The sequence below is a fragment of the Paenibacillus sp. CMM36 genome, from assembly GCF_053570945.1.
In genome coordinates this window covers 1-57,671 of record NZ_JBSEDY010000006.1, presented here as the reverse complement: position 1 = coordinate 57,671, position 57,671 = coordinate 1, and the positions used below count along the sequence as shown (strand labels likewise).

Annotated in this window: 55 protein-coding genes and 2 riboswitches (1 of these 57 running past the window's edge); of the genes, 14 read left to right on the top strand and 41 right to left on the bottom strand. The window is 44.6% G+C overall.

Translation table 11 applies throughout. The features are described from left to right. On the top strand, positions 1–365 hold the 3' end of the coding sequence (locus ACWA2B_RS14095) for an AEC family transporter (RefSeq protein ID WP_069011754.1). It extends 553 nt beyond the left edge of the window; the window shows 365 of its 918 coding nt (coding positions 554–918); its start codon lies off the left edge, out of view; it ends in the stop codon at positions 363–365. A gap of 341 nt (positions 366–706) precedes the next feature. On the opposite strand, the gene ACWA2B_RS14090 is transcribed toward ACWA2B_RS14095, so the two are convergent. The 3 genes from ACWA2B_RS14090 to ACWA2B_RS14080 all read right to left on the bottom strand — a co-directional run bounded on the left by ACWA2B_RS14090 (position 707) and on the right by ACWA2B_RS14080 (position 6,078). Continuing rightward, positions 707–3,778: a X2-like carbohydrate binding domain-containing protein gene (locus ACWA2B_RS14090; RefSeq protein ID WP_318627307.1), complete on the bottom strand. Its 3,072-nt coding sequence runs from the start codon at positions 3,776–3,778 to the stop codon at positions 707–709. A gap of 448 nt (positions 3,779–4,226) precedes the next feature. After that, positions 4,227–5,399, bottom strand: a complete 1,173-nt coding sequence (locus ACWA2B_RS14085) for a M20 metallopeptidase family protein (RefSeq protein ID WP_069011749.1) — start codon at positions 5,397–5,399, stop codon at positions 4,227–4,229. 169 nt (positions 5,400–5,568) lie between these two features. Continuing rightward, entirely contained in the window at positions 5,569–6,078 is a 510-nt protein-coding gene (locus tag ACWA2B_RS14080) for a GNAT family N-acetyltransferase (RefSeq protein WP_029517475.1), read from the bottom strand. A gap of 116 nt (positions 6,079–6,194) precedes the next feature. Here ACWA2B_RS14080 and xerS point away from each other — a divergent pair, with 116 nt between their 5' ends. Then, the gene (gene xerS, locus ACWA2B_RS14075; protein ID WP_449292309.1) at positions 6,195–7,295 is read left to right on the top strand and encodes a tyrosine recombinase XerS; all 1,101 of its coding nucleotides are present in this window, start codon (positions 6,195–6,197) and stop codon (positions 7,293–7,295) included. A gap of 4 nt (positions 7,296–7,299) precedes the next feature. Here the strand turns inward: xerS and mobB are convergent, their stop codons facing one another. The 3 genes from mobB to ACWA2B_RS14060 form a co-directional block, all read right to left on the bottom strand. Next, the gene (gene mobB, locus ACWA2B_RS14070) at positions 7,300–7,848 is read right to left on the bottom strand and encodes a molybdopterin-guanine dinucleotide biosynthesis protein B (protein ID WP_449292308.1); all 549 of its coding nucleotides are present in this window, start codon (positions 7,846–7,848) and stop codon (positions 7,300–7,302) included. Beyond that, a complete protein-coding gene (locus tag ACWA2B_RS14065; RefSeq protein WP_449292307.1) occupies positions 7,845–9,122 on the bottom strand; it encodes a molybdopterin molybdotransferase MoeA in 1,278 nt (425 codons plus the stop codon). Before ACWA2B_RS14065 ends, mobB begins: the two co-directional genes overlap by 4 nt. A gap of 195 nt (positions 9,123–9,317) precedes the next feature. Next, positions 9,318–9,557, bottom strand: coding sequence for a helix-turn-helix domain-containing protein (locus ACWA2B_RS14060; protein ID WP_449292306.1), 240 nt, complete (start codon positions 9,555–9,557; stop codon positions 9,318–9,320). 88 nt (positions 9,558–9,645) lie between these two features. Here ACWA2B_RS14060 and ACWA2B_RS14055 point away from each other — a divergent pair, with 88 nt between their 5' ends. Then, positions 9,646–9,861 (top strand): helix-turn-helix transcriptional regulator, encoded by a 216-nt coding sequence (locus ACWA2B_RS14055; RefSeq protein ID WP_016820733.1) that lies wholly within the window; start codon positions 9,646–9,648, stop codon positions 9,859–9,861. 269 nt (positions 9,862–10,130) lie between these two features. Here the strand turns inward: ACWA2B_RS14055 and ACWA2B_RS14050 are convergent, their stop codons facing one another. From ACWA2B_RS14050 to ACWA2B_RS14035, 4 genes are read right to left on the bottom strand one after another with little or no spacing between them, the layout of a single operon-like run. Then, positions 10,131–10,865, bottom strand: a complete 735-nt coding sequence (locus ACWA2B_RS14050; protein ID WP_069011746.1) for a hypothetical protein — start codon at positions 10,863–10,865, stop codon at positions 10,131–10,133. Between the two features lie 5 nt (positions 10,866–10,870). Beyond that, a complete protein-coding gene (locus tag ACWA2B_RS14045; RefSeq protein WP_256026089.1) occupies positions 10,871–11,002 on the bottom strand; it encodes a hypothetical protein in 132 nt (43 codons plus the stop codon). Continuing rightward, a complete protein-coding gene (locus ACWA2B_RS14040) occupies positions 10,975–11,523 on the bottom strand; it encodes an accessory gene regulator ArgB-like protein (RefSeq protein ID WP_449292305.1) in 549 nt (182 codons plus the stop codon). Before ACWA2B_RS14040 ends, ACWA2B_RS14045 begins: the two co-directional genes overlap by 28 nt. Then, entirely contained in the window at positions 11,474–12,187 is a 714-nt protein-coding gene (locus ACWA2B_RS14035; protein ID WP_029517468.1) for a hypothetical protein, read from the bottom strand. The genes ACWA2B_RS14040 and ACWA2B_RS14035 overlap by 50 nt, the downstream gene beginning before the upstream one ends. 266 nt (positions 12,188–12,453) lie before the next feature. On the opposite strand from ACWA2B_RS14035, the gene ACWA2B_RS14030 reads away from it, so the two are divergent. Then, positions 12,454–12,681 (top strand): helix-turn-helix transcriptional regulator, encoded by a 228-nt coding sequence (locus tag ACWA2B_RS14030; RefSeq protein WP_449292304.1) that lies wholly within the window; start codon positions 12,454–12,456, stop codon positions 12,679–12,681. 139 nt (positions 12,682–12,820) lie between these two features. Here ACWA2B_RS14030 and ACWA2B_RS14025 read toward each other — a convergent pair whose 3' ends face one another. The 5 genes from ACWA2B_RS14025 to ACWA2B_RS14005 form a co-directional block, all read right to left on the bottom strand. Beyond that, positions 12,821–13,576 (bottom strand): DUF4247 domain-containing protein, encoded by a 756-nt coding sequence (locus tag ACWA2B_RS14025; protein ID WP_029517466.1) that lies wholly within the window; start codon positions 13,574–13,576, stop codon positions 12,821–12,823. Between the two features lie 13 nt (positions 13,577–13,589). After that, on the bottom strand, positions 13,590–14,096 hold the full coding sequence (locus ACWA2B_RS14020) for a DUF4178 domain-containing protein (RefSeq protein ID WP_029517465.1): 507 nt from the start codon (positions 14,094–14,096) through the stop codon (positions 13,590–13,592). 24 nt (positions 14,097–14,120) lie between these two features. After that, positions 14,121–14,528, bottom strand: coding sequence for a DUF350 domain-containing protein (locus ACWA2B_RS14015; RefSeq protein WP_013310484.1), 408 nt, complete (start codon positions 14,526–14,528; stop codon positions 14,121–14,123). Between the two features lie 131 nt (positions 14,529–14,659). Beyond that, positions 14,660–15,328, bottom strand: coding sequence for a PspA/IM30 family protein (locus tag ACWA2B_RS14010; protein WP_010348252.1), 669 nt, complete (start codon positions 15,326–15,328; stop codon positions 14,660–14,662). Between the two features lie 88 nt (positions 15,329–15,416). Continuing rightward, positions 15,417–16,439 (bottom strand): NADH:flavin oxidoreductase/NADH oxidase, encoded by a 1,023-nt coding sequence (locus tag ACWA2B_RS14005; RefSeq protein ID WP_029517464.1) that lies wholly within the window; start codon positions 16,437–16,439, stop codon positions 15,417–15,419. Positions 16,440–16,744: 305 nt separating this feature from the next. On the opposite strand from ACWA2B_RS14005, the gene ACWA2B_RS14000 reads away from it, so the two are divergent. Further along, the gene (locus tag ACWA2B_RS14000) at positions 16,745–17,551 is read left to right on the top strand and encodes a polysaccharide deacetylase family protein (RefSeq protein WP_069011741.1); all 807 of its coding nucleotides are present in this window, start codon (positions 16,745–16,747) and stop codon (positions 17,549–17,551) included. A 193-nt stretch (positions 17,552–17,744) separates the two neighbouring features. Here the strand turns inward: ACWA2B_RS14000 and ACWA2B_RS13995 are convergent, their stop codons facing one another. The 3 genes from ACWA2B_RS13995 to ACWA2B_RS13985 form a co-directional block, all read right to left on the bottom strand. Next, a complete protein-coding gene (locus tag ACWA2B_RS13995) occupies positions 17,745–18,413 on the bottom strand; it encodes a 3D domain-containing protein (RefSeq protein WP_029517462.1) in 669 nt (222 codons plus the stop codon). Between the two features lie 6 nt (positions 18,414–18,419). After that, positions 18,420–18,588, bottom strand: a riboswitch (cyclic di-AMP (ydaO/yuaA leader). Between the two features lie 230 nt (positions 18,589–18,818). Continuing rightward, positions 18,819–19,541, bottom strand: coding sequence for an amino acid ABC transporter ATP-binding protein (locus ACWA2B_RS13990; RefSeq protein ID WP_029517461.1), 723 nt, complete (start codon positions 19,539–19,541; stop codon positions 18,819–18,821). Then, positions 19,528–20,991 (bottom strand): ABC transporter substrate-binding protein/permease, encoded by a 1,464-nt coding sequence (locus tag ACWA2B_RS13985; protein WP_029517460.1) that lies wholly within the window; start codon positions 20,989–20,991, stop codon positions 19,528–19,530. The genes ACWA2B_RS13990 and ACWA2B_RS13985 overlap by 14 nt, the downstream gene beginning before the upstream one ends. A gap of 148 nt (positions 20,992–21,139) precedes the next feature. On the opposite strand from ACWA2B_RS13985, the gene ACWA2B_RS13980 reads away from it, so the two are divergent. From ACWA2B_RS13980 to ACWA2B_RS13970, 3 genes are read left to right on the top strand one after another with little or no spacing between them, the layout of a single operon-like run. Continuing rightward, positions 21,140–22,318 (top strand): M20 family metallopeptidase, encoded by a 1,179-nt coding sequence (locus ACWA2B_RS13980; RefSeq protein ID WP_318627303.1) that lies wholly within the window; start codon positions 21,140–21,142, stop codon positions 22,316–22,318. A 42-nt stretch (positions 22,319–22,360) separates the two neighbouring features. Next, the gene (locus ACWA2B_RS13975) at positions 22,361–22,861 is read left to right on the top strand and encodes a hypothetical protein (RefSeq protein WP_449292303.1); all 501 of its coding nucleotides are present in this window, start codon (positions 22,361–22,363) and stop codon (positions 22,859–22,861) included. 8 nt (positions 22,862–22,869) lie between these two features. Next, entirely contained in the window at positions 22,870–23,433 is a 564-nt protein-coding gene (locus ACWA2B_RS13970) for a hypothetical protein (protein WP_449292302.1), read from the top strand. Positions 23,434–23,520: 87 nt separating this feature from the next. Here the strand turns inward: ACWA2B_RS13970 and glgA are convergent, their stop codons facing one another. Together glgA and glgB are read right to left on the bottom strand one after the other, a co-directional pair. Further along, positions 23,521–24,963: a glycogen synthase GlgA gene (glgA, locus tag ACWA2B_RS13965; RefSeq protein WP_029517457.1), complete on the bottom strand. Its 1,443-nt coding sequence runs from the start codon at positions 24,961–24,963 to the stop codon at positions 23,521–23,523. Between the two features lie 21 nt (positions 24,964–24,984). Then, positions 24,985–26,907, bottom strand: a complete 1,923-nt coding sequence (gene glgB / locus ACWA2B_RS13960; RefSeq protein WP_029517456.1) for a 1,4-alpha-glucan branching protein GlgB — start codon at positions 26,905–26,907, stop codon at positions 24,985–24,987. Between the two features lie 235 nt (positions 26,908–27,142). Here glgB and ACWA2B_RS13955 point away from each other — a divergent pair, with 235 nt between their 5' ends. Beyond that, complete coding sequence (locus ACWA2B_RS13955) at positions 27,143–28,369, top strand: glucose-1-phosphate adenylyltransferase (RefSeq protein WP_029517455.1); 1,227 nt, start codon at positions 27,143–27,145, stop codon at positions 28,367–28,369. Positions 28,370–28,455: 86 nt separating this feature from the next. On the opposite strand, the gene ACWA2B_RS13950 is transcribed toward ACWA2B_RS13955, so the two are convergent. The 5 genes from ACWA2B_RS13950 to ACWA2B_RS13930 form a co-directional block, all read right to left on the bottom strand. Then, positions 28,456–29,880 carry a sensor histidine kinase gene (locus ACWA2B_RS13950; protein ID WP_029517454.1) on the bottom strand — a complete coding sequence of 475 codons (1,425 nt, stop codon included), beginning with the start codon at positions 29,878–29,880 and terminating at the stop codon, positions 28,456–28,458. Continuing rightward, entirely contained in the window at positions 29,877–30,575 is a 699-nt protein-coding gene (locus ACWA2B_RS13945) for a response regulator transcription factor (protein WP_007432526.1), read from the bottom strand. Before ACWA2B_RS13945 ends, ACWA2B_RS13950 begins: the two co-directional genes overlap by 4 nt. A 1-nt stretch (position 30,576) precedes the next feature. After that, positions 30,577–31,911, bottom strand: coding sequence for a hypothetical protein (locus ACWA2B_RS13940; protein ID WP_029517453.1), 1,335 nt, complete (start codon positions 31,909–31,911; stop codon positions 30,577–30,579). Next, on the bottom strand, positions 31,908–32,633 hold the full coding sequence (locus tag ACWA2B_RS13935; protein WP_029517452.1) for a phosphonate ABC transporter ATP-binding protein: 726 nt from the start codon (positions 32,631–32,633) through the stop codon (positions 31,908–31,910). Before ACWA2B_RS13935 ends, ACWA2B_RS13940 begins: the two co-directional genes overlap by 4 nt. 82 nt (positions 32,634–32,715) lie before the next feature. Next, complete coding sequence (locus ACWA2B_RS13930; RefSeq protein ID WP_029517451.1) at positions 32,716–33,873, bottom strand: MFS transporter; 1,158 nt, start codon at positions 33,871–33,873, stop codon at positions 32,716–32,718. A gap of 441 nt (positions 33,874–34,314) precedes the next feature. Here ACWA2B_RS13930 and ACWA2B_RS13925 point away from each other — a divergent pair, with 441 nt between their 5' ends. Beyond that, positions 34,315–35,232, top strand: a complete 918-nt coding sequence (locus ACWA2B_RS13925; protein WP_039273282.1) for a hypothetical protein — start codon at positions 34,315–34,317, stop codon at positions 35,230–35,232. Positions 35,233–35,298: 66 nt separating this feature from the next. Then, entirely contained in the window at positions 35,299–36,063 is a 765-nt protein-coding gene (locus tag ACWA2B_RS13920; RefSeq protein WP_341070901.1) for an HAD family hydrolase, read from the top strand. 31 nt (positions 36,064–36,094) lie between these two features. Here the strand turns inward: ACWA2B_RS13920 and ACWA2B_RS13915 are convergent, their stop codons facing one another. The 8 genes from ACWA2B_RS13915 to pdhA form a co-directional block, all read right to left on the bottom strand. Next, complete coding sequence (locus ACWA2B_RS13915; RefSeq protein WP_449292301.1) at positions 36,095–38,419, bottom strand: DNA topoisomerase 3; 2,325 nt, start codon at positions 38,417–38,419, stop codon at positions 36,095–36,097. Positions 38,420–38,935: 516 nt separating this feature from the next. Continuing rightward, positions 38,936–40,423 carry a glutamate synthase subunit beta gene (locus ACWA2B_RS13910; protein WP_029517448.1) on the bottom strand — a complete coding sequence of 496 codons (1,488 nt, stop codon included), beginning with the start codon at positions 40,421–40,423 and terminating at the stop codon, positions 38,936–38,938. A 238-nt stretch (positions 40,424–40,661) separates the two neighbouring features. Continuing rightward, entirely contained in the window at positions 40,662–41,150 is a 489-nt protein-coding gene (locus ACWA2B_RS13905) for a dihydrofolate reductase (RefSeq protein ID WP_029517447.1), read from the bottom strand. A gap of 17 nt (positions 41,151–41,167) precedes the next feature. Further along, a complete protein-coding gene (gene thyA / locus ACWA2B_RS13900; protein WP_029517446.1) occupies positions 41,168–41,962 on the bottom strand; it encodes a thymidylate synthase in 795 nt (264 codons plus the stop codon). Positions 41,963–42,214: 252 nt separating this feature from the next. Next, positions 42,215–43,636, bottom strand: a complete 1,422-nt coding sequence (gene lpdA, locus ACWA2B_RS13895) for a dihydrolipoyl dehydrogenase (RefSeq protein WP_039271311.1) — start codon at positions 43,634–43,636, stop codon at positions 42,215–42,217. A gap of 3 nt (positions 43,637–43,639) precedes the next feature. Beyond that, the gene (locus ACWA2B_RS13890) at positions 43,640–45,253 is read right to left on the bottom strand and encodes a 2-oxo acid dehydrogenase subunit E2 (protein ID WP_277397970.1); all 1,614 of its coding nucleotides are present in this window, start codon (positions 45,251–45,253) and stop codon (positions 43,640–43,642) included. 34 nt (positions 45,254–45,287) lie between these two features. Continuing rightward, positions 45,288–46,268 (bottom strand): alpha-ketoacid dehydrogenase subunit beta, encoded by a 981-nt coding sequence (locus ACWA2B_RS13885; protein ID WP_013310510.1) that lies wholly within the window; start codon positions 46,266–46,268, stop codon positions 45,288–45,290. A gap of 100 nt (positions 46,269–46,368) precedes the next feature. Next, positions 46,369–47,436, bottom strand: coding sequence for a pyruvate dehydrogenase (acetyl-transferring) E1 component subunit alpha (pdhA, locus tag ACWA2B_RS13880; RefSeq protein ID WP_029517443.1), 1,068 nt, complete (start codon positions 47,434–47,436; stop codon positions 46,369–46,371). 255 nt (positions 47,437–47,691) lie between these two features. Here pdhA and ACWA2B_RS13875 point away from each other — a divergent pair, with 255 nt between their 5' ends. Then, positions 47,692–48,426, top strand: coding sequence for an alpha/beta hydrolase (locus ACWA2B_RS13875; RefSeq protein ID WP_025724149.1), 735 nt, complete (start codon positions 47,692–47,694; stop codon positions 48,424–48,426). A 144-nt stretch (positions 48,427–48,570) separates the two neighbouring features. Here ACWA2B_RS13875 and ACWA2B_RS13870 read toward each other — a convergent pair whose 3' ends face one another. Next, positions 48,571–49,035, bottom strand: coding sequence for a low molecular weight protein-tyrosine-phosphatase (locus ACWA2B_RS13870; protein ID WP_029517442.1), 465 nt, complete (start codon positions 49,033–49,035; stop codon positions 48,571–48,573). Between the two features lie 148 nt (positions 49,036–49,183). Between ACWA2B_RS13870 and ACWA2B_RS13865 the strand changes: the two genes are divergently transcribed. Beyond that, positions 49,184–49,825 carry a thiamine diphosphokinase gene (locus tag ACWA2B_RS13865; RefSeq protein ID WP_449292300.1) on the top strand — a complete coding sequence of 214 codons (642 nt, stop codon included), beginning with the start codon at positions 49,184–49,186 and terminating at the stop codon, positions 49,823–49,825. A 279-nt stretch (positions 49,826–50,104) separates the two neighbouring features. Further along, entirely contained in the window at positions 50,105–50,602 is a 498-nt protein-coding gene (locus ACWA2B_RS13860; RefSeq protein ID WP_069011717.1) for a C40 family peptidase, read from the top strand. Positions 50,603–50,668: 66 nt separating this feature from the next. On the opposite strand, the gene ACWA2B_RS13855 is transcribed toward ACWA2B_RS13860, so the two are convergent. The 7 genes from ACWA2B_RS13855 to ACWA2B_RS13825 form a co-directional block, all read right to left on the bottom strand. After that, positions 50,669–51,361, bottom strand: a complete 693-nt coding sequence (locus tag ACWA2B_RS13855) for a response regulator transcription factor (RefSeq protein ID WP_069011716.1) — start codon at positions 51,359–51,361, stop codon at positions 50,669–50,671. A gap of 142 nt (positions 51,362–51,503) precedes the next feature. Then, the gene (locus ACWA2B_RS13850) at positions 51,504–52,565 is read right to left on the bottom strand and encodes a ThiF family adenylyltransferase (RefSeq protein WP_165146617.1); all 1,062 of its coding nucleotides are present in this window, start codon (positions 52,563–52,565) and stop codon (positions 51,504–51,506) included. After that, the gene (locus ACWA2B_RS13845; protein WP_039271297.1) at positions 52,562–53,329 is read right to left on the bottom strand and encodes a thiazole synthase; all 768 of its coding nucleotides are present in this window, start codon (positions 53,327–53,329) and stop codon (positions 52,562–52,564) included. The genes ACWA2B_RS13850 and ACWA2B_RS13845 overlap by 4 nt, the downstream gene beginning before the upstream one ends. Positions 53,330–53,331: 2 nt before the next feature. Then, positions 53,332–53,535, bottom strand: a complete 204-nt coding sequence (gene thiS, locus ACWA2B_RS13840; protein ID WP_029517436.1) for a sulfur carrier protein ThiS — start codon at positions 53,533–53,535, stop codon at positions 53,332–53,334. Continuing rightward, positions 53,532–54,680, bottom strand: coding sequence for a glycine oxidase ThiO (gene thiO / locus ACWA2B_RS13835; RefSeq protein ID WP_449292299.1), 1,149 nt, complete (start codon positions 54,678–54,680; stop codon positions 53,532–53,534). The genes thiS and thiO overlap by 4 nt, the downstream gene beginning before the upstream one ends. 64 nt (positions 54,681–54,744) lie before the next feature. Further along, entirely contained in the window at positions 54,745–55,338 is a 594-nt protein-coding gene (locus ACWA2B_RS13830) for a thiamine phosphate synthase (RefSeq protein WP_029517434.1), read from the bottom strand. A 265-nt stretch (positions 55,339–55,603) separates the two neighbouring features. Further along, a riboswitch (TPP riboswitch) is annotated at positions 55,604–55,712 on the bottom strand. Between the two features lie 94 nt (positions 55,713–55,806). After that, the gene (locus ACWA2B_RS13825; RefSeq protein ID WP_029517433.1) at positions 55,807–57,360 is read right to left on the bottom strand and encodes an ABC-F family ATP-binding cassette domain-containing protein; all 1,554 of its coding nucleotides are present in this window, start codon (positions 57,358–57,360) and stop codon (positions 55,807–55,809) included. Positions 57,361–57,671 lie beyond the last annotated feature (311 nt).

The following is a 57,671-nucleotide window of genomic DNA, read 5'->3' as shown; positions in this document are numbered from 1 at the left end:
TACTGGCTGAACCTTTGAAATATATTAGTCAGTCGATGGTTGCCGTGGCTCTACTTACTTTGGGAGCACAAATTGTGCAATATCCCTTTCGTTTGCGCCGGACAGCCGTATACATCAGTATGGTACTACGCCTGATTGCAGGTCCACTGGTCGGTTTTCTGCTCGTCTTGCTACTGGGTCTTAAAGGGATTCCCGCTCAAGCCTTGCTCATTGCATCGGGTATGCCTACCGGAGTTAATACAAGTATTTTGGCGGAAGAATATAAAAATGAACCCGATTTTGCCGCACAAACAGTATTACTATCAACGATTATGAATGTCATTACGATGACACTGTTAATTTCAGTATCCCGGCATCTTGTTTGAGGTGTATGATAATATAAAAAATGGATTAGAGACGCTTTTTGTCTAAGGACAGGAGCGTTTCTTTTTCGAGATAAAAGAACATACGTTCCTGTTGTTGCTTCTTTTTTCTACTTAAGGTGGTGTGTTTGTTATATTGAGATCGTATGCGAGAAAGAGTTTTTTTCTATTGTTAATTTTTCATATAATGAAATAATTATATTATCTAATTTGAATCTCTATTAGTTGCTGTTTTCAACTTGTCGTTGCTTTTTCCTAAAAAAAGAATGCGGGACAACAAGGTCATCAAAATAAAGCCAGCTCACTCATTAGAGTGGCTGACTTAGGATTATCCTTATTAAGGTTTAGGGCTCAATTCCCCATTGCTTGCTTCCAGACAGATAAGCGGTTATTTTAGCAGAATCTTGTAAACTGTTTGCTGTAGGATTAAATGAATAATCATCGGTCTGTGTGTAACTACTCCAGTCCTCTTTGGATATCCGGGTTTGCAAATCCACACTTTGACCAGGCTCTAAAGAACCCGCAGCCGATTTAAACCCAATTTCTGCATAAGAGTCTGCCCCTGGCTTCGCATTGGATAATGTTTTGAAGCTAGCAATCACATTCCCTGTACCGACGCTCGACCAATCCGTGAAGAAATTTTGTGTTTTCTCCCCGTTAATGGTGTAATAATAACGCAATGTCACATCTGCTAGGGAAATGGATGAGGTTCCCGTATTGGTTATTTTAAATTTGGAACTGATTGTATTGCTTGTGGTGGATACATTCCCATTGAAGGTTTGCACCTTCAGAACGCCCTCGCCTGTTCCTGGCTCACTTGGCGTATCCCCTTTCACCGTAATCGTAAACAACGCATCATTGCCTGTACTAAAATGGAAGTTTAGTGCTGTCTCTCCTTTAGGAAGTTTAGATAAATACTTGTTGGTAAGAACGACTGTATCCTCACTAAGCGTATAATCTTCACCTTTGTTCAACACCACACTCCCCTGCTTGATCGCTTCCAGCGTATTGCCGTTAAGTGTTAGCTTGACAGTAATATCTGTATTGTTGTTATTCACTCCATAGGTTGCAGTCGTTGGTGTAATACTTGCTTGCCCGGTAGATGGCTGATCACCACCCACACGATCTGCCACCAGAATGCCGCGGCCATTCGTTCCCAGATAAGCACGTCCATAAACCCGCGGGTCCCCAATAATTTTGGTCACTCGAGCATATTGATGTTTGTCATCATTAATGCGCGCCCAGTTTGCACCAGCATCGTCCGATCGGTAAAATCCACGTGTACCATCTATTTTACCAACGATAAATACCGCTGCATACGTGCGGTTCGGCGCTGCCTTACCAAAGCCTACAAAATCCGCTTCCTGCACATTAGAGAGCTTGGTGAACGTAGCGCCGGAATCGTTGGAATGCCATAAACCATATGGCCCCCCATCCTCGGAGCCTCCGGCGAACCACACATCTCCTTCTGCTCCTCGTACAGCATCAATATCAGCATTGCCTGCTGTCGGTAAGCCAGTTACCGCTGAAGGCGTAAAGGATACGCCACCATTGGTGCTCACATATATTTTCCCGGAGGCAAATGCGTAATATTTATTAGGGTTCACTCGGTCAGAGACGATCTTTGCATTCGCTGGAATCCCTGTGCTTGCTGTCCATGAGTTGCCACCAGTTTTGGAGTAGAACACACCTTTGTCTGAGGTACTCCACAGCAAGCCATTACCATCTGCTGCTACAGCGATGCTGCCCCCTCCTGCTGTACCAGAAGGCTCGCTATTTGCCTTATACCAGTTGGCTCCACCATCATTGGAAATACCGATGGATTTGGCATTTGGATCTTTTTTATAATCCGCTTTACCTACCCGAGCCATAAAAGAAGGATTCAGCTCGGCATAATCAATACTTTCGCTGCTTGTAAAAGTCGGATTATCCAGCATTTTAGCTGGAGCCTTGAATAAATCGTCATGTCTGAATCCAGAGACATCACCTACTGCGCTCACCAAAGGCGCGCCGGTTGGAGGGCTCACCAGATCCAAAATCGCCGTTTCCTCTACCCCTTTAGCGGCTACTGAAATATCCAGCTTTCCGCCTTTATCCCAATTGGTTAGATTTTTAGAGCCATAAATCGTAGCTCCGGTGCCGTACAACATATGGTCTGAATTAAATGGATCTATCTCCAGATCACCGATCATCCACCCCAGCTTGGGCGATACTTCCGGTGGAGCCGGGTTGGCATTGAAAGTCAGCCAAGGTGCACCGCTTATATCCAGATTATATTTCAGCTTGCGAGACGGATAACCATCAAATTCCCAAATAGGACTCCAGGTTGCCCCACTGTCCGTGCTGCGGTAAATCGTTTCATCCGGCCACCAGGCATTCAACGTAGCAACCATAAGTGTACCTGGCTTCTGGGCATCCACCGTCAGTCCACCATATCCAAAATGATTGTCCGCGCTACTGCTACCTATGGGGCTAATGTTAGTCCACTGCCCGCTGGCTGTATTCAATTTCCACAGTTCACCCTTTGTTCCGTCATATGGACCGGCTCCATCGCTATAAGAAATATATAGATTGCCGTCCGTTGATAACACACCGTGATGTGGCAAATAGCCCGTAGGCTGTCCCGCTATAGCAGACCAGGTTGTCCCGCCATCTGTACTGCGATAGACACTTTGCTTTTTATCTGCTACACCTACATAGATCGTCTGCGTTGCTTTACTCGAAGAGCCTGTTTTTTTGTCAAAGGTGATCCAGGCTAAACCGACAATGTCGCTGGTATATTCATTGGAAGGGTCCTGTACATACGTCCCTGGATTTGGGAAACTGCTCACCTTGCTCCAAGTTGCTCCAAAATCAGAGCTTTTCCATAGTCCATTACCACTTCGAGCTCCAAAGAACAAAATATTATTCCTATTTGGATCAATCGTCAGACGTTCCCCCATCGAGCGCCCCGGCATATTGCCCCCCACCTTAAAAGGAAGCTTGGTCGTCTGCCACGTATTGCCCCTGTCGGTGGAACGCATAATTTGCCCGTTTTGTTTATCCCATGAATTAGTATACGTACCTGTAGCTATATATACACGGTTTGGATCAACAGGATCAGTTGCTAGTGCATCGACACCATTTTTGTTCCAATCCTCCCAGCCCACAGAATCCGTCAGCGGAATCCAGCTCTCATTGGCAGCATTCCACCGGTAAGCCCCTCCAATATCTGTACGTGCATAGATCAGGTCTTTTTCCGTTTCATTAAAAATAATGCCAGGTACAAAACCACCACCTCCACCCGTAACGACACTTTTCCAACTGTAATCGTCACTTGAAGCAGCATGAGTCGGCGCTATCATTCCTGTCCAGGAAGCACCCGCTACCACAAGCGCCAAACAAGCAATCTTCAACCTGTTTTTTGCCTTAGTCAATGAATTCAACCTCCTTCTTCATAATCATTTGAATATACGAATTCGTTCCTATCGTTATCGTTGCTTCTCACAATTCTGACAAATGTTCTCTTAGACTCACCCCCATTCATCCCAATAAATATAGTGCAACACCCAATTTGTTAGCGCTTACACTGTTGTCATGCTCAATAGATTCGTCATCTTTTTTTCATTTCCTTGTACGAAAAATCAAGATCATGCGATATTATCTCCTGCTCCGCAGCTTATAGTATGAGGTTTAGACTTCCTTCAGAGTTAACACCTTTTATTTATTTCTATTATGAATTTTTCACATAGTGAATTAATTACTTTATTTTCATTCTTTATGGGTGTCAAAATACTTGGATTTACAACAAAAAAACCGCGCTATGCGCGGTTCCAGCTTCCGTTACTTCCGTTAATACTGGCTTTAGTCATAAACAAATGCATATTATTGCAAGTATTCAAGCGCCAGAGCTAAAAAAATATGCCCTGAGACGAGCAATGCCCGCTCATCAAAATCAAAGTGAGGATGGTGATGAGCAAAATGCGTTCGTTCATCCTCATTACGGGCACCTACATGAATGAAGGCTCCCGGTCGTTGCTCCAAATAATAGGCAAAATCCTCTGCTCCCATGACCGGCTTCAAATCCAAAAAAGCGTCTGCTCCATACAGTCTGCCGATGAGCTCGCGTACACGCTCCGTTTCGGCTTCGGCATTCACCAAAGAAGGATAGCCATTCAAATAGTCCATTTCGTATCCGGCATGATAAGCCTCAGTCAACCCCTTGACGATACTGCGAATTTCATTCTCGACTTCCTTACGCACTTCCTTATTAAACGTACGTACAGTCCCTTCAATTTTGGCCTTATCTGCAATCACATTAAAGGCAGTTCCAGCTTGAAATACCCCAATTGTTAACACTGCTGATTCAATAGGGTCCACCCTGCGACTAACCACCTGCTGCAACCCGTTCACAATTTGACTGCCGATAACAATAGAGTCTACCGTCTGGTGCGGTCGTGCGCCATGCCCGCCTTTACCGTTGATCTGGATCGTAAACGCGTCGACAGCCGCCATCGCAGGCCCACTCTTTAATCCAATTTTACCAAAAGGAATTTCAGACGCGAGGTGAATACCGTATACCGCCTCTACCCCTTCCAGACAGCCATCCTCAATCATAAACTTGGCTCCGCCAGGCGGTTTTTCTTCTGCATGTTGAAAAATAAACACAAGCTTTCCCTTCAGCGCCTCACGGTTATGGCTCAACACGCGTGCCACTCCAAGTAATGCAGCCGTGTGACCATCATGCCCGCAGGCATGCATAACACCCGGAACGGTCGATTTATAAGGCACTTCCTTTTCATCCTGAATAGGAAGTGCATCAAAATCAGCACGAAATGCAATCGTTCTACCTGGCTGACCGCCTTCTAAAAACCCGAGCACACCGTTTCCACCCACATTCGTTCTTACCTCAATACCAAAAGAGCGCAATTGATCGGCGATAAAAGCAGATGTATTCGTTTCTTCAAAAGAAAGCTCGGGATGCTGATGTAGATGTCTTCTCCACGCAATCAGCTCTTGTTCACCATCTTTTAATTCCTGAACCCATTTTTCTAGCATAATACCCTCTTTTCCTATTGAATTTATATGCTTCTATCCTTATCTTACCATGAACAGCCTGTAGAATGTAGCTCTCTTATCATAGAAGACTTGAATTTACAACAAAAAAGAGCCGATAGGATACTCTCCCCAACTCTTTTTCATTACTAACTTATCTATTTAGAATTTTTCAGGTATTGAAAAACTGACTAATGTTTCCTCTTACGGGATGTGTCTGTTCCCTGTACTCACCTTTCGTATAGCTTCCAATCACCTTACGCCAAAAGGATTGTGCCGGCCTATTCGTACTCATCTGGGTCACCTTCCAGCGTCCGTTAAAACGTCCAAACAGCTCATGAGCCGCCCAAGTCCCAACCCCATTATGCCGATAAGGACGAAGTACAAAGAACTCAGCCATGTAGTAGTCAGCTTCTCGATTGCTGGACATTCGGTCAACGAGTGCAAAGCCCACAGGAACATCCTGTCTCCAAATCAGAAAAGGCAACTTCTGTTCGCCGCTCGTCCAATATTGATACAAGTCTGGATAAGCCGGGAATGTCCCCTTCTCAGTGACATCAATTCGCAGATAGGCTGTAAAATCGTATAAATAAAATTGCATGAGCTGTACAATAATGTCCTTTTGCGACTCCGGTACACTCTTAATAGACAGCTTCAGTTCCGATTTGATATTATACCCCATACTTTCACCTCTCTTGGCGGTTCAATCCGTTCTTTAACTTCGAATTACATCCCATCCAGTGCTGTTCAAAATATGCTAAAATACATATATATTATGACCGGACGAGGTGGAACCCAATGAATATACAAAAGATCATCGACCGGCGCAAACTAGATGAAAAAATGCCGGGATTACCATGGTACGTGCAGCAATTTATGGATTATAAGCTGCCCGACCTGTCCCCTTCCACACTACTAGAATATGTGCGGGATTACGAAGCTTTCTTTTCATGGCTTCGCTCGGAAGGCTTGTCTGCCGGAGAAACGAATGCCCAAGTTACACTTGAAGAGTTGGAGACACTTCACATGGACAGTATTACAGGCTTTCGATTATTTCTGTCTACTAAGCTCGAAGGCTCCAACTCCCGTATAACCATTTCACGTAAGCTGTCGTCTCTGCGTTCGCTTTTTCATTATTTAAGTCAGATCGCTGAGGATGAAAATTTTTATCCATTGCTCAAACGCAACATTATGGCCAAGGTCGAAATCAAGCGTATACATAAACCCAAGGATACGGCGGCCAAGCTTAAAGGTAAAATACTGGAAGAGGAAGAATTGCTTGAATTCATCGGTTATATTTATGAAGGCTATGGTCAGGATTTGGCCGATAATAAGCAGGCGCTATACTCCTATGAACTAAATAAGGAACGGGATGCCTGCATCGCCAGCCTCATTTTGAACTCAGGCCTGCGCGTATCTGAAATCGTCAATCTGAATCTGGATGATTTAGACATAAACAATAAATTATTATATGTGTATCGCAAAGGCAATAACGACGAAACCTTTAAAACGCCGGTGTATTTCCGCGAGCAATCCAAAAATGATCTCGTACTTTATTTGTCCCTGAGACATACCCGTTACCGCGCTCCAAAAAAAGAAAAGGCTCTCTTTGTCACACGTCCTAACGGGAGTACAGAAGGCAAACGGATGACCAAAAGAGCGATTCAGGCAATGATCATAAAGTACGCCAAGCGTTTCGGTAAGCCTTACCTTACCGTGCATAAGCTTCGTCATTCCTTTGCTACTGATTATTATTTACAAAATGATATTTACAAAACAAAGGAACAACTGGGGCACGCTTCGACAGAAACAACAGAAGTGTATGCCCACCTGACTGACAAAACCATGTCCCAGGCGATCGAACGGCGGGTAGAGACTCTAAGCGACTCAGCCGATTGATGTCTCACCCCTGCTTATTCCTCATTCCTTCTATCTGCTTTTGAATCTGTTCGAGTAGCCAGCGGCCTGCGGGTCCGTTGGCCTCAGCAGGAAATATTTGTATCACTTCATCTGAGTAGTGATGTTGAGCCCAATCCATTTGATGCTCCCAAACCGCTACCCCCTGTACATTTGTCAGCTTATCGGTAAGCTGAGCATCCGATTGTTCCTTAACCATGACCAGCTTCGGATAATCCTCCTGCTTGAAGCCTTCCAGCAACACACAATCATAGGCCTGAAAATGCCGTATCAGACTGGTGACAGGCTGACTATTCTCCTCTAAAATAGCTGTTCTTCCAGCCGAAACAATAGCTACGCCTTCAGCACCCGCCTGTCGGTGCTTATACGTATCAGTACCCTCATGATCCATTTCAAATTCATGTCCATCATGCTTGATCACTGCTACGCGTAGACCTGACTTCTGCACATAACGAATTAACCCTCCGAGAAAGGTCGTTTTCCCCGTATTTTTGAATCCGACGATTTGACATACAAATGGATGTTTCGTATTCACGTTACCTGTCCACCTTGTAATACCAGTACTCGCACCTCTTCACCTTTGCGTAATCCTTCTGTTGTAGGAGGAATCACGATCAGACAGTCGCTGTCCTTAATGGTCACCATGACACTAGATTCATCTGCTCGCGCAGGAATCGCGTATACTTGTCCACCACGTATCTCCAAAGAGCTGCGTACAAAGCGTGTATAGTTGTTTACCTTCGTATAATCTGCGCCTAACTTCGCCGTCCAGGTTTGTAAATATGGATGTGCCGAAGATAACATCATTTGGATCGTCGGCCGTACAAACAGCTCACAGCCTACAAAGCACGCACCGGGGTTGCCTGAAAGCGCAAATAACAGCTTGCCGTCAATCACTGCGGCTGTGGTCACACTTCCTGGACGCATCGTAACTTTGTTGAACAGCATATTCACATCTTCCTGTCGTACCAGGTCACCCATAATATCAAAATCCCCCACCGATACTCCTCCACTCGTGACCACGATATCATAGGCAGCTATGGCTTCACGTACAGAGGTACGGGCAAGACTCAAATCATCATGAATGGCTTGTAAAATGAACGGCTCTCCTCCTGCCTCTCTGATTTGAGAAGCCAGCATATATGTATTACTGTTTCGAATTTTTCCCGGTTGTAACGGCTCATCCACTGCGAGCAATTCTGACCCTGTGGAAAAGACAGCCACCCTTGGCTTCCTGTAAACAGGCACCCGATGTACACCAAAAGTAGCCAGTACTGAGACATGCCCCGCTCCCACGCAAGTTCCCTTACTGAGCAAAAGCTGACCTTCCTTAATCTCATGACCAATTTGTGTCACATTTTTGCCAACTTCCATACGCTTCTTTAAGCTAACATATGTCTGTCCATTTTCCTCACGCAGCTGTGTCGCCTCCAGCATAACCACCGTGTCCGCTCCTTCAGGTAGTTGTGCTCCTGTCATGATGCGGGCTGCCATTCCCGTCTCCACCCGCTTGTCCGATACAGTGCCACAAGGAATTTCATCAATCACGTGTAGCCAGATTTCCTGACCGGTCGAACAGACTTCAGTGTCCGAGGCAAGGATCGCATAGCCGTCCATACCAGAACGACGAAAGCGGGGATACGGATGTGGCGCAGTCAAATCCATCGCCAGATAGCGACCATGTGCTTGCTCAAGCCCTACGTCCTCCCTTTCACCTTGTTTAACATGACTAGCTATCCTGCTTTGTGCCTCTTCCACCTGAACTGCTTTACGCTGGAATTTTTCTGCGTTTAATGATGTATGATTCATATTCTCACTCCGTTCTTCTTAAATGCCCTCTTTCTGTTATAACGCTAAAACCGTTATCTGGCAAATCCAAACGGTATTTATTGAATTGCTCCAAGTCTTTATCCGCCAAAAAACAGCCTGGATATCATATCGCGGCTGTTTTTGGTAGATTTCAGTTTTTAATTTTGCGTATCATCCGGTCATTTCTCTATTTTATTAGTTTATATTAATTTTTCCGAAATAGATTGAATCTATTGAAACCTCATATAACGAGGACATTTGCTGTGCTCGAGCTATTGTTAAATCGGATGAATCTTCCTCTATATGTTTTAATTCATTCATTGACATACCAAGTGTATTGCAAGCTATTAACTCACTATATCCTGAAGCGAGTCGTGCCATCTTTATTGTACAAAAGCTAGTGCAAGTTACATTTTCATTTTTATCTGCAACCATCCAATCAACTCCACAATATAATTGATAAAAAAGTAATTTACCTGTATACTCTGAACGAAACACTTTTCCCCTGTTAGGAGCAAGTAAGGTGCAAAAACTTACTCGGGGAAAATGCCTTTTGAAAGAGGAACTCAAATCTCATGGACGCACTCAATCATGGCTCGCCCGACGAACTGGATATTCGCGGCAACAAATATCCAACTGGATCGCGGGACGTGACAAAATGTCATTCGAGGCGGCAGTCCTCATTTCTAGGATATTGGAGTGTAAAGCTGAGGACTTATATGAGTGGGAACTTGCCTGACAAACAGGCATTTCCTTCGGGGCATTTGTACATGCCGGCATTTACAATATATATCCCGCTTTCACCCTCCTTTTCTTATATGTAGATTGTTTTCACCTTTATTTAAAAGATTGTTATTTTTTTCATAATCAATTTTATCACATGGAAAATGATTAAAAACGGGAAATATGTCGAATTAAATCGAACCCGTCCGGCTTATCCTAGTCTAACTGATTATTGACTTATTCATTTAAATCTGGTAACAAAAATGACCCCTGAATTTTCATGGGTCATTTCCACAGTTTTTTAAGCGCTTTAAGTTTATTATGAGACATCGAGCAAGTGAAGTCAGATCCTTCGAATCGTACCAGCCCTCCAAATGCGTTAGACTCAATTTCACAAACCAAGTCGAGATTTATCAGGGTATCTTTATAAGCTGGATATAGATACGGAAAAGCTTCCCTGCAAGCCTGTGCGGTTAGCCCGATTGTATAAGAACGATCTCCAGAGTTGAAACGCGGGACATAATAATTTTTTTTAGGTTCCCACATATCCACACTGTGCATATTCATTACCTTAAAAAAACCGCTCACTGCTGCCTTACCCACTACCTTAATTTCCGATCCGAAAATATAACGAATTTCTCTATCGGCATTCATTGCATCTGCATATATTTGTCTCCATCGAGATAAATTTGCTGAATTTATACTTTCTTTAATGTCTTGATTTTTAAAAACAACCTGCCCCCCTCCATAATCTCCCGTAATGATCTTGTCCACTTGTGTGATGTTAACCAAATTAGATCCGTCCAAATTGCAAAAAGTGGGTAAGCCTACGGAACATTCATGGAGGGTGGTGGGAACTGTAAATCTTCCATGAGAAGTATGAAAAAGCGGAATGTGATAATTGCTTTTAGGCTTCCACAATTCAATCGCAACTAGGTGATTCTCACAAAAAAAAGAGCAATCTCCAAGTGAATTGTCATCAAGCAATGGAGTGGCTAGGATTCGCTTTCCCTCTTCCATTAAATTCAGTTCTTTTCTGTTTTCTTCAGCTCAGCTGGTACAGGTTTAGCGCCAAAAATTGTTTTTTCTTTTTTCGTAGACTCGTTAGCGTATTTACCAAGGCTTATACTTAAAGCTCTCGCCAATTTCTTATCCATTTTCGCTCACCTCCTTTCCATAAAGGAAGAATACTGAATGCTTGTATAATTAAAGCTAAACATATTATGTGAGATTGTATAAAAAAATTTAATATGCAAACCAAAATACATATCGTTTTATAATATTTGTGATGTTTGGTCTTATTAATATAGATAAAATGATTGGGAGCATATAGTACAATCACTAATAATGAACAAGCGTTAATTATCAAAATCGTTGCTAAACTTAAAGAGACAAAAGGTATAATTACACATATGGCCGTTGTAAAGAAGACACAAAGTGTAAGGTTGCTGAAGTGTACCCCTCCTGAAAATCTCCTTACAAACATGATCGTAGCCAGAGCTAGTAATGCCCCCCAAAAATGTCCTGTTATCCATCCTATAACTGCGACCATGAGCACTGCTGAAATTTCGGTAATTTTTATACCAATCGCATACTCCATCACTTCAACACTTGTGGGTCCATCAGGATCAGCTTTCTTTATTTCTGATGCGATGTGCCTCGATAGCGTTTCTAGCATCCTCGTAATCTCCTTTCTCTGATAAGAAGTACGATATTCCAAAAGTTAGTAATGAGATGGAAAGTAATCCTATCGTATTGGAGTTATAGAGCATATACAAAGTAACAAAAATAGTGACAAATGATATTAGGGACCCTATAATGAACATTTTATTTAGAGATGCTAGGTAATTTTCACCTTTCAAAAAATCATGTGGGGGTTGAATGATAAATGAGAATCCAAAGTTATATTTACCCATCACAAAAGAAATAAAGTACGCAGTAAGGATGGAAGACAACTGTATAACGTATATAGAAGAGCCAGCTGTATCACTTATAACACCTGGCTGTGCTACTCCGAAAAAGTTTGCAAATATATATACAAATAGCTGTAGGTTAATGTAAGCTGTAAGACCGGAACCAGCAGAAAAAGCCGCAAGATATGTTTTGATCCCTAAACCAAATCTTAAAAAGAGAACCATTAACAAATACTGAAGCGGAAAATCTAATTTAGGCATGCCTATTACTTCTCTCATGAGAAAGGAAAACAAAGTTATGCCAATTGCATAGAGAAGTATTTTTCTTCGATTTTCCCACACGGGGAGCATATAAATCTTCAAGACCAAAGTAACTGCCGCTAAAGCATCGAAAAAACCAAGTAAAATATATAAAAAAGCAGATAACACAGTTACACCATCCTCCTATTTCGCCTGATGTAATTGTATATTTTACTAATAGATGTGGCAATGAAATAATCTAGTAAATTGGATTTTTTTGTATAAATATGAGGTGGAATTTTCTTCCCCTGGCTTTCTTCTTCAAACTCGACACCCATTTATACTAACAAAAAAAGTCACCCCAAGTGAGCGACGTTGCTTTTGCTAATGTATTATGTTGGTTTTTTTTCGATATCAAGGTTATAATCTACTTAATTTGGGGTGGAGGGATTATAGTGGCTTTAAGTGAGAATTTTAAAAAATTACGTATAAAATATCATTTGACTCAACAAGAACTTGCTGAGATCGCTGGGGTTACCAATAAAGCAATTTCAGCTTGGGAGAGCGGACTTTCTGAACCACGGATGGGTGCTATAGAAAAGATAGCTCGTCATTTCCATATCAAAAAAAGCAACATTATTGAAGACGATGGTATTGAACACATAAGCTCTGATCAAGTGTAGGTCAAAATAGACGGCAATAAAATCGAAGCAAAGGAGCACCGTTCAATTCACTTTAGGTTATATCAAACTACAAAAAAGGAACTGTGCAACAGCTCCACAGTTCCGCAAACAACTTTAGAAGAAAATAAAATTTTACCCATTATCGTCGACTTCGTCGGCTGATTTTACCTGAACCGCTACGTGTTTTGGGCTTACTATAAGATTTACGCGGCGAATCAAATATGCTGGAACCGCCGCTGTCGCTCCGGTCACGTGAAATCGAGCCTCTGCTCGGTGAACTGCTGGACCCTCTGTCGAACAAACTTCCGCTTGATCCAACGCTAGAATCCGAGTTCTTCCCTCTACGGGTAACCGAACCTTTCCGCTCCACCGTAATCGGCGGAATCGCCTTTTTCTCCTGCACTGTAGGAGCACGATATTGGCCCTGAGAAGGTCGGTATACATCTCTGCTGGAGTAGCCCCGATAGGAGCCTGAACCACGTAAGGAATCAAACAGAGCATCCAGCACAGTTGCGGTTAAGTATCCTTTTAAAAAGCTTGAACTGTAATTTTGTTCTACATACTTTTTACTGTCAATTTCAATGAGTGTATCTTCCTTCTTAGCTGGATCTTGCTGCAAATGGTACCACTCATCGCTATATACCAGAAACATCCGCTCATTGCTCTGCGGTGACATTTGTTCCGGTGTACGCTGTTCTTTCAATTCCTCCGCTACTTCCGGGACTGTCTTGCCAGCTGCCCGGTATACATACGAGGTTGAATTTCCGCTGCCACTAACCGATTCCAGCGGATACGTATCCTTTACACTTGGCGCGCCGCAACCGCTTAACACGGATACGAACAAGCTCAGCGCCACAAAGACCTTTAATGCATACTGCCAGGTGCGTTTGCTCATGTGTAACCCTCTCCTAGCTTGCCCGAATAACCTTGACGTCTCCGGTAATCACTTCTTCTCCTTCATAAAGCATAAAGCGACCGTCCTGCCACTCTACCCGCAACAAATGGTAATTATCAGACTGGTACTGCCAAACATGCTGCTCTCCACCCTGTCGGAAAGGAGCACGGCCCATGACGGTAACTTGCCCAGAATATTGCTCCTCCAAATGATACGTTGTATCATCCAGCTCTAAAATGGTCGGCACTTCCTCAGGGTTGTCAAGTCTGCCGTCGATGGCCTGATATAGTCCGAATTGCAATGTTTCCCGTTCCTCTATATGAAGATAGCTGATTTGATTACCATCCTGAAGTGTCAAAACAACGGCATTCCGGGCACGATTATGTACACGACCTACCACTTCATAGGTGACAAGCGAAACTTCACAGATATCACCTGGATTTAAGTGAAGCATGCTTTTCTCTGCTTTTGGCGGCTCCGGCTTAGCAAATAGATTTGAAATTCGTTTCCAAACACCCATGGTTATATTCCTGCCTTTCTTAGCCTAGAAGCATGCTGTAATGATCAAGGCGCCAACCAGATGCAGCGCTCCTGAAAACAGGCCGAAACCAATTTTACCTTCCTGTGTACCTTTATCCAGATCAAACTGGGCCCAGTACCGCAACAGCAGACGTACAATAACTTCCAAAACAAGCAGGATGACAAAAGCGATCACAGAATACACAAGCGCTTCGAGCAAATTATTAGCTGTAGCGATAGAGCCTGACAAAATATAGCCTTGTGCAACCAGCTTCATAATCATTCGTACCGTTACGGCCATATTTCCAGCTTTCACTTCGGCAAAATCCTTATACTTCGTGAATAAAGAGTCGACATACATTAATGCGAAGATCAAAATAGCTCCCGCACCAGTCCATACAAGCATTGCTTTCATCGTTTCTAAAAAATGCATTTCATACCATCCTCCACATCTTCTTGACCTTCATATAATGTTTTACGCCTGCGGGCAGGGAAAAGCGAAGGAGAAAACGTTTCTCCTTCGCTTCCTGAGCAATCAAACTTGGCGGCACTGCTTAAATGTTCTTATTTATTTTCGTATTGCTTCAACAAAGCGGCAAGCTCATCGTCCACGGCGCTTTTCTTATCCAGCTCTTTGAACTCCTCATCCAACGATTTTTCCTTAGAAGACATTTCGTTGCTCGCTTCGGCACGTGCTTCTGCTTGCAGCATTTTTTCCTCCATACGCTTCAATCCGGCAGTTGCCGTATCAGAGCTAAAACCGTTCATAGCTTTGTTAATTTCAGTTTGCGCTTTAGCTGCGTTATAACGGGCAACCAGTGTCTCGCGCTTGTTTTTCATTTCTGTCAGCTGTCTGCGCATTTCATCCAGCTTGCCACGCAGGTTATCGGCCGCAGCTTTGTTCTGTTCGTAACCAGCTTTGAACTCGTTCATTTTTTGTTCAGCAGATTTCTTTTCTTCCAGCGCGCGACGGGCCAGATCTACATTTTGTGCTTTTGCAGCGGTATGTGCCTGTTCTTCGCGTTTCTTTACCAAAGCAGCCTGTTCTTCGTATTGCTGTTTGAATCTCTTTTCAATAGCAATTTGAGCGGCTACCGCTTTCTCTGCATCTTCCAGGTCCTCTTGCATATCACGAATGTATTGGTCCGTCATTTTAACTGGATCTTCTGCCTTGTCAATAATGGCGTTAATGTTGGACATCGTAAGATCTCTTAATCGTTTGAAAATAGACATGTGAAGTTCCTCCTAGAGTTGAATGCTTAAATTTTAAGCTCTGTACACATGTTTACGCAAGCTTTGCAAAGAGGGTTTCAAAAATTATCTAAAAGCCGCGCAAGTAAGGCTCTGGGATGTCGGCCTGTACTTTTAGCTCCCGCGATGCATGCAACGCCCAATAGGGATCACGCAGCATGGCGCGGCCTATTGCTACCAGATCAGCTTCTTTTTGCTGAACAACCCGACGGGCGTCTTCATAATCATCCAGTAATCCAACAGCAATTACAGGTACATTCAGCTTTTCACGGACGGTATGAGCTAAATCCACCTGATAGCCAGCACGCGCAGACGGCCCTCCGCCAGAACCAATTGGACCCTCGCCACCAGAAGAGATATGGAAAATGTCCACACCTGCATCACGATATCGTTCCCCTACACCTGTTATGTATTCCACATTATATCCATCTTCGACGTATTCTTTGGCAGATATCCGCATAAGCACAGGCATATCAGCAGGAAGAACCTCTTTAACAGCATGTATGACCTCAACACCGAACAGTGACAGATCCTGGCCATATTCATCTTCTCTCGTATTTGTTAAAGGCGAATGAAATTGATGGATCAGATAGCCGTGAGCGCCATGTATCTCAACCGTATCAAAACCGGCTTCCACCGCGCGGCGCGCGCCTTCTTTGTATGCCTGAACCAGTTCCCTGACTTCTGCTGTCTTTAAGGCGTGCGGCTTTTTAAGGCGTTCGCTAAAAGGAATCGAAGAAGGACCCACAGGTTGCTCAGCATCTTCGGCCTTGCGTCCAGCGTGGCCTAGTTGAATGCCAATTTTGGCACCATACTTGTGAACTTCCTCTACAATCTTACGATATGCAGGAATATGTTCGTCACTCCAAATACCTAAATCACGATCCGTAATACGTCCATCAGGATGAACCGCTGTCATTTCCACAATAATAAGACCAGCACCTCCTACTGCTCGGCTCACATAATGGACATGATGCCAATCCGTCGGATTTCCATCCTCGGCCTCCACACTAAATTGGCACATCGGGGGCATAACAATCCGATTTTTTAAAGAAAGCCCCTTTAATTGATAAGGAGTAAACAAGTCGGTCACTTTTATCCTTCCTTCCTTCAATTCCATGTCTGTATAATTATGAATTGCAACCCCATTATACACCAGCTGTCACGGGATACCGAATCCGTTGTAAGGCTAAAACTTGCGAAAATGCTCTTGTTTTCGGTCATGTTTAAGAGAATATGTACGTTTAGCTCCATCATCTTCATTGATAATCATTTCATCGCGAACTTCTTTCCAGACGTTTATGAGCCTAACTTGGTAACCAGCATATTTTTAATAGGACAGGTACATAATAGTCGAGAGCACCACTAGGTACCACTGCACGAAAAGGGGGGATACATATGCCGTACAGGGGAGTGTTGCCATGCTTGGCACTGTTACTAGCATTTTCAAGTTTACCCGTTCACGCGGATGCGCCTCCCAAGATCGGAACGCCCCATCCCAAGGAAGCAGCTGTTGCTTCTTCTGTACATCTGAGTACAGATCGAGCTACTCCTACATTAGCAATGTTGCGTAAAAAACATGCGGACATTTTTAAAATGTGCGGCCCACACACCCGCCAAATTGCCTTAACCTTTGATGATGTGCCCGATTCTAGGTATACGCCGCAGGTTTTGGACGTATTACACGCCAACGGCATCAAAGCCACCTTTTTCATCGTCGGTCACCGTGCGGAAAAGCATCCGGGGATTATACGTCGTATTATCCGTGAAGGCCATGCTATAGGAAATCATTCCTATACTCATCCGGATTTTAGGAAGGCTACACCAGAACGCTTTCGCAACCAGATTACAAAAACAGAACGTATTTTACAAGCCAGCGCAGGTTTTCGCCCCAAGTTGATTCGTCCACCCTACGGTGAAATTACAGAGCCTCAAATAAAGTGGGCACGTCGTCATGGCTACATGATTGTCAACTGGAATGTAGACTCTCTCGACTGGAAGGGACTAAGTAAAACACAAATTCAGCGAAATGTGATTCCAGCTACAGGGCCTGGCTCTATTATTTTAATGCACGCTGGTGGAGGTCAAAGTTCCAACTTGCAAGGCACTATCCAAGCTTTGCCGGGTCTAATTCACTCTCTAAAAGCTAAGGGCTACAAATTTGTGACAGTCCCCCGGCTACTCCACACATCGGAACGAAAATAACAGTATGTTTATGATTGAGGTACAAGCTAAAGCAACGTAAAAAGGCTGTCTTACCAGCAGAAGTATTCTGCTCGTCAAGACAGCCTTTTTACGGATAGGACCTGATAAGAGTCCGAGCTAGATATATACGGATATAGGCGTTATGTTTACATAATATATATTATGTTTAATTAAACTGTATATACGTACAATGCTATTTATCAATAACGTACAGCTTCACATTTTGAAATCCAAAGTCGTTCACAAATGATTTGTTGCCTGGAATAAAGATATCAATCCGCTTTCCTGTAATGGCGCTGCCCTGATCGCGAGCGACAGCTACAAAAGAATGATCCGGCAAACCTGGATGGGAGTAGCCTGTAACCAGTACTTTCGTGCCCATCGGAATGACGTTAGGATCTACCGCAATTGTACCTAGTTTAAGCGGATTGCCGTAGTAGTCCACTGCGCCCCATTTACCATTCTCATCGGCTGCGGCAGAATACGCTGAAGCCTTAACGTCAACTATTTTGCTATAGTTGAATGTTTTACCCCAAGCTTCAATCGTTGGCGCCTCATTCGCTGCTGCTTTCTCCGTAAGAAGCTGCGGCTTCGATTCCGAAGCTGCCTTTACACTTTTTTCGCCAGGCACCTTAATTTGCAGACCTGCATATATATTGCTGGAGGCAATGTTTGGGTTAGCCTTTGTTAGCTCGTCTACCGATACTCCATAACGCTGAGCAAGCAAAAAGAAGGTATCGCCCTCTTTGGCAGTGTGAAGCGAGGCAGCATCCGCTATTCCAGCTGTCTGTGCCAACCCTGCAATAGCTGCGGCAAGCACCGCAATTTTCATCGTTTTACCAATATGTTTTAAATGTTTCAAAGATATGTACCTCCTCTTTTATGCCTGCGAAGTTAGCTGTCGGATTCGGACTCAGGAGAAGCCCTATGCTCGTGCAATTCACCCCTAGGCATATTCCTCATCGTCTTATGACGTATCGGAATGGCTGCCGTTGTTACGTCCCCCGCACTTCCCATAGTTTGGGCCAGCATTTCAGCGCTTGTCTAACCGCATGCTGTCCCGGTAAGTTTTGGCTTACTGCATAATATCACAATTTTGTAACCTTATCCGCATGAAAATGTTGGGAACCCTGAACATCATACTACACTCGTTACAATTTTGTCATTAAGAAATCTATATTTGTTACGAAAGTATGGGGAAATGGTGACAAAAAAAGAAAAGCCCTCCGTCAACGGAGAGCTCTTTTATGATTAGATCAGTACTTTCTTACAATACTTTGGCAAGAAAATCACGAGTGCGATCATGGCTTGGAGTGCCAAATACCTGGTCTGGTGCACCCTGCTCCACAATTTGACCGTTATCCATAAAGATAATTCGATCGCCTACCTCGCGGGCAAAGCCCATTTCATGCGTTACAATTACCATTGTCATACCGCCTTCGGCGAGCTTCTTCATTACATCCAGAACCTCTCCAACCATTTCAGGGTCCAATGCAGAAGTCGGCTCATCGAACAGCATTACGTGCGGCTGCATGGCCAAAGCACGCGCAATCGCAATACGTTGCTTCTGACCACCGGATAGCTGGTTCGGATAGGTATTCTTCTTATCCTCGAGCCCCACGGTACGCAGGAGTTCTAATGCAATTTTTTCCGCTTCCTTACCTGACTGTTTTCTAACCTGCGTCGGTGCAAGCGTCAGGTTCTGCAACACTGTTTTGTGTGGGAACAGATTAAAATGCTGGAACACCATCCCCATTTTTTCCCGGGTTACATTAATATTATGACCACGAGCTGTAATCGGCTCGCCCTCAAATAAAATCTCCCCATCCGTCGGCTGTTCTAACAGATTCATACAACGCAAAAACGTACTCTTCCCCGAACCGCTGGGACCGATGATAACGACAACTTCTCCTTTGGCGATATCTATATCAATGCCTTTTAAAATCTCATTCTTGCCGAACGATTTACGCAATTGTTTAACGGTGATCACTGGCTCTCAACTTCCTTTCCCATAAACCAAGCAGCTTAGACAAGCTGAATGTCATTACAAAATAAATAGCGGCTGTGATTATGAACGGACTTAATCCTTCGTAGGTAATATTCTTAATGACCTGGGCTTGATACATAATATCCACCATACCAATAGTCGAAATAATGGAGGATTCTTTAATAATTGTAATAAACTCATTACCTATAGCAGGCAAAATAGATTTAAACGCTTGTGGCAAAATGACGTGACGCATAGCTTTGCCTCGTCCCATACCCAATGAGCGTGCGGCCTCCATCTGTCCACGGTCTACTGCCTGGATACCTGCACGGAAAATTTCAGCCAGATATGCCGAGCTATTCAGAGACAATGTGATTATACCGGACTGGAGTGGAGTAAAATTGACACCCAGCGTCAAAGCAATCCCGTAGTGAATGATCATGAGCTGCACCAGCATAGGTGTGCCACGCAGGATCTCCACATATGTGGTACCTAACCACTCAATGATGCGTATACCACTCATCCGCAACAAGGATACGATCAGACCAATGATAAATCCAAACAGTACTCCGAGTGCAGACAGCAACAGAGTGTAACCAATACCCGTAGCGTAAAGACTGCGGTATTTCCAAAAAATATCTACGATGTTATTAGAAGAAACCTGTCGATCTGCCGAGAGTGCACTCGCTTCTGTAGAAAACTTTTCAATCGACCCGTCCGCTTTCAGGCGAGCCAACGTTTTATTTACAGAGGCAAGCAATTCTGCGTTCCCCTTGCGTATACCTACAGCAGTTTCTGCTCCGGCATCCTCAGGTATCGCTTTGGCAAGTGTTACGGTCCCATCTAACGTGTACCCTTTAGCAACCGTATCTTCGATCACAACAGCGTTGATACGCTGGGTCCGCAGCTGGAGTACCAGATCGGATATTTTGTCCAGTGAGGTTACAGAGGCATTGGGTACTTTTTGAGCAATTTCTTCCTGAATACTCCCCTTTTGCGCGCCAATCTTCTCGCCTTTCAAAGCAGCCATCGTAGGATATTTGTCTTTATCCTCTGGGCGTACCATAATGACTTGCTTGGAGCGATAATATACATCTGAAAAATCAATGCTTTTTCTACGCTCATCCGTCGGTGTCATACCGGACAGTACCAAGTCTACGCGACCACTTTGCAGAGCAGGTAGCAAAGAGTCAAAACTCATGTCCTCAGGGACCATCTCCGCACCCAAATCTTTGGCGATTTCCTTCGCGATTTCCACATCGAAGCCAACAATAGTATCCTTACCGTTAATAACTTTATGAAACTCATACGGCGGAAAGTCGGCACTCATGCCCACTACAAGTTTTTTCTGTGGCTTTGCTTCCGTTCCGTATGCATTGAGCATGGGAAGACCCGTCAACAGCAAGATAACCGCCGTCAAAACCAGGGCGGTAAAACGATATGCCTTTTTCAATCTTTTTTTCTCTCCTTAAATTCTTTATAATAAATAAGATTGTGTCATTATAAATGAATATGCATGATTATGCAATGAATGTTATAGTACAATTTCAGCATACCTAGCACAGTACCTACATTACAGCTTATATAAAGGAGTTTTCAGCATGAATTTTAAACAGACCATTCAAAAGACAATTGAGCAGCATGCCCCACGCTTTAAGGACATTTCGTTATATATTGGGGCAAATCCTGAACTTGGAAACGAGGAATTTCTGGCCGCTGCCCGTTTAAAAGAAGAACTCATTTTTCACGGTTTTGAGGTCCAGGCACCCGTATTGGGCATAGAAACAGCCTTTATTGCAACTTACAAAGCTGAAAAATCCGGGCCGGTTGTCGCTTTTCTGGCAGAATATGACGCTCTGAAAGGTTTAGGACACGCCTGTGGGCACCATCTGATATGCATGATGAGTACCGGTGCTGCCGTTGGCCTCAAGTCGATCATCGACGAAACTGGTGGAGAAGTACGGGTATACGGCACACCTGCCGAAGAAACTCGTGGTGCTAAGGTCCCTATGGCCGCTGCCGGTTTGTTTGATGATTGCGACATAGCACTTATGACGCATCCTTATGATCGTTACGAAAAATCAGGCAAATCGCTGGCGATTGATGCTGTACAATTCGAATTTTTTGGTCAATCCGCTCACGCGGCTGCCAGCCCGCACGAAGGCATTAACGCGCTGGACGCTGTGATTCAAACGTTCAATGGCATCAATGCGTTCCGTCAACAAGTAAAAAGTACAGTGCGTATCCATGGGATCATTAATCAGGGTGGGCAAGCAGCCAATATTATTCCTGATTACGCCTCAGCCCAATTTTATGTAAGGGCCGCTACACGTCAAGAACTGAACCCGCTGACTCGCCGTGTTATTCAAATTGCTGAAGGAGCTGCTTTACAGGCCGGGTGTCGTTTGGAGACCTCCAATTATGAGACTTCTTATGATGAAATGGTCACGAACCGTGTACTTTCCGATGCGTTTACCGCAAATTTGGTACAGGCTGGCATTTCGCAAGAAGATATAACGGAAGGCGAAGATCATGGCTCTATGGATATCGGAAATGTATCGCTTCATTGCCCTGCTATCCATCCTTACATTCAAGTTATTGACGAGAAGCATGCCTTGCATACACCAGAATTCCGCGATTTGGCGATGCAGGACCGAGCCATGGAAGGAATGCTGCTGGCTGCGAGAACTTTGGCATGGACTGCTTGCGATGTAATCACGAATCCTGAACTGCTAGCCCAGATAAAAAAAGAATTCGCTCTGCTGAATAACGAACGCTAAATCTTAATTCCGTGTTATTTCAGAAAGGAGTAGCCAGCCATCATGGATAGTATGAGTAGCTTTTGGACGTTGTTTATTGTGATAGACCTCATCATTTTTTGGTTTATATTCCGTGCAATACGCAGGAACCGGGGAAACAGAAAAACACGGCGCCGGAATGCTTTTTTCCTCAGCTCCCCTTCTCCTTCTTCCCTTACGCAGGAGCGTCATCCAGAGATTACGGAGCTGATGCAGCTATTGGAGCAATCCATTCCCGTCTCCTATGCTCATAGCGTAAGGAATCGTGTAATGGAAGCCCACCCAGAGATTACGGAGCAAGAATATGATTGGCGTTGGCATGAGCTAAAACGATATTTTATGCTATGCGCGATTATGAATCGTGTGCCTATGTTCAGTAGTGATGTGGATGAATTATGGCACGAAATGTTGATGTTTACCCGCGAATATCAGCAATTCTCGGAAGCTTTTTTTTGGTCGTATGCTTCACCATGCGCCCCATTCTGGCGGCTCTCAGCCGATGCCGGAGGAGCGTGCGTGGTTTGATTGGTTGTATGTGGAATGCTTTGGCTGGAACCGCTATAGCGCCAGTTTGTGGGGGACTTTTTTTTAATCATCCATTACCGAACGACGAGCTTTCACACTATTACAAACTCACAACTTCGGCGCAGCCAGCAGGTAACCGTTGGAATACTCAGGAGAATATAGCCATTTCACAGCAAGCCCAACAAACGGTTCATAAGATTGTACAACATCTGCGCGAGCGGGTGAATAAAGCGGTGGATGATCCTGAGGGTAAGCAATTGCCTAAGGTCAACTATTTACAGGTCGACTATCTGTTATTAGCTGTTGTATGGTATTCATGGTATCAACCTGAACAATTTGCCATACACATGCACCCGGATGCTACAGGCAATGCCGGGTTAGCTAGCTCATCTGGTTGTAGCTCGGCAAGCGGCTGCTCGAACTGGGATACGCATCACTCGCATCATCATTCCTCCCATGACAGTTCTCATCATGGAGGCTCTTCTCACCATGATTCAGGCGATTCTGGTAGCCATTCTTCGTGTAGCAGCGGCTCTTCATGTGGAAGCAGCTGTGGTGGCGGGGGCGACTGATCATAGCAAAAAAGGGAATTCCTCAGCCAAACACTGGCTAAAGGGATTCCCTTTTTCATTAATATGAATATGGTGTTCCTACTCCGTTCAGTCCGTCTTTGTGAGCAAATGGTAAATATCCATATACGCTTCGGCTGAAACATCCCAACTATATTCTCCTGCGAAAGCCGTCTGTGTAAGCTTCGACCAATGCTCAGATTGGCGATAAAAATGAACAGCACGACGAATGGTGTTCAGCATATCATGTGCATTGTAGTTCGTGAAGCTAAATCCATTTCCTTCCCCTGTAGACTCATTGTAAGCCTGCACGGTATCGTTAAGGCCCCCAGTTTCTCGCACAATAGGGATACTTCCATAACGAAGCGCTAGCAGTTGGCTGATCCCGCAAGGCTCAAACCTTGATGGCATAAGATACATATCGCTTGCCGCATATATTTTTCGTGACAGAGGTTCGCTAAAAGCAAGCTGCGCCGACATTTTCAGTGGATAGCGTCCCGCTGCCTCACGGAACCAATGCTCAAAAGCCGGATCCCCTGTTCCCAAAACGACAAACTGGATATCATCATAATACAAGATTTCATCAAGCACTCTCGTTACCAGATCTAGCCCCTTCATATCTACAAGTCGGGTTACCATGGCAATCATAGGTACGTCCGGCCGTACCGGCAGACCCAGCTCCTTTTGCAGACCAATTTTGTTTTCCTTTTTCTTTGTCAGACTCGTTCGGTACTTCGTATAAATACGATTGTCCGTAGCAGGATTATAGCTTTTGGTGTCAATTCCGTTCACAATCCCTGTTAAGCGACCCTGATCTCCCAATTTACGAAGCAGACCCTCAAGCCCATATCCGTAAAATTCCGTTTGAATCTCCTCTGCATAGGTCGGACTCACGGTCGTGACATGATCCGAGTACGTAAGCCCACCTTTCATAAAATTCAGTCTGCCATGATACTCCACACCCTCGGAGGTGAAATAGCTCCCATCCAGGTTGAGCAGCTCAGTTAAGACCTCATACGGAAAATCCCCCTGATACAGCAGATTATGTATGGTAAACACCGTGCGAATATCGCTGTAGAAGGGCAAATGTCGATAATCGGCATTCAGAAGCAGCGGAACCATTGCTGTATGCCAATCATGACAATGCAAAATATCCGGCCGAAAGTTCAGTTCAGGCAGCATTTCTAAAATCGCTCGGTTAAAAAAGGAAAAGCGTTCGCCATCATCCATATAACCGTAAATACCGTCACGACCGAAGTAATACTCATTGTCTATAAAATAAACCTTGATTCCGTCTAATGTCAGTTCCTCTATTCCACAATATTGATTACGCCAGCCTACGGCTACTTGCTTTACCGCTACCGGACGTAGAGACTTTTTATAAGTATCGGGAATCCCCGCATATTTAGGCAAAATGATTCGGACGTCGCACCCCGCCTGACGAAGTGCCTTCGGCAGTGCGCCAATGACATCAGCCAACCCGCCTGTTTTAATAAATGGATGTGCTTCTGCTGCCGCAAACAAAATGTTCATATATGCTTCCTCCTTATGTGGTTAATCTGCTTTTTTAGGCCTCCGAGGCGCTTTCTTGAGTATAACGATGCTCAGGGGTGGTATAGTCACCTCCAAGCTGTGAAGCTGACCGTGGCAAGGAATACGGGCGGTCCGTATCATTCCGGTATTTAGCTGGCCACTTCCCCCAAAGTCCTTATGATCACTGTTCAGCAGTTCGATATAACTCCCGGCCTTTTCCAGCCCAATTCGGTAGTTCTCTCTCGGTACGGGCTGAAAGTTAATAAGCACGACCAATGTATCTCCTGGCTTTTTACTTTTACGTAAATACGTAATTACGCTCTGCCCACGGTCCTCCGCCTCAATCCACTGATATCCATCCCACGAATGATCCAGTTCCCATAGTGCCTTTTCCTGAATATACAAATGATTCAGCGCTTTCGTAAAAGCGTGCAGCGAACGGTGACTGTCATAATCCAGCAGAAACCAGTCAAGCTGCTCCTCATCCTTCCATTCGATGAATTGGCCGAATTCCCCTCCCATAAATAATAGCTTTTTGCCCGGCGAGGTGAGTTGGTAACCGAGAAGCGCTCGAAGCCCGGCAAATTTTTGCTCATAGTTACCTGGCATTTTATCAAGCAGCGACTTCTTACCATGAACAACCTCATCGTGCGACAATGGCAGTGTAAAATTTTCGCTGTACGCATAAGCTATGGGGAATGTCAGCAAATTATGGCGCTCCGGTCTCTGATCGAAATTCGTTTCGATATAATCAAGCGTATCGTTCATCCAGCCCATATTCCATTTGTAATTAAAACCGAGTCCTCCATCGCTTACCGGGGAAGTTACCATAGGCCAGGCACTGGACTCCTCTGCCATCATCAGAGCATACGGATAATAGCGGAATACTGTTTCATTCAGTTGTTGAAGGAAGGCAATAGCCTCCTCATTTTCAATACCTCCCTTAGAGTTAAAACGATATTGACCGTCCTGCTTTTCAAAATCCAGCCGTAGCATACTCGTCACAGCATCTACGCGCAGGCCGTCAATATGGTACATATCCATCCAAAATAACGCATTAGATATCAGGAAAGAACGCACCTCCGGTTTGCTGTAATCAAACGTCAGCGTTCCCCAGCCGGGCTTTTCCGCAATCAGCGGATCCGCATATTCGAACAGGGGCGATCCGTCAAACAGCCTTAATCCATGAGCATCTTTTGCAAAATGGGCTGGGACCCAATCCATCAGCACTCCAATTCCCGCCTGATGGCAACGATCCACCAAATACATAAAATCATGCGGTTCTCCATAACGGCTTGTGAGTGCAAAATATCCAGTAAGTTGGTAGCCCCAGGAAAGATCATACGGATGTTCACTCAGCGGCATCAGTTCAATATGTGTATACCCCATATCAGTCACATAAGGCACAAGAAGCTCAGCTATTTCCCTGTATGTATAAAACGTACCATCTTCTTTTTGCTTCCAAGTGCCCAGATGAAGCTCATATATGTGTAGAGGCTTTCCATACGGTGCTCTACGTTTTCGGCGCCAAATCGCATCGTTCCAAGTATAACCATCTATAGAAGCTACCACAGAAGCCGTTGCCGGTCTCACTTCAGCACGTACCGCGTAAGGGTCTGCTTTCAGAAATCGTTCACCGTTTGCACCCGTAATGTCGTATTTGTAAAAAGTTCCTTGGGATATCCCCGGAAAAAAACGACTCCAAAAACCGGATTTGGGAACCCTATATAAGGAATCCTGTTCCCCATTCCAGTTGTTGCGATCTGTAGCAAGCCCGACATGGAGAGCATGAGGAGCCCAGACCGTAAAACGGACGCCCTGTTCTCCGTTCTCCACAGTAAGGTGGGAACCCAAAGATCGGTAGCTGTGATAAAGCGTTCCTTCATGAAACAAATAAATATCTTCCGATGAAATAGCCTGTTGCGGAAGAGTTTGGTCTGTCATCACGTCACCACCCTTATATGTTTGTAAGTAAAAATGTATGAATCGGTAATGCATTCGCTTTTGGCTCAAAGCTGACTTGAGTTATTACCCCATTCTAGCCACAATGAACAGAAAAATGACTAGGAAAAAAATAAACCTTAGTTTTTGGGGAATCTTATATACCTAATGGTTTCAAGAGTACCCCATACCGTTTATGTATGTACTACACTGACAACTAAACCGGGAGGGAAACGAAATGTTTAATAAAGAATGCATTGCCATGCTGCTGGCAGGCGGAGAGGGACGCCGTCTTGCTCCCCTTACTTCAACGATTGCAAAACCCGCCGTACCTTTTGGCGGTCATTACCGAATCATCGATTTTCCTCTCAGTAACTGCGTAAATTCAGACATTGATACTGTAGGTGTACTGACGCAATATGAGGCAGAATCCTTGCACGAACATATCGGGGATGGAACACCATGGGGTCTTACAAAAACAGATGACAAAGGAATTACCCTGCTTCCATCTTACAACACAGGTAACGCTGAATACTTAGGAACGGCAGATGCTATTCATAAGAATATTGAATATATTGACAGCCAAAATCCGGAGCATGTGCTTATTTTATCCGGTGATCATATCTACTATATGAATTATCGCGAAATGCTGAACCACCATAAGGAAAAAGGAGCTGCGGCTACCATTTCTGTCATGGAGGTACCTTGGGATGAAGCACACCGTTTTGGTGTTATGAGTGCGGATGAAGATCTACGTGTCACAGAATTTGCAGAGAAACCTGAGAAACCGGAAAGTAATTTGGCCTCTATGGGTATTTATCTTTTCAAATGGGATTACTTGAGAAACTACCTGTTAGAAGACGCACAGGATGCTCAATCCAGTCATGATTTTGGTAAAGATATCATACCTAAAATGTTAGCGGATCAAGAATCCTTGTACGTTTATGAATTCCAGGGCTATTGGAAGGACGTAGGTACCGTTAAAAGCCTGTGGGATTCACACATGGATTTGTTACACGAGAATTGTGCGATCGACCTTCAACGTAAGGATTGGCCGATGTATACACGTGAACGCCGCACAAGGTTGAGCGCACAAAAGGTACCTAACCGTCAAACGCAGCCATTGGGCAGCTTGTTGCATGATTCCTGTCAAGTAGAGGGCCGAATTGAACGCTCCGTTGTATTTAGTGGTGTCGAGGTAGGTAAAGGATCAGCCATCAAAGAAAGTATCGTTATGCCGGACACACGCATTGGACGTAACGTCCATATTGAACATGCGATTATCGGTGAAGGTGCTGTGATTCGCGATGGTGCTGTCATTAAAGGCAGTCCGGGCGAAATTATGGTCATCGGACCCAATGAAGTGGTATTTGGTAAAATGGCGGTACGGCCGCAAACTACACGTATGCTGAAAGAAGCTTACGAGCGCAATACACGCTTGCGTGCCGAAGGTTTTACTTCATAACGTTACCCCAAATCAAAAACAGCCAGCCCTCCCGATTTAAGAGGACTGGCTGTTTTTCTAATTGCACCTATAAGTAGGCTTTAAATCTATTCTTCAGTGAGTTGTGGTGGTTCCACGGATTGCTCTGCTTGCAGAGCAGGTAATGAAACCGTAATAGTGGTGCCAGCCCCCAGTTCACTTCTGATGAGCATCTGACCATGATGGCGCTCGACAAACTGTTGTGAGATTGCCAATCCCAGTCCAGTACCACCGTTTTGGTGGTCTACCTGGAAAAAGCGGTCTCTTACTCTGGCAAGATTTTCAGCACTAATTCCAATTCCTGTATCTTGTACGGATATCTCGATATTGCCATCAACCCGTTGAAGCGACAGAAAAATAATTGAGCTTTCATGCGAAAACTTGATAGCATTATCCACAATGTTCAAAAATACCTGTTTTAGACGGTTACCGTCTCCATGGACGAAATATGCCGCTTCTTCCGAATCAAGCTGAAGTTTTATTTGCTTCATTTCTGCTTTGGCCCATACGTTCAGCATAATTTCCTGCAAAAGCTCCCGAAGATCTACCGTTCCCATTACAAGCTTCATGGCATTTTGCTCCAGCTTGGAAAAATCGAGAATTTCCTCCACCAAGCCAATCAGCCGATCCGTCTCTTTAGAGATAATCTTCATCCCGATTTTCGTCTCTTCGGGGTCATAGCCGCCAGAATTTAACGTTTCACTCCAACCCTTAATAGATGTAAGCGGAGTACGCAATTCATGAGATATAGATGAAATAAAATCATCCTTGATTTGATTTGTTCTGACAATTTCCTGTGCCATATAGTTCAGAGTCGAAGCCAGTTCACCCAACTCATACCGATAATCGCCTTCAATGCGTGTATCAAACCTCCCCTGAGCCATCTGAGCAGATACATCGCGGATATTATTAATCGGTCTAACAATGGAATTCGCGAGCCCTGTACTGACCACAAATACAATAACCAGTACAGCTGCCATGATGCCAAGAGAAAACAGCGTAATCGTAAACAGCTTATCATTTACCAATTCCAGCGAGGTTGTATACCGAATAACGTACACCTGGTCTCCGACGATATTGTCCAGTTTTTGAGATACCGCCATCACCTGCTGCCCCGTGCTCGGTTGCTTTCCGATCCATTTGCCCGTATCCCCAGCTAATGCTTGTGTCACATCACTTGTTTGCACACTTAGATCTGCTGCAAAATTCGTTGAGTTATCAATTACATTTCCCTGTTCATCGAGCAACTGCAGTTCAGTAAAGGGCAGAGAAAATGTATTTAACAAATACGATTGCAAAGACTGTTCCGGCTCTTTAAATTTGGGTGCAAATTCACTTACCGATTCGATACGGCTTTCGATATGTTTGTAAATGGAATCGTAATAGTACGACCGGAGTGCAAACATAAAAATGACTTCTACTAACAGAAGCGCTAAGAACACTACGAAAAAATAGTGAAGCACAATCTGTCGGCGAATTCCCTTTTTGATCATTGAGACTGACCTTTCCATTTATATCCATGTCCCCAAACTGTTTGTAAAAAAGCCGGCTCGGATGGATTGTTTTCAATTTTCTGCCGAAGACGTCGGATATTCACATCTACAATTTTCGGATCGCCCATATACTCTTTGCCCCATACGTGATCAAGTAGAACATCTCGGCTGAGCGGCGTGTTCTCTTTTTCCAGAAAAAATTGAATCAGAGAAAACTCAGTCGGTGTCAGCTCAATCAGCTGCCCGTTCTTCTTAAATTGCTTAGCAATCAAATCCAGGGTGAACGGTCCAGACTGGAAGGACACTTTGGCTGCTGTTTCACGATGAACATTCACCCGACGCAATAACGATTGAATACGTGCAATCAGCTCCGTCGGGCTAAAAGGCTTGCTCACATGATCATCGGCCCCTACAGACAAGGCATATACCTTATCCTGCTCCTGTACCTTCGCTGTGAGAAAGATAATGCCGATGCGCTCATTCGTCTCCCGGATTCTCCGACAGACTTCAAAACCATCCATACCGGGTACCATTACGTCAAGCAGTGCAATATCAATATCCCGCACCGTGTTCAAAATATTCAGAGCCTCATGCCCTTCCGACGCCTCCAGCACCTCAAAACCGTTACGTTTCAAATTAATGACGATAAAGCTGCGAATGGATTCCTCGTCTTCCATGATTAAAACTTTACTCACTCTACTCTACCTGCCTTTCCCCCAGCTTGTTTTTAATGGTTTTACGCGGTTCCAGCTCACTGGATCGCTTAATGCCAATGACCTGCGCATTCGTTCGCCACAGTTGGCTATACCCTTCGTTGTTTCGCTCCCATTGTGACAACGAGAAAAATTTAATTTCCGCTATCGTTTTGTCTGTATCATCCAAAATAAAGCGCAAATAGCTGTCCTTCTTCGAAACTTTCGGATCAATCGTCACCTTGCCATGCAGCTCTTTCGGTAATCTGAAGTAGACCTGTTCATTAGAATCACGATACTGCTGCTGCTTAAAAATCGTTCCTTTCGCCCCGTCCCACTGATAGAACGACACAAAATATGGAACCTCATCCAGCGGCTTGTTACTCCAACCTTTAGGCTTCTCCAAATTACCAAATTCCAGAATACCGTCACCATCCACATCACCACTGGCGATGGTCGCATCCTTGAAGGTGACATCCATAAGATTAAGCTTCCTAAGCTTGCCGTGATCCATCACAATAACATTGGAAACGGTAGTGGTCTGAGCAATTTTGGTGTCTATAATAATCCCCTGCCTACCCTCGGCTACCTTGCCAGCAACGACATTATAGACATCTAAGACCTGACTGTCCAAATCCAACGATCCGATTTCCTTAAAGGTCCCCCCACTGAATTGGAATGTTTTAACTGTAAAGAATTCATTACGTCGCAGCGTGATAATCGTCAAATCATTCAATTTATCCCCGTTTAAGTCCATCTTGTTATGCTTAAAATCATCTACGACGAAGTCCGTATAACCTGTAGCATATATTTTCTCCAGAGTTCCTCCGGTATAGGAATACACGATGAGTCCCTTCTGGTCCCCGCCATCGCCACTATCTCCGCTGGAAAAACCCGCTACAATATCGAGTGTTCCATCATTCGTTAAATCCACGAGCTTAAATGACTCCAGCACAGTGCCTTCCCCATCAAACGTCAGCTTCTTTACCCACGTTCCGCCCTGATCTTCAAACAAGGCACCATGTATTTTTACGCTCTCATCTGGCGTTTCATAAAAGAGCACTGCTTCGTCTGTGCCATCATTGTTCAAATCACCCGTTCGAATTGGCGTCGGGTCATCTGGATCATTCGGCCTTAAAGGCTGTACCGCCCCTAGTTGCGTATTCACTGCACCATTCAGTTCCTGCTTCTCGTCAGACATCGTCGGTGTCTCCATCAGCGAAATGGGATCGCTAATAACATTACAGCCGCTTAAAAATCCAGCAAGGAGCAGCAAGGAACAGCAGCCAGCCACCATTCTCAACAGCATTATTTTCACTTCTCTTGCCGTCCCCTTCACAATTTGTTCTTTTCCGCTTGTGTCAATCGTCTTCCCTGAATATCAAACACCAATTCACCATCATTCAACCCCCATATACGGGAAGCAAAGCGTTCAGCCATTTCCAGCGGCAGTACAGTCATGATCGTCACCCGCTCGTCAGAACACAGCTTGCGAAAAGTCTCCAATACATGCGCTGCCGAAGCTGGATCAAGTCCATTTACAGGCTCATCAGCTAAAATAACTTTAGCTCCGTGCACGAGAGCACGCGCAGTCGCTACCCGCTGCCGCTCGCCACCGCTGAGCTTGTCGCATTTATCATGCGCCTTATCCAGCAGACCCAGATCCTCCAGTACGTCCATCGCTCCCATATAATCGTCGGAACGCACCATACCGGTCACCATTCTCCACATTGGAGTTTGACCGGATCTGCCAATGAGCACATTTTTAAGAGCGGTTCGATTCATATTTAGATGCGGGTTTTGCTCCAGGTATGCCCATTCCCGCTTTATTTTCATCTTGCCAGTCCAACCGGATTTCAGCACATCATTGCCACCTACAATTAAACTGCCTTCATCCCATGGCTCTTGTAAAGCAAGACAGCGAAGCAGCGTCGTTTTGCCGCTTCCACTTGGCCCCACTATGGCTATGAATTCGCCTTGATGAATTTCAGCATCAATTCCTCGAAGTAGCTGGGTCCGTTCAGGTCCCACTTGTTTGGTCAGCTTCCGAATTTTAATCATCTAAGTGATTCCCCTTTGCGCACCATCAATACTGTTTATATTTTATAGTAAATGTGAAACAAATACCATGCAAACCGCAGTTTTAAACCGCCGTTACTCTTTTTCTGGAAAACAAACCTAACAATCCGAAAACAATGTAACTACCACCAAGGACAAGAAACATGCTGCCTTGAGTTCCAAAGTCCAGCAACCCCCCGCTAATATTAGGTCCGATCACACTTCCCAGATTAAAATGAAAGGATGCCAGTACATTCGCGGCTGCTAAAAAAGATTTGGGCAACAGATCAGCGGCGTAGGCCAAACCGAGGGAGAAAAAGGAGCCTACTAAACCACCTGCTAGAGTCAGCAATATCAAAGTGAACATAAAATGATTGCCGCTCCATGGTAGCAACATAAAGGTCATTCCCCCTGCTATGCCTACGCTCATTAGCACCTTTTTACGTCCCCAACGGTCACTCAATATCCCTAGCGGCAGCTGCAGAACTAACCCTCCCAAACTGACGAACGGCAGCAAGGCGGCGATTTCATCGGTATGAAAGCCAATACGCAGGCCATAGACTGGAAAGTTACTGTTCAGGCTCGCTTCCATATAGCCATATAGAAATGCAGGCAAAAGAGCGTACCATGCCCAGCTGTAGCTGCGACGAAATCTTTGAGTGGGACGCGCCTCGGACTCCAGCTTCTCTGGTCTGGAGTCCGGCAGCTTAATTAACACCAACAGCAAAACAAGCAAGCACAATAAGGCCAACGCAGCAAATGGAACCAGCATTCCATAATCAAGTAGCCATAATCCTAATGGTCCTAATGCAAAACCCAGACCGTAAGACATACCATAAAAGGAAATGTTGCGCCCTCGCTTCTCTGCTGGAGTCACCAGCAATATCCATAGCTGCGCAGAGTAGTGCAATGCACTGTCGCCAATACCTACTAGCAGACGCAGTATGAACCATATCCGAATATCAGGGATTAGCGGAAACAGCAGCAGCGTAATGAGCACTAGCACAAGCCCACCGGCCATCAGCTTTTTAAACCCTAACCAGCCCAATGTCCGTTCTGCCACCAACGTCATTGCGAATGAACCAATATACAGAGCAGCCGCATTCATTCCATTTAGTGAAGATGAAACTCCCATTTGTTCCAACGAGATAGACAGAATAGGTAATAATAAACCTTGGCATAATCCAGCAACAATAATAACAGCAATTAAAATAAAATAATGAACCCGTAACGACGACGACATCCTAGCTCCTCCTGATCGAACAAATAAAATAATTAAAAAATCAATGTTAAGAAATGATTTGCATTTGATTCCATAATCAATAATAATTCTTATCACTATGTATTCCATGCCGTCCTGCCAAACCGGCAAATCACATACAAATTCAGGTGTAATTTGCGTATTAAAGAATAGAAGAAAAAAATCGCCATCTGAGATGACGATTTTACGGAAAGAGCTTGTCTGGTATGTATCTGACTCCCTTCGGTTAAGGAGCCTCGTATGTTCAATCCGAACCCATTCACGTCACAACGCACTATTTCATATTATAGTGGACAATCCCTGGCAGAACAAGCCATAATAAATAAGTGAGCAATCATTAAAATGCTCATGTTTTGCTTATGGACGGGCTTAATTACGTTCACCGCTCTGGGCTAGAAGACAGAATAGGAGGCATTGGGTTCCATGAGTTATCAAATTAAAATAGACACTTCTCCAATTTATGAATTGCTCGGCAGCTTCATGGCCTATGTGACTAAAAAGTGGGTTCAAGATATGGACTTGGGCCATGAATGGATCGACAAGGTAGATGCACGACTACAACATGAAGTTCGTACTGAGCTGGCTACAGCTCAGGATTGCCCTTTTAGCGATTATGACGCACTCTATGCTTGGGCGTTACTTCGTCCGGAATCAGATGAAATATCTGATTATATCTCTTATTTGGACCACGGTCCGGATAAAGATATGTTTGAGTTGCTCGTTCCGCATATCCCTTTTTTAACCTTTGAAGAATCTTTACGCATTCGTAAGGTATACGCACCACTCCTCAAATTGTGGGATCGTGATTATTTTCGGGCCCTGGAAGGCGAACTGCGTGTGTTGGCAGAAGAAGACGCTGCGGAAAAGCGCATGCTGCTGAGTAAAATGGAACCGGAAGCACTGGTTGAATATGCGACAGCTGGACTAGTCGTGCCACACATGGAAGACCTGGATACAGTAGTCCTATTTCCAGTTGTCCATAATCGCCCGATTAATTCATACTGTTTTTATACCCGCACACTGCTGATCCAGTATCCAGTAGATATCCCCGAGGAGAGCGAGGAAGAACCGCCTACGCTTCTGCTACGGCTCACTCGTGCGGTTAATGATCCGCAGCGGCTACGAATTCTGCGTTATGTAGCTCAAGGTCCTAAGTCTCTCGAAGATATGCGCCATGATTTGAGCCGTTTGGAAGATACACTCATGTCTGATATGATGATTTTACGAGTCGCTGGTCTGCTCCGAATTCACATCGGACGTTATCATAAGGAAAGATTCAGCATCCGTCCCGATGGCGCGGCTGATTTACAGGTATTTTTGGAATCCTATATTGGATTGTAATTTGAATTGTACTTTTAGTTATAACCGAAGCAACGTTAAAGCTTTGGCTTGGAAGGAGTATGCATCATGTCGTATCCGAAGCAGCACATTTTATTTGATCTTGATGACACCTTAGTCCACTGCAACAAGTATTTTGACCTGATCCTCAACCACTTTTTCGATTTGCTTCAGGAATGGTTTGCAAATCATAACCTAACGAAAAATACGATTCGTGAAAAACAAATCGAAATTGATGTGGCTGGAGTTCATCAAGTAGGCTTTGCCAGCGAGCATTTCCCACAATCTTTGATAGATACGTACCAATTTTTCTCGGAACAATTCGGACGCCGTCTCGATTCTCGGGAAGAGCAGGAGCTTCGCTCTCTTGGCCGAAGTGTGTACGAACAGGAAATCGAACCATATCCAGGCATGGTCGAAACGCTGAACTCCCTCCAAAAAGCAGGGCATTCCCTCCATCTGTATACTGGCGGTGAGCAGATCATTCAAGAAAGAAAGATTGAACAAATGAAACTGGCTACCTACTTTGATGACCGCATCTACATTCGCCAGCATAAAAATGTCGAAGCCCTAGAAGAAATCATCCAGATGAATCGCTTGGACCGAAGCATCACCTGGATGATCGGGAATTCTCTGCGCACTGATGTTTCTCCAGCCCTTGCCGCAGGTATTCATGCTGTATATCTCAAGCAGCCTAAGGAATGGATTTACAATATGGTTGAACTGCAAAAAAACGTGAACTCCGTGATGTATACGATACAGAAGCTAACGGAAGTACCACGGGTTATCCACGAAAGCATACAATTGCACCAACAAAAAAGGACCCTCGGATAGGGTCCTTTTTTGTATTGGTCTAAACCCTGTCTCAGGATTCCTCTCGAACGCTAAGTTGTCCTGTACCAGGTTCATTCAGAACAATTCGCGCTTTGACGGTCGATCCATCTTTACGCTTAAAAGACAACAATTGTGTCTGTCCCCTCGTCAACAAGGACTTGAGCATCGTTTCGGTAATCTGCTTTCCAGCATATTCCTTCCAGACGACAAAGCCACAACCCTGCTTGTAGTGGCTGCACCCATACCCTTTACGCCCTTCAATAATGCTTCCGCCGCAATTAGAGCGTGGACAGCTACCTAAAGCTTGCCTTTGGCTTCCTGAAATGCCTGAGGATCCGTCGGAAGAGCTGCGTGCTGGTGGTGCTGCTTGCTCTAGCGTTGCGCTTCCAGCGCTGCCACCGCGTCCTGATGTAGCACGCCCCACCCCTTTGGCGGCGGTGCGTCCGCTCGCACGCGCACTACTTGCGCCTTCTTTTCCAACCGCACGCTTCCCCCTTGCTTCCTCACCAAAGGCATTTGCCGGAGCCGGCGGCTGCTGCCTCACCTTATCAATGATGGACAACGTAAATCTTTTAACGTTCTCCATAAACTTCTCTTGAGCCGCCTCACCCTTGGAAATTTGATGTAGGCGACGTTCCCATTGACCTGTCATCTCCGGGGAGGCTAATAGATCAACCCCAGCATGACGGATCAGGTCAATAGCCATCTTTCCTTTTTCCGTAATAAGAATCTTTTTACCCTTCATTTCAATATAGCCAACTTTTTTCAATCGTTCAATTGTGGCGGCCCGTGTCGCAGGTGTGCCTAAACCGGCATCCTTCATGACCTCACGCAATTCCTCATTCTCCATCTGTTTACCCGCGCTTTCCATCGCCTTAAGCAATGTACCCTCCGTATAGCTTTTAGGGGGCTGAGTCGCCTTTTCTTTCATCTCGGCGCGAACACAATCCACGGGACGCCCCGCATCGATCTCAAACTTCTTGTCCGTCCACTCGTCCGTTTCCTCTTCATCTTCTTTTTTTGGTGATTTACTCTTTTTACCTTTATCCTGATCAACCTTACTTAAAACTACTTTCCATCCCAAGGAAAGAAGCTCTTTAATATTTGTTTTAAACAGATGCTTGTCCACCTGTGTCATTACGGTATGCATTTTGTATTCAGCAGGCGGAAAAAAATGCGACAAAAACCTGCGAATAACCAGGTCATATACATTTTGCTCTTCTTTGCTTAGTGTTCCTGGCCTTTTTAATGTCGGCAAAATAGCATGGTGATCCTCAACACGAGATGGATTGCAGACCGATTTATTCTGTTTATGAACCAAATTGGGGTTGGCTTGTTGGACCAGATCAGCATAAGGACCTGTGCCCAGCATCCGTAGTGCCTTGTGCATGCCGTCTATATTTTGCTCTGTCACATAGTTAGAATTGGTACGCGGATAGGAAATGACCTTGTGGCGCTCATAAAGCGCTTGTGCCACATCCAGTGTTTTTTTGGCCGAATAACCGTACTTGGCATTCGCCTCGCGTTGAAGCAGCGTTAAATCGTACAATTTAAAAGGATACTCTTTTGTCTGCTTGGTGTCATATTTGGTGATTTTACCTATTTTTCCGCGAACAGCCGCAGCGATTTCCTCAGCTTCCTCTGGCTTCGTCAGCCTATCCCCCTGCCACGCACCTTTGTACTTGATCTGATCTTGCTTAAATTCTGCCCACACGTCATAGAAGGTTTGAGACTGAAATGCCTCAATTTCTTTTTCCCGGTCATGAATCAGTGCCAGCACGGGAGTCTGCACCCGTCCTACCGACAGCAGTGTGTTATGTCGTGTTGTGAACGCTCTGGAAGCGTTCATGCCGATCAGCCAGTCCGCTTCACTTCGTGCCCGCGCAGCTTGAGTCAGAAATTCAAACTCCGAAGCATCTCGCAATCGTTCAAAGCCTGTCGCAATACTTTCCGCTGTCAAGTCTGAAATCCACAGTCGCTTAACTGGCTGACGCAACTTTAATTGCTGTTGGATCAACGCAAAAATATATTGCCCTTCCCGTCCAGCATCACAAGCATTTACGATGGCATCGCAGCGTTTGGCCAGTTCACCAATCATTTTCAGCTGATCTTTTGTTTTCGGATTCGGTACAATTTTGAACTGCTCAGGGATAATAGGAAGATCCTTAATATTCCATCGCTTGTACTTAGCATCGTATGCATCCGGCTCAGCCAAACCCAGTAAATGCCCGATCGCCCAGGTTACAATGTATTTCTCCCCTTCCAAATAGGTACGGTTATTTTTAGCCCGCGGCTCCATAACAGCGGCAATCGTCCGTCCCATATCCGGTTTCTCAGCAATAATCAACGTCTTCATTCATACTCCATTCCTTCCTGACGGCCTTCTGTTTCTCCTCCATGAATCATACATATACATGGATATCAATGAAAACACAGGTATCCCGGCCTCATGCAAAAGGAGCCTTCTCCCGACGAAAGCTCCTTTGTAAATTCATTTAGTCAAACGCTTCAACAATATACGTGTATTATACCATAGATACCATGGTTCTCTCAGGTTATGATTTTAAATAGTCACCGAAAGTTATGTATATGTTAATTTACATTACATATATATCAGATATTCTTGTGAAATAATTCTTTTTTCTATAAAAAAGCTACACTAAACACTCTTTTTTATGTTATGATCAATTTAGATAAGAAATATATGGTGATACGATTAAATTTAAGTTATATTATATAACATATATTTCACAATGTTTCACAGCTCAATAATCATTTATTCATTTTTCGCTTCTGGCAGACTCAGCTTGAAATACAATAAAGCCCCATCCGAAGATGGAGCTTTGACTGATCCGTAACATAAAATTTATAATTACACCAAAACGGTAGCGCCCATGAGGTATTTATCAACTTCACGCGCAGCTTCTCGACCTTCATTAATAGCCCACACAACAAGACTTTGTCCGCGACGCATATCACCTGCAGCAAAAACCTTATCCACATTAGTAACATATTTTCCATAACGTGCTTTAACGTTGGAACGACGATCCGTCTCCAAGCCAATTTGCTCTACAATCGTTTGCTCAGGACCATCAAATCCAATGGCAATAAGAGCAATATGTGCAGGGAATACGCGCTCCGTACCTGGAATCGGTTGATAGATTTTGCGCCCTGTTTCATCAACAATCCGTTGAATTTGAATGGTGTGCAGCTCTTTCAGATTACCGTTTTCATCACCTACAAATTTGGTCGTCATGATGGAGAACTCACGTGGATCTTCTCCGAACAGCGCCTTAGCTTCTTCCTGTGCATAATCAAGAGAATACACGTTTGGAAATTGTGGCCAAGGATTGGCAATCGGGTCACGCTCCATAGGTGCTTTGGTATGTGTGCCAAATTGAGTGATACTCCGACAACCATGACGCAAAGAAGTAGCTACACAGTCCGAACCCGTATCACCGCCACCGATTACAATAACGTCCTTACCTTGGGAAGACAAATAGTTGCCATCTTCCAGATTGGAGTCCAAGTAACTTTTGATGGTACCATTCAGATAATCCATCGCATAATGAACACCCTTCAAATCGCTACCTTCAATGTTGAATTCTCTTGGCTTCGTAGAACCACCGCATAGAACAACAGCATCATATTCACCAATCAACTGATCGGTAGGGATATCTTTGCCGATTTCCGTATTGGTGATGAATTGAATACCTTCAGCCTCCAGCAAATCCACACGCCGCTGAACAACCTTTTTATCCAATTTCATGGACGGTATGCCATACATCAATAATCCACCCACACGATCTGCACGCTCATACACAGTCACGCTGTGCCCTGCTTTGTTAAGCTGAGCCGCTGCAGCCAAACCTGCCGGACCCGAACCGACAACAGCCACTCGTTTGCCTGTACGCTTTTCTGGCGGATTAGGGACAACCCAGCCTTCCTCAAAACCCTTTTCGATAATAGCTTCCTCAATGGTTTTAATTGTAACAGACTGTCCGATCAGTCCCACAGTACATGAACCCTCACATGGCGCAGGACAAACACGACCTGTGAATTCTGGGAAGTTATTCGTTTTGTGCAGCCGCTCTAGCGCTTCCTTCCACAAACCACGATATACGAGATTGTTCCATTCCGGAATGAGATTATGAACCGGGCAGCCTAAAGTTGCTCCCATGATATCCATCCCCGTATGACAATAAGGGGTTCCGCAGTCCATACAACGCGCCCCTTGGGTACGCAGCTCTTCCTCAGACATATGCTTATGGAATTCTTCCCAATCCTTTATACGCTCTGCCGGGTCCCGGTCTGTAGGAAGCTGTCGTGTGTATTCCATAAATCCAGTTGGTGTAGACATGTTACGTTCCCCCATCTCTTCGCTTATGAACCCCGATCATCCATTCAGAATTTAAGTCAAATTCGAATTTGTCTATTTGTATTATGAAAGGGTCTGTTCTCATTGAATTTGATTTATTGTATCACAATACAGCGTAAAAGTGATGAAAACTTATGCAACTTTCTGCATCAACGGCCAAAAGGATTTTTTATATGGTTTATTAATTTTTCAAATGAGTGGGGTCGGATATAGTCTATTCTTATTCGGTTCTCCCGTAAACAACAAAACGATACTCATAGGGATTTTTGTCATCCTTGATACCTGTGGTCTCACTAACTATATTCCAGCCGTTCCAATCCAGCTCAGGGAAGGTTGTATCGCCTTCAAAAATCTCCTCAATCCGAGTCACAATCAGCCGATCAGCATGTGGCCAAAACAGTGAATAAATCTCTGCTCCTCCGATGACCATTAACTCTTCCTGCTTTGCTAATTGGAGCCCTTCTTCCAGTGAATGAATTACTTCCGCACCTTCTGTCTGATAGCGCAGATCTCGGGTCAAGACAACGTTACGCCGGTTTGGCAGGCTTTTTCCTCCAAAGGATTCCCACGTTTTGCGTCCCATGAGTACCGTTTTATTAATCGTCTGCTCTTTGAAAAAGGCCATGTCTCTAGGGAGACGCCAGGGAAGTTTGTTATCTCGGCCGATCACACCATTTTGTGCCATAGCCCATATCATTGAAATGCCCATTTTCCCACCTCCCCTAATCAGATGGCGACAGGCGCCTTAATCCCTGGATGATATTCGTAATTTTCAAAAACAAAATCGTCGTAGGTATAATCAAAAATCGAATCCGGCTTGCGCAGAATTTTCAACTGAGGCAACGGATAAGGATCACGTTCCAACTGTGTATGCACTTGTTGCATATGATTTGAATAAATATGCACATCGCCGCCTGACCAAATAAATTCGCCGGGCTCCAAACCGCACTGCTGTGCAACCATATGCGTTAGTAATGCATAACTTGCGATATTGAACGGCAACCCTAAAAAGGTATCCACAGAACGCATCGTTAGCATACAGGAAAGCTTCCCTCCAGCTACATAGAACTGAAATACAAAGTGACATGGCGGCAACTTCATCGATTCGATTTCAGCCACATTCCAAGCACTGACAATGTGTCGACGTGAATCCGGATTTTTTTTAATAGCTTCAATGACATTCGCAATTTGGTCAATATGTTGTCCGTCTGTTGTTTCCCACGAGCGCCATTGCGACCCATATACAGGCCCCAGATTCCCCTGCTCGTCTGCCCACTCATCCCAAATGGTAACTCCGTTCTCCTTGAGATAAGAAATGTTGGTATCTCCCCGCAAAAACCATAACAGCTCATGAATAACGGATTTCAAATGTACTCTTTTGGTGGTCACCAAGGGGAAGCCCTTGGCCAGGTCAAAACGGAGTTGCCTTCCGAAAACAGATAGTGTACCCGTTCCTGTACGATCCTCTTTTTTTACTCCATTCTCTAAAATATCCTCCAGCAGTTCCAAATAGTTACGCACGTTATTCCTCTCCTTTGAGCATGAATAAAAACCTGGCATCGCCAGATTCTAATCTTTAAAATTCTTTTCTGCACCCATATCTATAGTTAGTTTATCATGTACGGTACTTCGTTGACCATGTACTGTGTGAATTTTCATGGTAGTCCTGAAAATCCTAAAGTTTGAAAAAAAAGAGACAAAGAGCGCAGATATAGCGCTCCTTGCCTCTCTTTGTCATGTATGAAAACGAAAACGAGATAATGAAAAATGGTATTAGCGACGTGGTGCCAATGCGTGGATCGGATGACCCAGCACGACTTCCGCTGCTTCCATAACGATTTCGCCCAATGTAGGGTGAGCATGAATAGTCAAGGAGATATCTTCGAGTGTAGCACCCATTTCAATCGCCAGACCCAGCTCAGCAATAAGGTTGGAAGCTTCCAGACCTACGATTTGCGTACCCAGTACCAAACCTGTGTCAGCGTCAGCAACGATTTTCACAAAACCTTCAGCAGCGTTCAGGGAAACCGCACGACCGTTTGCTCCATAAGAGAACTTGCCAACTTTGACATTGTAGCCTTTTTCTTTGGCTTGTGACTCTGTGTAGCCTACGCTGGAGCATTCTGGATCCGTGAAAACGACAGCCGGCATACACTTGTAATCTACTACAGACGGCTCGCCTGCAATTGCTTCAGCAGCTACTTTACCTTCGTAAGAAGCTTTGTGCGCCAGAGCAAGACCAGCTACGATATCGCCGATTGCAAAGATGTGAGGAATGCTAGTACGTCCTTGGTGATCAACTTTCACCATTCCGCGCTCATCCAGTTCTAGGCCGATCAGATCCAGCCCCAGTTCACCGTCTGTGTTTGGACGACGTCCAACAGTTACAAGCAGATAATCAGCAGTTACTTCTTTGCTTTCGCCGTTAACGGAGAATTTCACTGTTACGTCTTTATCTGTTTGCTCTGCACTTTCCGCTTTAGCGCCAGTGAAGATTTCGATGCCCGTTTTCTTCATGCTTTTCGCAACGATCGAAGTCATATCTTTGTCGAAACCAGGAAGCACTGTATCCATACCTTCAATAATCGTTACTTTGGAACCGAATTTGGAGTACATTTGTCCGAGCTCTGCACCAATGTATCCACCACCGATTACGATCAGGCTTTTCGGAATTTCAGGCAGGTTCAATGCTTCTGTAGAAGACAGAATGCGTCCACCAAAAGGGAATGGTTTCAGTTCGATTGGACGGGAACCTGTTGCGATAATTGCATTTTTAAAACGGTAACGTGGTGATTCATGTTCGTTGAATACACGCGCTTCGTTTTCGTTGATGAACATGCACTCACCATTGAAAACTTCAACTTTGTTGCCTTTGAGCAAGCCACTTACGCCGCCTGTCATTTTCTTAACAACGCCGTTTTTGAATTCTTGTGTTTTAGCGAAGTCTACTTTTACATTTTCAGCCGAAATACCGAAAGACTCGCCATGTTTAGCTGCTTCGTATTGATGAGCTGCAGAGATCAAAGCTTTGGATGGAATACATCCACGGTTCAGACAGACACCGCCCAGCTCAGATTTGTCAACGATCAATACGCTTTGTCCTAATTGTGCGGCACGGATGGCAGCTACATAGCCGCCAGGACCCGCACCGATAACCAATGTGTCAATATCCAGAGAAGCGTCTCCTACTACCATTGATTACACCTCCATAACAAGCAACTCAGGGTTAGCGAGCAGCTGTTTGATATAGTTCATGAAGTTTTGAGCAGTTGCACCGTCAATAATACGGTGGTCAAAGCTCAGAGAAAGAGCCATTACTGGAGCGGCAACAATCTCACCGTTTTTCACGACTGCTTTTTCACTGATGCGTCCAGTACCCAAAATCGCAACTTCAGGGAAGTTAATGATTGGAGTAAAGAACATACCGCCTGCGGAACCGATGTTAGTGATGGAGATTGTGCTTCCTCTCATCTCATTTGCTGCCAATTTTCCATCACGACCGCGCACAGCCAGATCACGAATGGAATCAGCAATCATCCAGATACTCTTACGATCAGCATCTTTGATAACAGGAACGATCAAACCGTTGTCTGTATCTGTAGCGATACCGATGTTGTAGTATTTTTTGTAGACAATTTCGTTTGCTTCTTCGTCGATTGAGGCATTCAGAGCCGGGAATTGACGGGAAGCAGCAACCAAAGCTTTTACGATGAATGGCAGGTATGTTACTTTTGTGCCTTTCTTCTCAGCAATTGGTTTGATACGAGTACGGAAAGCAACCAGTTCAGTTACATCTACTTCATCCATAATCGTAACGTGCGGAGCCGTATAAGCCGATTTAACCATAGCATTGGAAATAGCCTTGCGGATACCTTTAAATGGTACGCGCTCTTCCTCAGCACGTGGATCTGCTGCTGGTGCGGATGCTGCTGCAGCTTTCGCTTCTTTCTTAGCAGGCTCTTGTGCTTTTGCAGCTTCTTTCGCTACTGGTGCAGCCGCTTGGCCTCCACCATTTTTGAAAGCTTCTACATCTTCTTTGGTGATTTTACCATTTTTGCCGGAGCCACTCACTTGAGCGATGTTTACACCTTGCTCACGAGCAAATTTGCGGACGCTAGGTGTAGCTAGTACATCTTTGTTAGAAGCAGCAGGAGTTGCAGCTGGTTTAGTGTTAGCTCCGCCTTGTGCAGCATCCTGTTCTTGTTTAGCAGCAGCTGGTGCTTCTTCTTGTTCTGGAAGTTCACCCTCCGCAGCGATTACAGCTACGACTTGACCTACGTTAAAGATGTCGCCGTCTTTGGCAAATACCTCTTGTACTGTGCCATTGACCGGACAAGGAACTTCAACTACAGCCTTATCGTTTTGTACTTCCATGATGATATCTTCATCTGTTACTTTGTCGCCGGCCTTGATGTGCATCTTGATGATTTCGCCTTCGTGAAGACCTTCACCCAGCTCTGGGAATTTATATTCAAATCTAGCTGTACCTGCAGCTCCGCTTTGTGCAGCAGCACTTGGCTCAGGGCTAGCAGCTGGTGCTTCTGGTGCATCTTCTTGTTCGGGAAGTTCACCTTCTGCATCAATTACAGCTACGACTTGACCTACGTTAAAGATGTCACCGTCTTTGGCAAATACTTCTTGTACTGTACCATTAACCGGACAAGGAACTTCAACTACAGCCTTATCGTTTTGTACTTCCATGATGATATCTTCATCTGTTACTTTGTCGCCGGGCTTGATGTGCATCTTGATGATTTCGCCTTCGTGAAGACCTTCACCTAGCTCCGGGAATTTATATTCAAATTTAGCCACGTTTAAAACCTCCCAAATTTACGGTGTGCTTTAATTAAAATTCCAATACTTTATTAACCGCATCAATGATACGTGTTGGCGTTGGCAACCAAGTATCTTCAATTTGAGCAAAAGGATAAACGGTATCCGGACCTGCTACACGCAGAACGGGTGCTTCCAGATGCAGGATTGCTTTTTCGTTAATTTGTGCAATAACTTCAGCAGCTACACCGGAGCTCTTTTGCGCTTCTTGAACAACGATGGCACGATTGGTTTTTTGAATAGAAGCAACAACGGTATCAATGTCAATCGGGCTAATGGTACGCAAATCAATGATTTCTACTTTGATACCTTTTGTTTTTTCCAGCTCATCCGCAGCTTTAATCGAAGTGTGTACCATCATACCGTAAGTAATGATCGTCACATCGGAACCTTCGCGAACTACATTAGCTTTGCCCAGTTCAACTGTGTAATCATTCTCAGGAACTTCAGCGCGGAATGCATGATACAAGTTCAAATGCTCCATGAAAAACACAGGATCGTTGTCGCGAATAGACGCAATCATGAGACCTTTTGCATCATAAGGGTTGGATGGAACAACAACCTTGATACCAGGTGTTTGAGCCAGCAGGCCCTCCAAGGAATCTGTATGCAGCTCGGCTGCCTTAACACCGCCACCAAAAGGTGTACGGAATACGATTGGAGAATTGTAACGTCCACCGGAACGGTAACGCATACGGGATGCTTGAATTGCCATTTGATCAAGCGCTTCAAAGATAAAGCCTACGAACTGGATTTCAGCTACAGGGCGGAAGCCTTGAATACCCAAACCGACAGCAAGACCCCCGATTGCGGATTCCGCCAGCGGAGTATCGAATACACGTTCTTCGCCAAATTCTTTTTGCAGACCTTCTGTAGCGCGGAATACGCCACCTACATGACCTACGTCTTCACCGAAAAGCAGGACGTTAGGGTCGCGTTTCAACTCTACGCGCAGTGCGTCACGAATCGCTTCTTTCATGTTCATTTGTGCCATTTGCTTCATTTCCTCCTTAAACATTGACAGATCAATTTCAGTTCAGGTCAATCGAAAAGCAGACCGGATCGGGTTACGGCCCGGTCTCTTTCAAGTTCAATTATTTAAAATCAGCTTTTTGTTCTTCCAAGTGCTTAGGCGTTGTTTCGAACATGCTATCGATCAGGCCAGGAATTGTCATTTTCTCTGTTTTCTCGGCTTTTTTGATCTCTTCGTTCACTTTTGCCTTAGCTTCTTCTTTTACGCGAGCTGTATCTTCTTCAGTCCAAAGGCCTTTTTTCTCAAGGTATTTCGCAAAGCGGGCAATTGGATCTTTCGCATTCCATTCGCCTTCTTCTTCTTTAGAACGATATTTTGTTGCATCATCAGAAAGGGAATGCGGACGGAAACGGTACGTTACGGCTTCAATCAAAGTAGCACCTTCACCATTACGTCCACGCTCTGCAGCTTCTTGAACGGCTTTAATAACTGCAAGCACGTCCATGCCGTCAATTTTCACGCCTTTAATACCAGCAGCTACTGCTTTATGAGCGATCGAAAGAGCAGCCGTTTGTTTTGAGAATGGAGTCGTGATCGCGTAACCATTGTTTTGCACAAAGAAAATAACTGGCAACTTGTATACACCAGCATAGTTCAGGCCTTCGTAGAAATCACCTTCGGAAGAACCGCCGTCACCTGTATATGTAATGGCGACTTGTTTTTGTTTTTTCAGCTTGTAACCCATAGCAATACCCATAGCATGCAAAATTTGCGCGCCAATGATGATTTGCGGCATCAGTACATTAACACCGTCCGGCACTTGGCCGCCGTGTTGATGACCACGGGAATACAAGAAAGCTTGGTATAATGGCAGGCCATGCCAAACGATTTGCGGAATATCGCGGTAGCCTGGAGCAATAAAGTCTTCTTTTTGGAGCGCATATTCGCTACCAACCATGGTTGCTTCTTGTCCGGATACCGGAGCATAGAAACCGAGACGCCCTTGACGGCCTAAGTTAACGGCACGGTCATCCCAAGTACGTGTAAATACCATTCGATACATAATTTCTTTCAATTGATCATCTGTAAGTTTAGGCAACATATCTTTATTGATAATTTCACCATCCGGAGAAAGTACGGACAGCGCCTCAACTTCCTCTGTGTAAACTTCATAAGGAACCTTGCTCATTTTCTTCACCTCAACAAAAAAATTTGAATATCAAGTTCCGCTGTTATAGGATTATTATACACCTGTTATATCGCTCGCGTCAAAGATTTAGTTATTTTTTTTGAGTTTGTCACATTTTTGTGTGTGTAACAGGGTGTGTTTTTTACTGTAACAGCTTAGTACATGATTGAAATTTTAAACATCTATTGCAATCAGGGTAATCTTAACTTATTGTGATCCCGAATGCAAAATAATACCCAAGAAAGGTGACGAAAAATGACGGATTCTCGGTATTTAAAACGAACCATCCTTAAAGACGAAGTAGACAGCCGCTTTCTTGGCGAGACCAGAACTCTCCGGATTTATTTGCCGCCCGGCTATAATGAAATATTGAGCTACCCGGTCGTGTACTGTCAGGACGGAGAAGAATTTTTCAATTTTGGCCGCATTGCAACTCATGCCAACCGCCTCATTCTAGATGAGGGCGTCGAACCCTTCATTATTGTAGGTGTGGAAGTGAATACAAAAATTCGAACGCAGGAGTATGCTCCCTTTGGCAATCGTTTTGAGGCGTATACCGCCTGTTTTGCAGAAGAGATTATTCCCTATGTAGAGCAAAAGTATCCTATAAGAAAAGATGCAGCGTCCCGTATTTTGGCGGGGGATTCACTGGGAGGCAGTGTGTCTCTGCATTTGGCTTTGATGTATCCTCAGTTGTTCAACCGCATTATCAGCCTCTCAGGTGCTTACTATGAAGCTTCGCAGGAAATCATCGCCCGTGAGAAAGATCTGTCTCATTTGCGGGTGTGGATGACGGTTGGCCTTCAGGAAGATGCATTTGAGAGTGATACTGGCATTTACAACTTTGTAGAGCTTAACCGTCAATGCGCAGATTTGCTGCGCGAACGGAACGCTGAAGTTTCTTACCGTGAAAAGGATGGCAAACATTTGTGGGGCTTTTGGCAAAACGAGTTGCCTGACGCGCTAATGTATTTTTTGGATCGCGCCTGAGTAAAAATTCTCCCAGGTAACTAAAGGGAATGGAGCATTTGACCTACTAGGTCATAAAGCTCCTTTTTCTTTTTCATGATTTGGTTACGCTTTCAAAAATGTATAACGAAAAACGGCAATGATTGCCGTCATCTGTCGTTCACATTATAGCTTTTCTTCTACGATCTTGTCCAGCAAGGCGTCGCAACCTGCGTCCATTAATCGATAGGTCTCTTCAAAATTCCCTGTAAAATATGGGTCGGGTACTTCTCTTAATTTTTCTTGAGGGAGCAAATCCATAAATTTTAGAATATCTGCCTCCGCTCCACCTGCAATCTTTCGCATGTTTCGTTCATTAGAGTCATCCATGCACACAATATAATCAAACGCGTCAAAATCACGGCCCGTTATTTGCCGCGCCTGTATGCCTTGTTCGCTGATTCCATGCAGTTTAAGTTGCTTTAGTGTTCCCTCATGCGGAGGATTTCCGATGTGCCAGTCGCCTGTCCCGGCCGAGTCCACCCCGATTTCTGCACCCAATCCCCGTTCCTGCGCTTTATGTCTCAGTATTGCCTCCCCCATCGGAGAGCGGCAAATATTGCCCAAACACACAAACAAAACGTTAATCATTTCGTTCTCCTTCCTATTACACGTTACACTTCCTTTTTTCTGTTTCATTGTAGCCATGTCCTCTAAAATTGTGCAAGCCATATTTAACGCGGTATACTTAAAAACGATGGTATATATAGGATCGTATCAGAAAGAAAGGATGTTGATTATGACAAAAAAACGAGCGATTGTATTTTCAGGTGGTCGTCTTAATGAAGAAGATTTACATCAAATACTGCCCGATGATTTTATTATAGGTGCAGATAAAGGTGCTCTTTTCCTGATCGAGCACGGTGTTACACCACATATCTCTGTAGGAGATTTTGATTCAATCACACCAGAGGAAAAAGAAAAGGTAGAATCAGCAAGCCAACGTATGATTGCGTGCGATCCAGTACTTAAAGACTTAACAGATACTGAGCTTGCTTTAGAAATCGCTATGGACGAACAGGCAGATCAAGTACTGATGCTTGGTGTGACTGGCACCCGGATGGACCACACATTGGCTAATGTTCAAATATTGGTACGTGCAATGCAGCATCATATTAGCTGCGCTATTATGGACGCACATAATTATATTGAGCTCACCGGATCAACGCTTGAAATCCAACCTATGGGCTATACATATACATCGCTGCTTCCTATGACCGCCGAAGTAACTGGCATACAACTAGAAGGATTTATGTATCCGTTACATAATGCCACCCTCAAAATGGGACAATCACGTGCTGTCAGTAATAAGCTAACGGCTTCAAAAGGTACGATTTCCATCAAAAGCGGTCTGCTACTCGTTATTCAAAGCAAGGATTAATTATGACATTGTTGTAACCATTATATAAATTGTTTTTCACTCAAAACCCTTGATGAACAAGGATTTTTCCGTTTATAGAGATCAATGAATCGATATATTTTTTACAAATTGTAATTTTTAATCGTTTTTTAATAATCGCTGTGTAAGTCTTGTCCCTCAAGCATTTGAGAGTTCTTTTCCAACTATTAGGCGGCTTCAAAACTGTTATACTCAACGCTGTCAGTTAGTTAGCAACTCAGCAAAATATTGCACAAATCAATTTTTGGAGGTACTTACAACATGAATATGCAGAAAATCATAAAAAAGGTAATTATAGCAGGGGTCGCAGCCACGATCGGCTTTGGTACTTTTGCAATTGAGGGAACAAATACGGCACAAGCCGCCACTACGACTTCGGTAGGCCAAAAAGTGATTAACTACGGTGAAAAATATATGGGAACTCCTTATAAGTTTGGAGCTTCCACAAGCACTACACGTAATTTTGACTGTTCTTCTTTCATGAAGCACATATTCAAGAAATACGGAGTAAATTTGCCGCGTACTTCTGTTCAACAGTCTAAAGTTGGACATGCCGTATCCAAGTCCAATCTGAAAAAAGGGGACTTAGTTTTCTTTTCAAGCGGTAGTCGTGCTACAGGACGCAACATTACCCACGTAGCAGTCTATATGGGCGGGGGTAAAATTTTACACACTTACGGCGGACCTGGCGTGACCATCTCCGATTTGAACTCTGGCAACTGGAAAAGAACATACATTAAAGCACGCCGCGTGCTGTAGTATGAAACTCATTTTGAAATATGCGAGCCGGGACGAAAAGTTCCGGCTTTTTTTATATACCTAATACTATTCTGATACGGTTGGTGTTCTGAGTGAATAACCAATACCTCGTTCCGTACGGATCATTTTAAACTTATATCCCTTATCTACTTTAACCCTCAAATGTCTGATATAGACATCTACAACGTTCGTATCAACGATATAATCATGTTTCCAAACATCCTTCAGAATTTGCTGCCTGCTACAAACTTGGTTAAGATGTATCGCCAGATGAAGTAAAAGATCAAATTCCTTCGGAGTTAATTCCAGCTTTTGTCCCCCTCTGCTCACCAATCTGCTTGCATTGTCTATATGTAAATCACCCGCCTCGATTGCCCTTTTCACATCACGTTCAATACCAAAAATCCGCAATAAATTAGCCACTCTAGCCTGAAAAACTCTAGGATAAAAGGGCAGAACGATCACATCATGTGCTCCTTGTTCAAAACAGGAAACAATATGGTCCTCCTCATCTGATGAAGTCATTGCTAATAGCGGGACATGAGGATGGTATTGCTGCAATATGCGAAGTAAACCTTGCGAAACTGTCTGTTCATCTTTTATATTGAGCAGCAGCAAATCCACAGGATTATGGGCTACATAAGAGCTTGCATCCGTCGTATTGCTAACATGAACCACCTGATAACCTTCCTGCTCCAATGGACGAACAATTACGGGAGACGCTTCATTTACATCCACAAGCAAAATTAACGGGCTCACCTTTTCACCCACCTGGTTTGGACATAGCATTACATATTGGATACGAACAAGTTTGTGTTATAAGCCATTAAAGCATATTAATATTATTGTAACAAAAAAGCAGAAAATCATTCTCCAAAGAATGGCTTTCTGCTTTTATGGTTTAACCCAAATAGCGATGATACAGACTTCTTGCTTTTGCCACGTCCTTTGTCCCATGGATCAGCGCTCTGCCATCTGCAAAAACAACCAAGCGATGCTCGCTTGTACTAAAGGAAACCAAAAACGGATTTCGCTCTACTTTTCCTTCTCCCAAAGAAGCAAATCTATCTGCCGTTTCTGCAAGATTCAGATGGATCGGGTTTGCTGGTCTAATTTGAACGGTATCCCTACCGCACAAAACATCTGTTTTCTGCCGATGAGAGGCCGACAAATAGGGATACGTCGGTTGACTGCCGCAAGAAGGACAGTTCTCCTTTTTAACGCTATCTACCGCTATCGCTACGTACTCATTTTTCCACAAATCAAACGAAAGTAACTTTCCTCTCAAATCTTCCGGATATCCGCCAAGAAGTTTGAAAGCTTCCGTAGTTTGGTTAGCCGTGACCATCTGTACAGCCTGCGGAATAATCCCGGCGGTATCACAGGTTTCCCCACCAAACGGTATAGTTCCCAGCAGACAGTGAAGACAAGGCGTTTGACCCGGTAAAATGGTGTAGGTTACACCATAGCTGCCTACACATCCCCCATAAATCCAAGGTATCCGATGCTTTAGTGCCATGTCGTTCATAAGAAGTCGGGTATCGAAATTATCGGTTGCATCCATCAAGAGATCTACCCCTTGGATCAACTCTTCCAGCTCTTCCACCCCAACATCCAGTACATGTGCATGTATAACCGTTTCCGAATTAATATCCTTTAATCTTCGCTGAGCAGCTACTACTTTGGGATATCTTTGTGCAGCATCACTTTCCTGAAAAAGCTGCTGGCGCTGCAAATTGCTCCATTCCACATAATCCCGGTCTACGAGGCTCACTGTACCTACACCCCCGCGAACGAGCGTTTCCGCAATACCTGTACCTAACGCTCCGGCACCTATGATTAGTACGTGGGAAGAAGCAAGCCGACGTTGTCCTGTCGGTCCAAAGGGCGCGAATCTTTCCTGTCTGGAATAACGGTCACTTGAATGTGTTCCTCCTGCACCGGATTTGTCAGTTACCTTCATGCCTGAACCATACCTTCTATCGGACTGCTTGCTGAAGCGTAACGTTTTACAGGAATCATCCCCGCCTCAAAACCATATCTTCCAGCACGAACAGCCAGTTTCATGGCCTCTGCCATTTTTACCGGGTCCTTCGCTCCTGATACGGCTGTATTCAACAAAACAGCATCTGCCCCTAACTGCATCGCTATTGCCGCGTCACCGGGTGAGCGAATACCCGCATCGACAATAACCGGAACCTCCGCCTGTTCAATAATTAGACCTAATGAAAACGGATTAAGCAAACCATGTCCTGTACCAATCGGTGAAGCTCCAGGCATAACGGCATGTACTCCAAGCTCTTGTAGCCTCTTTGCTAGAATCACATCGTCCGATATGTAGGGCAGCACGATAAAGCCTTCTTCTAACAGCTTTTCACTAGCTTTCAACGTTTCAAATGGGTCCGGCAGCAGTGTCTTGCTATCCCCAATGACTTCCACCTTAATCATATCGCACAGGCCGGAGGCTTTTGCCAATTTGGCAATACGAATCGCCTCCTCTGCTGTTGTAGCCCCTGCTGTGTTGGGAAGAAGTGTATACCGGCTCAAATCCAGCATATCGAGAAAATGCTGCTTATCCCGTTCCTCCAAGTTCAATCTCCGTACAGCAAACGTCAATATTTCCGTCTCAGCAGCCTCTACGGCTTGGGATTGGATATCCAGATCAGAGAATTTTCCTGTTCCCAACAACAACCTCGAGGTAAAAGATGCTTTTCCAATGGTTAACATAATCAACCGCCTCCCACAAAATGTACAATCTCTAGGCAATCTCCATCTTTCAGTACCGCTTCATCATGATCTTCACGGGTCAATATATGCCGATTCAGCTCCACCACTACGGTTTTCACCTTTACATCAAGCTCATGTAGCAATTGATTCACATGAGTGATTCGATTAGAAAAGGTCAGGCTCTGGCCGTTAATCGTCAGCTTCATAAGCTTTTCTCCTTGAGGAGCTCAGAAGAAAAACTACTTATCCCAAGTTCTGCTGCACAAGCCCCATTAAGCATAGCTGCCATCGCACGCCCGGTAGCATCACTCAGCAGGACACCGTTACGATAATGCCCGACTGCAGCATATACGCCCTCGACCCCAGGAACAATGCCTATAAAAGGATGACCTGATACAGCCTGCGGACGTAAGCCCGCCCAAGCGCGTATAAAAGAAGCTTCACGGACGCGCGGCAGCCAGGCAGAGGCACGTGCCAGCAACCCCTCCAAGCCTCCTACGGTCACCTCTTCGTCATATTGATGTGGAAGGCTCGTTGCCCCAATCCAAAGCTCGTTATTCTGTTTAGGCACGAGGTAAATATCATCAGCATAAATGGTATATTCTAACGGGTGATCCTTCAAGGAGACCGCTACCGCTTCGCCCTTGACCGGATAAAGTGGATATTCAAACCCAACCTGCGCTAGCAATTTCATGCTATCCAAGCCTCCGGCAATAATGACCTGATCGCAGGAAAAAAAACCACTATCTGTACGGACACCGCAAATTCGACCATCCTGTATGACCAGTTGCTCTGCCTGTGTACCAGACCATACCGTTGCTCCCAGCACCGCAGCAGCACCTGCATAAGCACGGCAAAGCTGGACAGGAGCCACTTGTGTCTCCTTTGAACGATATATTGCCCCGATCGCTTGTTCATCCAAACCTGGAATTCGTCGGGCCAATTCTTTCGCATCCCACCAGATAGGACAATCACCCTCTCGCGTTTTAGCAGCTTTCCAGCGTTTTTGGCCTTCAGTCTCCGTACGGAAAGGGGTCACAAACCCTTCAGTACGGAATTCCACCGAAATACCTGACAAACGCTCTAGATCACAGACAAGCTCAGGGAATGCATCTCGACTTATGCGAGCAAATCGTGATAGCTCAGAGCCGGTGAACTCTTCACTTTCCGCTGCCAGCATTCCAACCGCTGCTCCTGAGGCTCCCTCACCCGGGATCAATCGTTCCAGCATAATCGTACTTCTTCCCTCCTTGGCCACATGATAAGCAATGGAACTGCCGATGACACCTCCACCTATGACCAAGCATTCAGCGTGTCCAATCACTCTTTCCTCTGTGTGTATCTTTAGCATTTGTTCCGTATCTCCTCTCCATAAACCCTTCTGCTTTCAGCTTGCCTCTACTCTCGTTTTCTCGCTACAGGCTGTGAACTACAAGGTCTGCCATTCGCCTATACTCCATTGCAGCTGCAACGGGCGACTCAGCCTCCCATATACCAGACATCACCGCAATTCCGCTTGCTCCGGCCCTATAAAGCTCCGGGATATGATGCGGTTGTATGCCGCCTAGCGCAATCACCGGAATGTTTGACAGTCTGCAAATATGTTCAAGCTGAGCTAAACCCCGCGGTACAATACCGGGCTTACAATGGGTCTCATATACGTGACCATAAAGTACATAGTCCGCTCCTGCCCGCTCAGCAATTTGCATCTCCTCCAAGGAATGTACAGACACTCCACAGCGTGTACCCTTTGGAAGTAGGCTTTTCACATCCACAACAGGTAATCCATTAGCTGGTAATTGAACGGCTCCGACCAAAGTAAGTAAAGCTACATCCACACGATCATTTACTACAATTTGTTGCAAAGGAACTTCCTGCTCCACCAGGCTGCGAGTCAAAGAAAGCAATGCAGAGGCACCATTCTGTTTTAAACGTGCGTGTACATAATGAACATACGGACAAATCACAGCAGCCACTTGGGCGGCTTGTGCAAAAGTGCCCTTTTCCATCGAAATTGCGTGTAATTCGATTTTGTCTTCACCTCACATTGGACTAAAGGATCTAAGCTTAGCCAGCCACGTCTACCAGCAGGAATGAAAGGGGATTATATGTGAATCGTCTACGGAAGCTCGAACTACTTAAAATGAACGAAACGCAAAAAAACCACTTCCCCAAGGAAGTGGTTTAACGAACGTCCAATAATCGAACGGACCATGATATCCGTATACGTGTATCGTCCCACGCACAAACAAAAATAAAGATGGTGTTGCCTTGTTTGTACGGCGCTCACTTCCCTACGCTGGCATAACCCAGATCAGGTGCAAAGGGTCCGAAATCCATTTATTCCGTCTCAGCCGCATGGGCGGCTCCCCTAGTGTGACTATTTTATTGTATAAGCTAAAGATAGCTTAGCATATTTTTCTAATTCTGCAAACCCCACTTCGTGTGAAATTTGCTGGAACTGGATTTAGCTGATTTTAGTTAACTTTACTTGACCACTCTTCCACATTCCACGTTTTGGTTACCCAATCCTCGTAAAAGTCCGGTTCGTGAGATACAAGCAATACGGTCCCTTTGTATTCCTTCAAAGCACGTTTCAGCTCATCCTTTGCTTTAACATCCAAGTGGTTGGTAGGCTCATCGAACAGTACCCAGTTGCTTTCACGCATTAACAGTTTGCAAAGACGGACTTTAGCCTGTTCTCCACCACTGAGCGCAGATAGCGGACGCGTGATATGCTCATTTTTCAAACCGCAACGCGCCAAATGCGCTCGTACTTCATGCTGGTTCAAATGCGGAAATTCATTCCACACATCGTCAATCGGTGTAATTTTCTCGGCCTTTACTTCCTGCTCAAAATAAGCGGGCTGCAAAAAATCACCTTGATAGGTTTTTCCACTGATTGGCGGAATTTTTCCCAATATGGTTTTGAGCAATGTCGATTTACCGACACCATTGTAGCCGACAATTGCAATCTTTTCGCCACGTTCAATCGTCATGGACATTTTAGGCAAAAGGGCATGTGTATAACCAATCTCAAAATCAATACCCTCAAATACCGTCTTTCCGCTTGCACGTGCCTCTTTGAATTGAAAGGTTGGTTTTGCGGCTTCTTCAGGCTTATCAATACGTTCGATCCGATCAAGCTGCTTTTCACGGCTCTTTGCTCGGCCTGATGTAGAGGCACGCGCTTTATTACGCTGAATAAAATCTTCCTGTTTCTTAATAAAATCCTGTTGCTTCTCATAAGCATCAATATGCTGGGCTTTGTTTAGATCCGCCATTTCGAGAAACTTTTCATAATTAGCTGAATAACGGGTCATCTTGGCAAATTCAAGATGATAAATAACATTAACGACCTGGTTCATAAATTCAGTATCATGTGAAATAAGAATAAAAGCATAAGGATAATCCTTCAAATAGCGCGTAAGCCATTCAATATGCTCTACATCCAAATAGTTGGTAGGTTCATCCAGCAACAGGACGTTCGGCTTTTCCAACAGCAACTTAGCAAGAAGAACCTTTGTCCGTTGCCCGCCGCTAAGTGCGGATACATCCCGATCCAGTCCTATGGCCGACAGACCTAGTCCATTCGCCATCTCTTCAACCTTTACATCAATGAGGTAAAAATCCCCCATATCCAGTTGCTCCTGAATTTCACCCATCTGTTCCAGCAACACTTCCAACTCATCAGGAGAAGCATCCCCCATTTTGTCAGTAATCTGCATCATTTCCTTTTCCAATTCCAACAAAGGAAGAAAAGCATCCTTCAATACATCACGTACCGTTTTGCCCGGTGTCAGCTTGGTATGCTGATCCAGATAGCCGTAACGCACACGTGGAGTCCATTCCACTTTACCCTCATCCTTAAGCAATTTTCCAGTGAGAATGTTCATGAGTGTCGATTTACCAACACCGTTAGCTCCTACCAAACCTACACGTTCCCCCGCAAGCAATCGAAAGGAAACATTTTTAAATAATGCGCGGTCCCCAAAGTTGTGGGATACATTTTCTACAGTCAATAAACTCATAAGCTGTTTTTGGCTCCTTATTGTCATCGGCATTGCCGACTGTTCTTATTTCATATGCATTTCGTTTCTCTCAAAGCTTTATTGTAGCACATTCTGCAACCATATCGGAATATTGAAAACAGTGAATTTTAAGGTTTTTTGGTATGGATCTGCCTAAAAAAAGAAAAACCACCCATGAGGGTGATCAGATTGTCGAGAAACCCCGTCATTTTGAGACGTGGGTTTCTTTTTCACATCATAATGCTCTGGTCTCTGGAGAAGCAGGGGGGGTTACCCCTGTTTCTCCAGGCGATCTAGGTGGATCGCCATCT

What these genes read in the sequence shown, in the direction of transcription:
- ACWA2B_RS14085 (WP_069011749.1), bottom strand. Translation starts at nt 5,399, where the DNA reads ATGCTAGAAAAATGGGTTCAGGAATTAAAAGATGGTGAACAAGAGCTG.
- ACWA2B_RS14080 (WP_029517475.1), bottom strand. Translation starts at nt 6,078, where the DNA reads ATGGGGTATAATATCAAATCGGAACTGAAGCTGTCTATTAAGAGTGTA.
- xerS (WP_449292309.1), top strand. Translation starts at nt 6,195, where the DNA reads ATGAATATACAAAAGATCATCGACCGGCGCAAACTAGATGAAAAAATG.
- ACWA2B_RS14065 (WP_449292307.1), bottom strand. Translation starts at nt 9,122, where the DNA reads ATGAATCATACATCATTAAACGCAGAAAAATTCCAGCGTAAAGCAGTT.
- ACWA2B_RS14060 (WP_449292306.1), bottom strand. Translation starts at nt 9,557, where the DNA reads ATGGTTGCAGATAAAAATGAAAATGTAACTTGCACTAGCTTTTGTACA.
- ACWA2B_RS14050 (WP_069011746.1), bottom strand. Translation starts at nt 10,865, where the DNA reads ATGGAAGAGGGAAAGCGAATCCTAGCCACTCCATTGCTTGATGACAAT.
- ACWA2B_RS14045 (WP_256026089.1), bottom strand. Translation starts at nt 11,002, where the DNA reads ATGGATAAGAAATTGGCGAGAGCTTTAAGTATAAGCCTTGGTAAATAC.
- ACWA2B_RS14040 (WP_449292305.1), bottom strand. Translation starts at nt 11,523, where the DNA reads ATGCTAGAAACGCTATCGAGGCACATCGCATCAGAAATAAAGAAAGCT.
- ACWA2B_RS14025 (WP_029517466.1), bottom strand. Translation starts at nt 13,576, where the DNA reads ATGAGCAAACGCACCTGGCAGTATGCATTAAAGGTCTTTGTGGCGCTG.
- ACWA2B_RS14020 (WP_029517465.1), bottom strand. Translation starts at nt 14,096, where the DNA reads ATGGGTGTTTGGAAACGAATTTCAAATCTATTTGCTAAGCCGGAGCCG.
- ACWA2B_RS14015 (WP_013310484.1), bottom strand. Translation starts at nt 14,528, where the DNA reads ATGCATTTTTTAGAAACGATGAAAGCAATGCTTGTATGGACTGGTGCG.
- ACWA2B_RS14010 (WP_010348252.1), bottom strand. Translation starts at nt 15,328, where the DNA reads ATGTCTATTTTCAAACGATTAAGAGATCTTACGATGTCCAACATTAAC.
- ACWA2B_RS14000 (WP_069011741.1), top strand. Translation starts at nt 16,745, where the DNA reads ATGCCGTACAGGGGAGTGTTGCCATGCTTGGCACTGTTACTAGCATTT.
- ACWA2B_RS13980 (WP_318627303.1), top strand. Translation starts at nt 21,140, where the DNA reads ATGAATTTTAAACAGACCATTCAAAAGACAATTGAGCAGCATGCCCCA.
- ACWA2B_RS13975 (WP_449292303.1), top strand. Translation starts at nt 22,361, where the DNA reads ATGGATAGTATGAGTAGCTTTTGGACGTTGTTTATTGTGATAGACCTC.
- ACWA2B_RS13970 (WP_449292302.1), top strand. Translation starts at nt 22,870, where the DNA reads ATGTGGAATGCTTTGGCTGGAACCGCTATAGCGCCAGTTTGTGGGGGA.
- glgA (WP_029517457.1), bottom strand. Translation starts at nt 24,963, where the DNA reads ATGAACATTTTGTTTGCGGCAGCAGAAGCACATCCATTTATTAAAACA.
- glgB (WP_029517456.1), bottom strand. Translation starts at nt 26,907, where the DNA reads ATGACAGACCAAACTCTTCCGCAACAGGCTATTTCATCGGAAGATATT.
- ACWA2B_RS13955 (WP_029517455.1), top strand. Translation starts at nt 27,143, where the DNA reads ATGTTTAATAAAGAATGCATTGCCATGCTGCTGGCAGGCGGAGAGGGA.
- ACWA2B_RS13950 (WP_029517454.1), bottom strand. Translation starts at nt 29,880, where the DNA reads ATGATCAAAAAGGGAATTCGCCGACAGATTGTGCTTCACTATTTTTTC.
- ACWA2B_RS13935 (WP_029517452.1), bottom strand. Translation starts at nt 32,633, where the DNA reads ATGATTAAAATTCGGAAGCTGACCAAACAAGTGGGACCTGAACGGACC.
- ACWA2B_RS13930 (WP_029517451.1), bottom strand. Translation starts at nt 33,873, where the DNA reads ATGTCGTCGTCGTTACGGGTTCATTATTTTATTTTAATTGCTGTTATT.
- ACWA2B_RS13925 (WP_039273282.1), top strand. Translation starts at nt 34,315, where the DNA reads ATGAGTTATCAAATTAAAATAGACACTTCTCCAATTTATGAATTGCTC.
- ACWA2B_RS13920 (WP_341070901.1), top strand. Translation starts at nt 35,299, where the DNA reads ATGTCGTATCCGAAGCAGCACATTTTATTTGATCTTGATGACACCTTA.
- ACWA2B_RS13915 (WP_449292301.1), bottom strand. Translation starts at nt 38,419, where the DNA reads ATGAAGACGTTGATTATTGCTGAGAAACCGGATATGGGACGGACGATT.
- ACWA2B_RS13910 (WP_029517448.1), bottom strand. Translation starts at nt 40,423, where the DNA reads ATGTCTACACCAACTGGATTTATGGAATACACACGACAGCTTCCTACA.
- ACWA2B_RS13905 (WP_029517447.1), bottom strand. Translation starts at nt 41,150, where the DNA reads ATGGGCATTTCAATGATATGGGCTATGGCACAAAATGGTGTGATCGGC.
- lpdA (WP_039271311.1), bottom strand. Translation starts at nt 43,636, where the DNA reads ATGGTAGTAGGAGACGCTTCTCTGGATATTGACACATTGGTTATCGGT.
- ACWA2B_RS13885 (WP_013310510.1), bottom strand. Translation starts at nt 46,268, where the DNA reads ATGGCACAAATGAACATGAAAGAAGCGATTCGTGACGCACTGCGCGTA.
- pdhA (WP_029517443.1), bottom strand. Translation starts at nt 47,436, where the DNA reads ATGAGCAAGGTTCCTTATGAAGTTTACACAGAGGAAGTTGAGGCGCTG.
- ACWA2B_RS13875 (WP_025724149.1), top strand. Translation starts at nt 47,692, where the DNA reads ATGACGGATTCTCGGTATTTAAAACGAACCATCCTTAAAGACGAAGTA.
- ACWA2B_RS13870 (WP_029517442.1), bottom strand. Translation starts at nt 49,035, where the DNA reads ATGATTAACGTTTTGTTTGTGTGTTTGGGCAATATTTGCCGCTCTCCG.
- ACWA2B_RS13865 (WP_449292300.1), top strand. Translation starts at nt 49,184, where the DNA reads ATGACAAAAAAACGAGCGATTGTATTTTCAGGTGGTCGTCTTAATGAA.
- ACWA2B_RS13860 (WP_069011717.1), top strand. Translation starts at nt 50,105, where the DNA reads ATGAATATGCAGAAAATCATAAAAAAGGTAATTATAGCAGGGGTCGCA.
- ACWA2B_RS13850 (WP_165146617.1), bottom strand. Translation starts at nt 52,565, where the DNA reads ATGAAGGTAACTGACAAATCCGGTGCAGGAGGAACACATTCAAGTGAC.
- ACWA2B_RS13845 (WP_039271297.1), bottom strand. Translation starts at nt 53,329, where the DNA reads ATGTTAACCATTGGAAAAGCATCTTTTACCTCGAGGTTGTTGTTGGGA.
- thiS (WP_029517436.1), bottom strand. Translation starts at nt 53,535, where the DNA reads ATGAAGCTGACGATTAACGGCCAGAGCCTGACCTTTTCTAATCGAATC.
- thiO (WP_449292299.1), bottom strand. Translation starts at nt 54,680, where the DNA reads ATGCTAAAGATACACACAGAGGAAAGAGTGATTGGACACGCTGAATGC.
- ACWA2B_RS13830 (WP_029517434.1), bottom strand. Translation starts at nt 55,338, where the DNA reads ATGGAAAAGGGCACTTTTGCACAAGCCGCCCAAGTGGCTGCTGTGATT.
- ACWA2B_RS13825 (WP_029517433.1), bottom strand. Translation starts at nt 57,360, where the DNA reads ATGAGTTTATTGACTGTAGAAAATGTATCCCACAACTTTGGGGACCGC.